Source organism: Streptomyces spiralis, assembly GCF_014654675.1.
In the GTDB taxonomy this organism is placed as follows: domain Bacteria; phylum Actinomycetota; class Actinomycetes; order Streptomycetales; family Streptomycetaceae; genus Streptomyces; species Streptomyces spiralis.
The window spans coordinates 147,256-204,926 of sequence record NZ_BNBC01000007.1 but is presented as its reverse complement, the minus strand read 5'-3'; the positions used below and the strand labels follow the sequence as shown (position 1 = coordinate 204,926).

47 protein-coding genes (1 of these 47 running past the window's edge) are annotated in these 57,671 nt (G+C 72.0%); 17 read left to right on the top strand and 30 right to left on the bottom strand.

Features of this window, described 5'->3' with window-relative positions; genetic code table 11:
* The 3 genes from IE318_RS10590 to leuA form a co-directional block, all read right to left on the bottom strand.
* Window positions 1-1,072, bottom strand: the 5' portion of a protein-coding gene (locus tag IE318_RS10590; RefSeq protein WP_189898930.1) for an MMPL family transporter. The gene continues 1,001 nt to the left of window position 1, outside the view; 1,072 of the gene's 2,073 nt are visible here — the first part of the coding sequence; its start codon is at window positions 1,070-1,072; its stop codon lies beyond the left edge, outside the window.
* Window positions 1,073-1,270: 198 nt separating this feature from the next.
* Entirely contained in the window at window positions 1,271-1,969 is a 699-nt protein-coding gene (locus IE318_RS10585) for a TerB family tellurite resistance protein (protein WP_030173024.1), read from the bottom strand.
* 193 nt (window positions 1,970-2,162) lie between these two features.
* A complete protein-coding gene (gene leuA / locus IE318_RS10580) occupies window positions 2,163-3,884 on the bottom strand; it encodes a 2-isopropylmalate synthase (protein WP_189898928.1) in 1,722 nt (573 codons plus the stop codon).
* 382 nt (window positions 3,885-4,266) lie between these two features.
* Here leuA and IE318_RS10575 point away from each other — a divergent pair, with 382 nt between their 5' ends.
* The 8 genes from IE318_RS10575 to IE318_RS10540 all read left to right on the top strand — a co-directional run bounded on the left by IE318_RS10575 (window position 4,267) and on the right by IE318_RS10540 (window position 10,732).
* The gene (locus tag IE318_RS10575) at window positions 4,267-5,337 is read left to right on the top strand and encodes a M4 family metallopeptidase (protein WP_189898926.1); all 1,071 of its coding nucleotides are present in this window, start codon (window positions 4,267-4,269) and stop codon (window positions 5,335-5,337) included.
* Window positions 5,338-5,358: 21 nt separating this feature from the next.
* Complete coding sequence (locus tag IE318_RS10570; protein ID WP_189898923.1) at window positions 5,359-5,625, top strand: protealysin inhibitor emfourin; 267 nt, start codon at window positions 5,359-5,361, stop codon at window positions 5,623-5,625.
* A 76-nt stretch (window positions 5,626-5,701) separates the two neighbouring features.
* Window positions 5,702-7,033, top strand: coding sequence for a GH1 family beta-glucosidase (locus tag IE318_RS10565; RefSeq protein ID WP_373311125.1), 1,332 nt, complete (start codon window positions 5,702-5,704; stop codon window positions 7,031-7,033).
* 141 nt (window positions 7,034-7,174) lie between these two features.
* Window positions 7,175-8,254 (top strand): PhoH family protein, encoded by a 1,080-nt coding sequence (locus tag IE318_RS10560; protein ID WP_189898919.1) that lies wholly within the window; start codon window positions 7,175-7,177, stop codon window positions 8,252-8,254.
* A 12-nt stretch (window positions 8,255-8,266) separates the two neighbouring features.
* Window positions 8,267-8,764: an rRNA maturation RNase YbeY gene (gene ybeY / locus IE318_RS10555; RefSeq protein WP_030173018.1), complete on the top strand. Its 498-nt coding sequence runs from the start codon at window positions 8,267-8,269 to the stop codon at window positions 8,762-8,764.
* An 8-nt stretch (window positions 8,765-8,772) separates the two neighbouring features.
* Window positions 8,773-10,089: a hemolysin family protein gene (locus IE318_RS10550; RefSeq protein ID WP_189898916.1), complete on the top strand. Its 1,317-nt coding sequence runs from the start codon at window positions 8,773-8,775 to the stop codon at window positions 10,087-10,089.
* The gene (locus IE318_RS10545) at window positions 10,086-10,376 is read left to right on the top strand and encodes a hypothetical protein (protein WP_189898914.1); all 291 of its coding nucleotides are present in this window, start codon (window positions 10,086-10,088) and stop codon (window positions 10,374-10,376) included. Before IE318_RS10550 ends, IE318_RS10545 begins: the two co-directional genes overlap by 4 nt.
* Window positions 10,373-10,732 carry an MmcQ/YjbR family DNA-binding protein gene (locus IE318_RS10540; protein WP_189898912.1) on the top strand — a complete coding sequence of 120 codons (360 nt, stop codon included), beginning with the start codon at window positions 10,373-10,375 and terminating at the stop codon, window positions 10,730-10,732. The genes IE318_RS10545 and IE318_RS10540 overlap by 4 nt, the downstream gene beginning before the upstream one ends.
* Window positions 10,733-10,741: 9 nt before the next feature.
* Here the strand turns inward: IE318_RS10540 and IE318_RS10535 are convergent, their stop codons facing one another.
* A complete protein-coding gene (locus tag IE318_RS10535) occupies window positions 10,742-12,160 on the bottom strand; it encodes an MFS transporter (RefSeq protein WP_189898910.1) in 1,419 nt (472 codons plus the stop codon).
* A 148-nt stretch (window positions 12,161-12,308) separates the two neighbouring features.
* On the opposite strand from IE318_RS10535, the gene IE318_RS10530 reads away from it, so the two are divergent.
* Together IE318_RS10530 and IE318_RS10525 are read left to right on the top strand one after the other, a co-directional pair.
* On the top strand, window positions 12,309-13,130 hold the full coding sequence (locus IE318_RS10530; RefSeq protein WP_189899018.1) for a helix-turn-helix transcriptional regulator: 822 nt from the start codon (window positions 12,309-12,311) through the stop codon (window positions 13,128-13,130).
* 39 nt (window positions 13,131-13,169) lie between these two features.
* The gene (locus IE318_RS10525; RefSeq protein WP_189898908.1) at window positions 13,170-13,532 is read left to right on the top strand and encodes a cytidine deaminase-like protein; all 363 of its coding nucleotides are present in this window, start codon (window positions 13,170-13,172) and stop codon (window positions 13,530-13,532) included.
* 47 nt (window positions 13,533-13,579) lie between these two features.
* Here IE318_RS10525 and IE318_RS10520 read toward each other — a convergent pair whose 3' ends face one another.
* Complete coding sequence (locus tag IE318_RS10520; RefSeq protein WP_030173001.1) at window positions 13,580-13,918, bottom strand: P-II family nitrogen regulator; 339 nt, start codon at window positions 13,916-13,918, stop codon at window positions 13,580-13,582.
* Complete coding sequence (locus IE318_RS10515) at window positions 13,915-15,228, bottom strand: ammonium transporter (protein WP_030172999.1); 1,314 nt, start codon at window positions 15,226-15,228, stop codon at window positions 13,915-13,917. The genes IE318_RS10520 and IE318_RS10515 overlap by 4 nt, the downstream gene beginning before the upstream one ends.
* 151 nt (window positions 15,229-15,379) lie before the next feature.
* Between IE318_RS10515 and era the strand changes: the two genes are divergently transcribed.
* Window positions 15,380-16,333 (top strand): GTPase Era, encoded by a 954-nt coding sequence (gene era / locus IE318_RS10510; protein ID WP_030172995.1) that lies wholly within the window; start codon window positions 15,380-15,382, stop codon window positions 16,331-16,333.
* 298 nt (window positions 16,334-16,631) lie between these two features.
* Here the strand turns inward: era and IE318_RS10505 are convergent, their stop codons facing one another.
* The 3 genes from IE318_RS10505 to IE318_RS10495 form a co-directional block, all read right to left on the bottom strand.
* Window positions 16,632-18,719 carry a glycoside hydrolase family 31 protein gene (locus IE318_RS10505; RefSeq protein WP_373311123.1) on the bottom strand — a complete coding sequence of 696 codons (2,088 nt, stop codon included), beginning with the start codon at window positions 18,717-18,719 and terminating at the stop codon, window positions 16,632-16,634.
* A 297-nt stretch (window positions 18,720-19,016) separates the two neighbouring features.
* Complete coding sequence (locus tag IE318_RS10500) at window positions 19,017-20,138, bottom strand: carbohydrate kinase family protein (protein ID WP_229903435.1); 1,122 nt, start codon at window positions 20,136-20,138, stop codon at window positions 19,017-19,019.
* Between the two features lie 231 nt (window positions 20,139-20,369).
* Window positions 20,370-21,677: a glucarate dehydratase family protein gene (locus tag IE318_RS10495; RefSeq protein WP_189898904.1), complete on the bottom strand. Its 1,308-nt coding sequence runs from the start codon at window positions 21,675-21,677 to the stop codon at window positions 20,370-20,372.
* A gap of 337 nt (window positions 21,678-22,014) precedes the next feature.
* Between IE318_RS10495 and IE318_RS10490 the strand changes: the two genes are divergently transcribed.
* On the top strand, window positions 22,015-23,241 hold the full coding sequence (locus IE318_RS10490) for an MFS transporter (protein ID WP_189898902.1): 1,227 nt from the start codon (window positions 22,015-22,017) through the stop codon (window positions 23,239-23,241).
* Here the strand turns inward: IE318_RS10490 and IE318_RS10485 are convergent.
* From IE318_RS10485 to hrcA, 10 genes are all read right to left on the bottom strand, one after another.
* Window positions 23,193-24,197, bottom strand: a complete 1,005-nt coding sequence (locus IE318_RS10485; protein WP_189898900.1) for an adenosine deaminase — start codon at window positions 24,195-24,197, stop codon at window positions 23,193-23,195. The genes IE318_RS10490 and IE318_RS10485 overlap by 49 nt on opposite strands.
* 20 nt (window positions 24,198-24,217) lie before the next feature.
* A complete protein-coding gene (locus IE318_RS10480) occupies window positions 24,218-25,123 on the bottom strand; it encodes a ribonuclease Z (protein WP_189898898.1) in 906 nt (301 codons plus the stop codon).
* An 8-nt stretch (window positions 25,124-25,131) separates the two neighbouring features.
* A complete protein-coding gene (locus IE318_RS10475) occupies window positions 25,132-25,485 on the bottom strand; it encodes a histidine triad nucleotide-binding protein (RefSeq protein ID WP_189898896.1) in 354 nt (117 codons plus the stop codon).
* A gap of 127 nt (window positions 25,486-25,612) precedes the next feature.
* Complete coding sequence (locus tag IE318_RS10470) at window positions 25,613-28,807, bottom strand: S41 family peptidase (RefSeq protein ID WP_189899013.1); 3,195 nt, start codon at window positions 28,805-28,807, stop codon at window positions 25,613-25,615.
* Between the two features lie 113 nt (window positions 28,808-28,920).
* The gene (locus IE318_RS10465) at window positions 28,921-29,484 is read right to left on the bottom strand and encodes a hypothetical protein (RefSeq protein WP_229903429.1); all 564 of its coding nucleotides are present in this window, start codon (window positions 29,482-29,484) and stop codon (window positions 28,921-28,923) included.
* Between the two features lie 105 nt (window positions 29,485-29,589).
* Window positions 29,590-29,982 (bottom strand): VOC family protein, encoded by a 393-nt coding sequence (locus IE318_RS10460; protein WP_030172966.1) that lies wholly within the window; start codon window positions 29,980-29,982, stop codon window positions 29,590-29,592.
* A 32-nt stretch (window positions 29,983-30,014) separates the two neighbouring features.
* On the bottom strand, window positions 30,015-30,752 hold the full coding sequence (locus IE318_RS10455; RefSeq protein ID WP_189898894.1) for a 16S rRNA (uracil(1498)-N(3))-methyltransferase: 738 nt from the start codon (window positions 30,750-30,752) through the stop codon (window positions 30,015-30,017).
* Window positions 30,749-31,837, bottom strand: a complete 1,089-nt coding sequence (locus IE318_RS10450; RefSeq protein WP_189898892.1) for a nitronate monooxygenase — start codon at window positions 31,835-31,837, stop codon at window positions 30,749-30,751. The genes IE318_RS10455 and IE318_RS10450 overlap by 4 nt, the downstream gene beginning before the upstream one ends.
* Window positions 31,838-32,059: 222 nt before the next feature.
* Complete coding sequence (gene dnaJ / locus IE318_RS10445) at window positions 32,060-33,196, bottom strand: molecular chaperone DnaJ (RefSeq protein ID WP_030172957.1); 1,137 nt, start codon at window positions 33,194-33,196, stop codon at window positions 32,060-32,062.
* Window positions 33,197-34,213 carry a heat-inducible transcriptional repressor HrcA gene (gene hrcA / locus IE318_RS10440; protein WP_030172954.1) on the bottom strand — a complete coding sequence of 339 codons (1,017 nt, stop codon included), beginning with the start codon at window positions 34,211-34,213 and terminating at the stop codon, window positions 33,197-33,199.
* Window positions 34,214-34,362: 149 nt separating this feature from the next.
* On the opposite strand from hrcA, the gene IE318_RS10435 reads away from it, so the two are divergent.
* Together IE318_RS10435 and IE318_RS10430 are read left to right on the top strand one after the other, a co-directional pair.
* Window positions 34,363-35,094, top strand: coding sequence for an MBL fold metallo-hydrolase (locus IE318_RS10435; protein WP_189898889.1), 732 nt, complete (start codon window positions 34,363-34,365; stop codon window positions 35,092-35,094).
* A gap of 31 nt (window positions 35,095-35,125) precedes the next feature.
* Entirely contained in the window at window positions 35,126-35,992 is an 867-nt protein-coding gene (locus IE318_RS10430; protein ID WP_189898887.1) for a DUF3097 domain-containing protein, read from the top strand.
* 13 nt (window positions 35,993-36,005) lie between these two features.
* Here the strand turns inward: IE318_RS10430 and hemW are convergent, their stop codons facing one another.
* From hemW to lepA, 4 genes are all read right to left on the bottom strand, one after another.
* Window positions 36,006-37,238 carry a radical SAM family heme chaperone HemW gene (hemW, locus tag IE318_RS10425; RefSeq protein ID WP_189898885.1) on the bottom strand — a complete coding sequence of 411 codons (1,233 nt, stop codon included), beginning with the start codon at window positions 37,236-37,238 and terminating at the stop codon, window positions 36,006-36,008.
* Window positions 37,239-37,329: 91 nt separating this feature from the next.
* Complete coding sequence (locus IE318_RS10420; RefSeq protein WP_189898883.1) at window positions 37,330-39,204, bottom strand: ATP-binding SpoIIE family protein phosphatase; 1,875 nt, start codon at window positions 39,202-39,204, stop codon at window positions 37,330-37,332.
* Window positions 39,205-39,412: 208 nt separating this feature from the next.
* Window positions 39,413-41,287 carry an AMP-dependent synthetase/ligase gene (locus tag IE318_RS10415; RefSeq protein ID WP_189898881.1) on the bottom strand — a complete coding sequence of 625 codons (1,875 nt, stop codon included), beginning with the start codon at window positions 41,285-41,287 and terminating at the stop codon, window positions 39,413-39,415.
* Between the two features lie 315 nt (window positions 41,288-41,602).
* Window positions 41,603-43,471 carry a translation elongation factor 4 gene (gene lepA / locus IE318_RS10410; RefSeq protein ID WP_030172937.1) on the bottom strand — a complete coding sequence of 623 codons (1,869 nt, stop codon included), beginning with the start codon at window positions 43,469-43,471 and terminating at the stop codon, window positions 41,603-41,605.
* 209 nt (window positions 43,472-43,680) lie between these two features.
* On the opposite strand from lepA, the gene rpsT reads away from it, so the two are divergent.
* Complete coding sequence (gene rpsT / locus IE318_RS10405) at window positions 43,681-43,947, top strand: 30S ribosomal protein S20 (protein ID WP_030172934.1); 267 nt, start codon at window positions 43,681-43,683, stop codon at window positions 43,945-43,947.
* 224 nt (window positions 43,948-44,171) lie between these two features.
* Here rpsT and holA read toward each other — a convergent pair whose 3' ends face one another.
* The 7 genes from holA to leuS form a co-directional block, all read right to left on the bottom strand.
* Window positions 44,172-45,173 carry a DNA polymerase III subunit delta gene (gene holA / locus IE318_RS10400; RefSeq protein WP_189898878.1) on the bottom strand — a complete coding sequence of 334 codons (1,002 nt, stop codon included), beginning with the start codon at window positions 45,171-45,173 and terminating at the stop codon, window positions 44,172-44,174.
* A gap of 59 nt (window positions 45,174-45,232) precedes the next feature.
* Entirely contained in the window at window positions 45,233-45,478 is a 246-nt protein-coding gene (locus tag IE318_RS10395) for a hypothetical protein (RefSeq protein WP_078917146.1), read from the bottom strand.
* A gap of 60 nt (window positions 45,479-45,538) precedes the next feature.
* Window positions 45,539-48,214: a ComEC/Rec2 family competence protein gene (locus tag IE318_RS10390; protein WP_373311120.1), complete on the bottom strand. Its 2,676-nt coding sequence runs from the start codon at window positions 48,212-48,214 to the stop codon at window positions 45,539-45,541.
* Complete coding sequence (locus IE318_RS10385) at window positions 48,211-49,377, bottom strand: ComEA family DNA-binding protein (RefSeq protein ID WP_189898876.1); 1,167 nt, start codon at window positions 49,375-49,377, stop codon at window positions 48,211-48,213. The genes IE318_RS10390 and IE318_RS10385 overlap by 4 nt, the downstream gene beginning before the upstream one ends.
* 116 nt (window positions 49,378-49,493) lie before the next feature.
* Window positions 49,494-50,339, bottom strand: coding sequence for a DegV family protein (locus IE318_RS10380; RefSeq protein ID WP_189898874.1), 846 nt, complete (start codon window positions 50,337-50,339; stop codon window positions 49,494-49,496).
* Between the two features lie 81 nt (window positions 50,340-50,420).
* Window positions 50,421-51,149, bottom strand: a complete 729-nt coding sequence (locus IE318_RS10375; RefSeq protein WP_189898871.1) for a hypothetical protein — start codon at window positions 51,147-51,149, stop codon at window positions 50,421-50,423.
* A 167-nt stretch (window positions 51,150-51,316) separates the two neighbouring features.
* Window positions 51,317-54,202 carry a leucine--tRNA ligase gene (gene leuS / locus IE318_RS10370; RefSeq protein WP_189898870.1) on the bottom strand — a complete coding sequence of 962 codons (2,886 nt, stop codon included), beginning with the start codon at window positions 54,200-54,202 and terminating at the stop codon, window positions 51,317-51,319.
* 450 nt (window positions 54,203-54,652) lie between these two features.
* On the opposite strand from leuS, the gene IE318_RS10365 reads away from it, so the two are divergent.
* Both IE318_RS10365 and IE318_RS10360 read left to right on the top strand, forming a co-directional pair.
* On the top strand, window positions 54,653-55,957 hold the full coding sequence (locus tag IE318_RS10365; protein ID WP_189898867.1) for a cytochrome b/b6 domain-containing protein: 1,305 nt from the start codon (window positions 54,653-54,655) through the stop codon (window positions 55,955-55,957).
* Entirely contained in the window at window positions 55,954-57,564 is a 1,611-nt protein-coding gene (locus IE318_RS10360; RefSeq protein ID WP_189898865.1) for an NADH-quinone oxidoreductase subunit NuoF family protein, read from the top strand. Before IE318_RS10365 ends, IE318_RS10360 begins: the two co-directional genes overlap by 4 nt.
* Window positions 57,565-57,671: the final 107 nt, after the last annotated feature.

Below are 57,671 nucleotides of genomic sequence, written 5' to 3'. Positions count from 1 at the left end.
TGCCCATCGCCGCGAACAGCGACCGGCGCGCCTTGGGGGTGCTGCCGTAGGCGGGCACGAGCGGCCAGAACACCCGGCGGCCCAGCAGGACGAGCAGCGCGGGCAGCAGCGTCAGCATCGCGACCAGCGCGCACAGCACGCCGACCGTACCCAACGGCCCCATGCCGCGGCTGGAGTTGAGGTCGGCGGCGAGCAGGCACAGCAGGCCCGCGGCGACCGTGCCGGAGGAGGCGAGAACGGCGGGCCCGCAGCCGCGCAGGGCGGCGCGCATGGCGTCGTACGGCCGCTCGTGGCGCCGCAGTTCCTCGCGGTAGCGGGAGACGAGCAGCAGGGCGTAGTCGGTGCCGGCGCCGAAGACGAGGACGGTCATGATGCCGGTGCTCTGTCCGGAGACGGTGGTGCCGAAGGCCTGGTTGAGGCCGTAGGCCACGCCCGTGGACAGGAAGTCGCCGACCCCGGCCACGACCAGCGGGACCAGCCACAGCATCGGGCTGCGGTAGATGAGGATCAGCAGGACGGCGACGACGGCGACGGTGGTGTAGAGCAGCGGTCCGCCGAGGGACTGGTAGACGTCGGCGGCGTCGGTGGCCATCGCGCTCGGGCCGCCGACCTGCACGGTCATTCCGTCCTGGTCGTGGGCGACGCCGCGGACGTCGTCGACGAGGGCGTCGCGCTTCTTCTCGTCGGCGCCGGGCTCGTTGCTGGTGACCGGGTACATCACGGTCGTGCCGTCCTTGGACGGAACGGGCTGCGGTGTCCCCGTCAGGGCGTGCTGCCGGCCGATGGTCGCCACCTGCCGTGCCGCCGTCGCCCGGTCCGCGGCCGTCAGGCCGGAGTCGCGGTGGTAGACGAGGACCAGTTCCGTCGTCTGGCCGCCCGGCAGCCGGTCCTGGATCTTCGCGACCTGGGTGGAGTCGGCGCTCGCGGGCAGGTAGTCGGTGACCCGGTCGTGCTGCACGTCGCCGAGTTTCGACGCGAACGGCGCGACGACCGCGAGCACGCCGATCCACAGCGCGAGCAGCAGCCAGGGGATGGCGCGTCGTCGCGTACGTGTCGTTTCTGCGGCCCTCATGAAACGGGCCCTCCCTCCGGCGCGGCTGTCTGGATGCGGTCTCCAGACTCCCGGCGCGGAGGGCGCGTTTCGTCGCGCCGGAGGGCGAGTTCGGGCGTACTGCGCGGGGTGACCGGGCGGCCGGACTACTCCCCGGGGAGTAGCGCGGAGAGTAGCCCGGGAGGCGCCACAGGGCGTGCGGGCGGGACGCGGTGGGCGTCAGGACGGCGTGCGCGCCGCCGCGAGCAGCCTGGTCACGTCGTCCGCGCAGATGGTCAGGGCCGCGCCGACGGTGGCGAGGGTGTCGCGTTCGGCAGGGGTGTAGGGGCCGTCGGCCAGGGCGATGCGGGCGGCCTGGAGGAGGATCGACTCGCGTCCGGCGGCGGCGAGGTGCGGGGCCAGCGGGTCCAGGGCCTCGTGAAGCTCTATGGCCAGGCCCGCCACGCTCGGCTCGCCCTCGTACACCCGGCCGGTGTCCGCGGCCAGCGCCTCGACCAGGGCGGCCAGCTGCTCCTCGGTGCACTCGGCGAAACCGGCCGCGCGCACGGCGACCGCGGCGGTCTCCAGTGCCGTACGGGAGGAGGTGCCGCCCGCGGAGAGCACCGCGAGGGCGACGGTGTGCACGGCGTCGCGGAGCATCGCGGAGAAGCGGGAGGTGGTCGGGTGGTCGAGGGTGTCGGTGCCGAAGTGCCCGCCGCAGGCCGCGCACTCCACCACGGGCCCGGTCGCTCCGCGCGGCAGCAGGGGCACACCGAGGACGGTGAAGCGCCGTCGGCCGCTCAGACGCTGGTAGTTGCGGTCGCCGCCGCAGCCGGGGCAGAAGAACTCGCCGTCGCCGACGGGTGTCCACGAGATACGGGTGCCCAGCATCCGGGCAAGCCCGGCGGCACGGCCGTTTCGTCCCCGTACTGGCAGCACGTCGCACCTCCGTAACCACGCGGCAACATCGCCGCGTGGGCGTGATGTTAGCCACATTGGTGAGGCTGAGTCAGTACCCCGGACGAGACCTGTTCGTGACCTGGCCGGTAAACGACCGTGAAAAAAGGGGCCCCGGTCGCCTCGAAAGACGGCCGGGGCCCCGGAAAGTGCCGGTCAGCGCCGGTCGGCGGGGTCAGCGCGTGGCGCGGTTGACGGCCGAGACGACCGCCTTCAGAGACGCACGTGTCGTGTTCGCATCGATGCCGATGCCCCACAGGACCTTGTCGTCGATCGCGCATTCGATGTAGGAGGCGGCCTGCGCGGAGGCGCCCTCGCTCATCGTGTGCTCCTGGTAGTCCAGCAGGCGTACGTCGATGCCGATGGACTGCAGGGCGTCGAAGAAGGCCGAGATCGGGCCGTTGCCGGAACCGGTCAGGACGGTGTCCTGGCCGTCGACCGTCGCCTCGACGGTCAGCGTGTCCACGCCGTCGGTGTCCGTGGTCGACTGGCCGGTCCTGACCTGGATGCGGCCCCAGGGGTTGTCCGGGTTGGGCAGGTACTCGTCCCGGAAGACGTTCCAGATCTCCTTCGGCGTGATCTCGCCGCCCTCGGCGTCGGTCTTCGCCTGGATGATCTTGGAGAACTCGATCTGCATCCGGCGCGGCAGGTCCAGCTTGTGGTCGTTCTTCAGGACGTAGGAGATACCGCCCTTGCCGGACTGGGAGTTGACGCGGATGACGGCCTCGTAGGAGCGGCCGACGTCCTTGGGGTCGATGGGCAGGTACGGCACCGCCCACTCGATGTCGTCGACGGTGACGCCCTTGGCCCTGGCGTCGGCCTCCATGGCGTCGAAGCCCTTCTTGATGGCGTCCTGGTGGGAGCCGGAGAAGGACGTGTAGACCAGGTCGCCCACGTACGGGTGGCGCGGGTGGACCTCCATCTGGTTGCAGTACTCCCACGTGCGACGGATCTCGTCGATGTCGGAGAAGTCGATCTGCGGGTCGACGCCCTGCGAGAACAGGTTCATGCCCAGGGTGACCAGGTCGACGTTGCCGGTGCGCTCGCCCTGCCCGAACAGGCAGCCCTCGACGCGGTCGGCGCCGGCCATGACCGCCAGCTCGGCCGCCGCCACGGCCGTGCCGCGGTCGTTGTGCGGGTGGACGGACAGGCAGACGTACTCGCGGCGCGACAGGTTGCGGTGCATCCACTCGAAGCGGTCCGCGTGCGTGGACGGGGTCGAACGCTCCACCGTGGCGGGCAGGTTGAGGATGATCTCGCGGCCCGGGCCCGGCTGGTAGACGTCCATGACCGCCTCGCAGACCTCCAGGGCGAAGTCCAGCTCGGTGTCGGTGAAGATCTCCGGCGAGTACTGGTAGCCGAACTCCGTCTCCGGGCCCAGCAGCTTCTCGGCGTACTCCATCACCAGACGGGTGCCGTCGACGGCGATCTGCTTGATGTCGTCCTTGGAGCCGCGGAAGACGACCCGGCGGAAGACCGGGGCGGTGGCGTTGTACAGGTGGACGTTGGCCCGCTTGGCGCCCTTCAGGGACTCCACGGTCCGCTCGATCAGGTCCTCGCGGGCCTGGGTCAGTACGGAGATCGTGACGTCGTCCGGGATCGCGCCCTCCTCCTCGATGATGGAGCGCACGAAGTCGTAGTCGGTCTGCCCGGAGGCCGGGAAGCCGACCTCGATCTCCTTGTAGCCCAGCTTGACCAGCAGATCGAACATCGCGCGCTTGCGGGCGGGCGACATCGGGTCGATCAGGGCCTGGTTGCCGTCGCGCAGGTCGGTGGAGAGCCAGCGGGGGGCGGTGGTGATCCGCTGGTTCGGCCAGGTGCGGTCGGAGATGTCGACCTGCTCGTAGCGGCCGTACTTGTGGATCGGCATGGGGCTGGGCTGCTGGCGGTTGGCCATGTTGCGTGGGCTCCTCGGTTGGTCCGCGGTCGATGCGGTGCCGGAAAGGGCGGCCGACGGCGCAACGCCAAACTCCGCGGGGAGGGGGTCGGCCTACGACTACAGGCCCTCGCCGCGGCAGCTAAGGAGAAGCAGCCCGAAAAGCATGATGCTCCGCAGCCTAGCCGAGCCGCGCCGACCGCGCGGGCGTGTTCCAGTATGCGAAACCGACGGGAGAAAAGGGACAAAAAGTGTGCCATCTCACCATGAGGCCACTTTGGGGTCACACTGCGCGACGCTCACTACCACTACGTGACGGGGCGCCGGTCCCCTTGCCCCGATATTTCACCAATCATGGTTGCGGGTGGTGACAGCGGAATAACACAGTGCAATGGTGCGAGGCATGACGACCAACGGGGGCCTCGAGCCCGTCTTCTGCACCATCGTGCCGCCGCACATCCTCGACCGCCTCGCCCGCAACGAGGATCCCGCGCTCTCCGGACCGGCGCGCCGCAGCCTGGAGCGCGACGCCATGGAGCGCACCCGCCGCCGGCTGACCACCGTCGTCGGCGCGCCCGCCGTCGCTCCGCCCGCCGGAAAGCAGGCCGAGCAGCCGCACCGCACGATCTACGACGCTCACCACGGCACCGACCTGCCCGGCCGCAAGGTGCGCGGCGAGGGCCAGAAGCCCAGCGGCGACGCCACCGTCAACCGCGCCTACTCCGGCCTCGGCGCCACCTTCGAGCTGTATCTGAAGGCGTACGCCCGCGACTCCATCGACGGCGCGGGCCTGCCGCTGGACGCGACCGTGCACTACGACGAGAAGTACAACAACGCCTTCTGGAACGGCGAGCAGATGGTGTTCGGCGACGGCGACGGCGAGATCTTCCTCGACTTCACCATCCCGGTCGACGTCATCGGCCACGAGCTGACCCACGGCGTCACCCAGCACACCGCCAACCTGGAGTACTTCGGCCAGTCCGGGGCGCTCAACGAGTCGGTGTCCGACGTCTTCGGCTCGCTGATCAAGCAGTACACGCTCGGCCAGACCGCCGCCGAGGCCGACTGGCTGATCGGCGCGGGCCTGCTCGCCCCGAGCGTCACCGGCACCGCGCTGCGCTCCATGAAGGCGCCCGGCACGGCCTACGACGACGATGTGCTCGGCAAGGACCCGCAGCCGTCGACCATGGAGGACTACGTCCGCACCAGCAGCGACAACGGCGGCGTGCACATCAACTCCGGCATCCCCAACCACGCCTTCTACCTGACCGCCACCGCGCTCGGCGGCCACGCCTGGGAGAAGGCGGGGCAGATCTGGTACGACGTGCTGACCGGCGGCGAACTCAGGGACGACGCCCTCTTCGCGGACTTCGCCACGCTCACCGTGAAGGCCGCCCGGGAACGGTACGGCGCCGGCGACGAGCTCCAGGCCGTGCAGAAGGCGTGGGAGCAGGTCGGGGTGCGGACGCTGTGATTCCGTACTAGACACGGACTCATGCGTATTCAGGTGAGGCGCACGGGCGGGTTCGCGGGCATCGAACGGTTCGCCGAGGTGGACACCGCGGGGCGCGCGGACGCCCAGGAGTGGCATGCCCTGGCCGAGCAGGCACTGGCCGCCGGCCGGGGCACGCCACCGGTCGGGGTGCCGGACGGCTTCAGCTACCAGATCACGGTGGACGGCACGACGGTGTACGCCGCCGACCCCCGGCTCACCGACGCGGAGCGGAAGCTGATCACCCGGGTGCTGAAGGAAGGCGCGTGAATCCGGCGGGACACGTGAATCCGCCGGGGCGCACGGGCGTTGACTTCTGTTACCGCGGGTACGGATGATCCGTCGCATGGCGACTGACGCGGGCACGGCGACGGCACCGATCCCCCGGTTCCCGGACGGCTTCCTGTGGGGCGTGTCCACCTCGGCCCACCAGATCGAGGGGGCGGCCGACGAGCGGGAGCCGTCCGTCTGGGACGTGTTCACGGCCGAACCGGGACGGGTCAAGGACGGCTCGACGGCGGCGGTGGCCTGCGACCACTACCACCGCCACCGCGAGGACGTGGCGCTGCTGGCGGACCTCGGCGTGGACGCCTACCGCTTCTCGGTCTCCTGGCCCCGGGTGAACTCCCCCGGCGGCCTCGACTTCTACGACCGGCTGGTCGACGAGCTGTGCGCGGCGGGCGTCCGGCCGGTCCCCACCCTCTTCCACTGGGATCTGCCGGCCCGTCTGGACTGGCTGGAGCGGGACACGGCGTCGCGGTTCGCGGAGTACGTGGCGCTGGTGGCCGCCCGCCTGGGCGACCGCGTCACGAAGTGGATCACGCTCAACGAACCCGCCGAGCACACCCTGCTGGGCCACGCCCTGGGCGTGCACGCACCGGGGAGGAAGCTGCTGTTCGACGCCCTCCCGGTCGCCCACCACCAGCTCCTCGCCCACGGCCTGGCGGTGCGGGCGCTGCGCGCGGCGGGGGCTGCGGACATCGGCATCGCCAACTCCCACGGCCCGACGTGGCCCGCGTCGCCTGAGACGGCGGACGTCGAGGCGGCGGACTTCTTCGACGTGCTGCTCAACCGGATGTTCGCGGAGCCGGTCCTGCTGGGCCGCTACCCGGAGGGGATCGGCGAGCTGCTGCCCGGCGACGTCGAGGCGGACCTGAAGATCATCGCCGAACCGCTGGACTGGTACGGGATCAACTACTACGCCCCGGCCCGGGTGGGCGCCCCGCAGGGTGAGGGGACGGAGTTCGGCGGGATGACCATGCCGGCGGAGCTGCCCTTCTCGCTGCGCGCGATCGAGGACCGCCCGGTCACGGACTTCGGCTGGCCGGTGGTCCCCGAGGCGCTGACGGAGCTGCTGACCGGCTTCCGCGACCGCTACGGCGACCGGCTCCCACCCGTCGTGATCACCGAGAACGGCTGCTCCTACGAGGGCCTCGACGACCAGGACCGCATCGCCTACCTCGACGGCCACGTCCGCGCCCTGCACCGCGCGGTGGAGGCGGGTGTGGACGTGCGCGGCTACTTCGTGTGGTCGCTGCTGGACAACTTCGAGTGGGCGGAGGGCTACGCCCGCCGCTTCGGCCTGGTGCACGTGGACTTCGGCAACCCGGCGACACTGGAGCGGACACCGAAGGCGTCGTACCACTGGTTCCGGGAGATGCTGCGGGCCCAGCGGTAGCCGGACCGGCCATCGTCCCGGCGGGGCCCTCGTAAAAGTCCTACGGCGTTGTCACTCCCCCGTCGTACCCTGGGAAGCGCGAGGCCGCCCTCAGCCAGGCGGCCGTGATGAGGAGGAACCGCAGGCCTTAAGCGCCGGCCCATGACTCAGACACCCGAAGCCAACACCCCTGCGCAGCGGCAGGCACGAGCACAGTTCACCGTCCCCGCCCAGCACCCCATGGTGACCGTGCTGGGTTCCGGCGACTCCCTTCTGCGCGTGATCGAAAAGGCCTTCCCGGGGGCCGACATCCACGTCCGGGGCAATGAGATCAGCGCGGTCGGCGACTCGGCGGACGTCGCCCTGATCCAGCGCGTGTTCGACGAGATGATGCTGGTGCTCCGCACCGGGCAGCCGATGACGGAGGACGCAGTGGAACGCTCGATCGCCATGCTCAAGGCGAGCGAGAACGGGGAGAACGAGGGCCAGGAGACCCCGGCCCAGGTGCTGACGCAGAACATCCTGTCCTCGCGCGGCCGCACGATCCGCCCCAAGACGCTCAACCAGAAGCGCTACGTCGACGCGATCGACAAGCACACGGTCGTCTTCGGCATCGGCCCCGCCGGTACCGGAAAGACCTACCTGGCCATGGCCAAGGCGGTGCAGGCCCTGCAGTCCAAGCAGGTCAACCGCATCATCCTGACCCGTCCGGCGGTCGAGGCCGGCGAGCGGCTCGGCTTCCTGCCGGGCACGCTCTACGAGAAGATCGACCCCTATCTGCGCCCGCTGTACGACGCGCTGCACGACATGATCGACCCGGACTCCATCCCACGGCTGATGGCGGCGGGGACGATCGAGGTCGCGCCGCTGGCGTACATGCGCGGCCGGACGCTGAACGACGCCTTCATCATCCTGGACGAGGCGCAGAACACCAGCCCCGAACAGATGAAGATGTTCCTCACCCGCCTCGGGTTCGACTCGAAGATCGTCATCACGGGTGACGTGACGCAGGTGGACCTGCCGAACGGCACGAAGAGCGGTCTGCGGCAGGTGCAGGAGATCCTGGAGGGCGTCGAGGACGTCCACTTCTCCCGGCTGTCCTCGCACGACGTGGTACGGCACAAGCTGGTGGGCCGTATCGTCGACGCGTACGAGAAGTACGACAGCCAGTACGGCACCGAGAACGGCGCGCCGAAGCCCCCCGGGCACGGCAGGCCGGGACGCGGGCACAAGGGGAAGTAGACCAGCACGACCATGTCGATCGACGTCAACAACGAGTCCGGAACCGAGGTCGACGAGCAGGCGATCCTCGACATCGCCCGCTACGCGCTCGCGCGGATGCGCATCCACCCGCTCTCCGAGCTCTCGGTGATCGTCGTGGACGCCGACGCCATGGAGCAGCTGCACGTGCAGTGGATGGACCTGCCGGGGCCCACGGATGTCATGTCCTTTCCGATGGACGAACTGCGTCCGCCGGGCAAGGACGACGAGGAGCCCCCGCAGGGCCTGCTGGGCGACATCGTGCTGTGCCCGGAGGTGGCCGCCAAGCAGGGGGCCGAGGCCCCGACGAAGCACTCCATGGACGAGGAGCTGCAACTGCTCACCGTCCACGGTGTGCTGCACCTGCTCGGCTACGACCACGAGGAGCCGGACGAGAAGGCCGAGATGTTCGGCCTCCAGGCCGCCATCGTGGACGGCTGGCGCGCGGAGCGGGGCCTGACCGGGCCGTCCCCGGCGCCGACGGTCTCCTGAGGCCGCCCATGAGTCCGCAGATCGTCGTCGGCGCGATCGCGCTGGTCGTCGTCGCCTGGCTCGCCGCCTGCGCGGAGGCGGGCCTCGCGCGCATCTCCAGCTTCCGTGCCGAGGAGGCCGTGAAGTCCGGCCGCAGGGGCAGCGCCAAGCTCGCCCAGGTGGCCGCCGACCCGACCCGCTATCTGAACGTGGCGCTGCTGGTGCGGGTGGCGTGCGAGATGGCGGCGGCCGCGCTGGTCACGTACGCGTGCCTGGAGGCGTTCCCGGGCACGGGCGAGGCGCTGGTGGTCGCGATCGCGGTCATGGTGCTCGTGTCGTACGTCGCCGTCGGGGTATCCCCGCGCACCATCGGCCGGCAGCACCCGCTGAACACGGCCACCGTGGCGGCCTACGTGCTCGTCCCGCTCGCGCGGATCATGGGGCCGATCCCGTCCCTGCTGATCCTCATCGGCAACGCGCTCACCCCGGGCAAGGGGTTCCGCCGCGGCCCGTTCGCCTCGGAGGCGGAGCTGCGCGCACTGGTCGACCTGGCCGAGCAGGAGTCGCTGATCGAGGACGAGGAGCGCCGGATGGTGCACTCGGTCTTCGAGCTCGGCGACACCCTCGTGCGCGAGGTCATGGTCCCGAGGACCGACCTGGTCGTCATCGAGCGCTACAAGACCATCCGCCAGGCCCTCACGCTGGCGCTGCGGTCCGGCTTCTCGCGCATCCCGGTCACCGGGGAGAGCGAGGACGACATCGTCGGGATCGTCTACCTGAAGGACCTGGCCCGCCGCACCCACATCAGCCGGGACGCCGAGAGCGACCTGGTGTCCACGGCGATGCGCCCGGCCGTCTTCGTGCCGGACACGAAGAACGCCGGCGACCTGCTGCGCGAGATGCAGAAGGAGCGCAACCACGTCGCCGTCGTCATCGACGAGTACGGCGGCACGGCCGGCATCGTGACCATCGAGGACATCCTCGAGGAGATCGTCGGCGAGATCACCGACGAGTACGACCGCGAGCTGCCGCCGGTGGAGGACCTCGGCGAGGACCGCTACCGGGTGACCGCCCGCCTCGACATCGGCGACCTGGGCGAGCTGTACGGCCTGGAGGAGTACGACGACGAGGACGTGGAGACGGTCGGCGGCCTGCTCGCCAAGGCCCTGGGCCGGGTGCCCATCGCCGGGGCGTCGTCCGTGGTCGAACTCCCCGACGGCCGTGAGCTCCGCCTGACGGCGGAGGCCGCCGCGGGCCGCCGCAACAAGATCGTCACGGTCCTGGTGGAGCCGATGGACCCGGTGGACCCGGCGGAGGTGCCCGCGGAGGAGGCGAAGGAGGAGTGACGGAGGCCGACGGGGGACCGGTGGCACGGCTGCGCGTGACCAACCGGGGCACGGACATGCTGGAACTGATCCTCGAGCCCTACGGCAGTGACCACTGGCTGCGGCCCTCGGAGACCTTCGTGGTCGTGACGTACGGCTTCGGCAACGGCGACCCCTTCGAGGTCGAACACGAGCCGGCCACGGTGACGGTCCACCTCGACGGCCACGGATACGTGACCGACCTCAACGGCGACGAGATCGACTGCGCCCACGGCCGCCCGGAGACCGGCGAGGAGACGAACGCATGACCCCCCAGCAACTGCGCGCCCTCTGTCTGTCCTTCAACGCCGCCGTGGAGGACTTCCCCTTCAACCCGGAGACCTCCGTCTTCAAGGTCCGGGGCAAGCTGTTCGCGCTGTCGGCGCTGGACGCCACGCCCCTGACCGTCAACCTCAAGTGCGACCCCGAGGACGCGATCCGGCTGCGGGGCGAGCACCCCGGGCTCGTCGTCCCGGGGTGGCACATGAACAAACGCCACTGGAACACGGTCACCGTCGACGGCGGGCTCCCGGACCGGCTGGTCCGGGAGCTGGTGGAGGACTCGTACGACCTGGTGGTGGCCGGTCTCCCGCGTGCCGAACGGCTTCGCCTGGACCGGCCCTAGGGGCCTGTCCTAGGCGGTGCGCCGGACCCGCAGTCCCAGGCCGACCAGCACGGCCGCCGCGAGGACGATCGCCGCGTCCAGGGCCAGCACGGTGTGGACGCCCGCGAGGAGGTCGCCGGAGGTGGTGGCCAGGACGCCCAGCAGCGGGATGCCGACGGTGATGCCGACCTGCTGGGTGGAGGTGACCAGGCCGGTGGCCAGGCCCTGCTCCTCGTCGGGGACGCCCGAGGTGACGGTCAGGCCGTAGGAGATGATCGCGCCGAGGTGGCACATGCTGGCCAGCGAGACGGCGGCCGTGGCGAGCCAGACCGACCAGGTGTGGGCGTTCAGGCCGAGCAGCGCGGCGATCAGCGCGCCCTGTCCGGCGAGCGAGCCGACGAGGGTGCGGCGGGCGCCGAACCGGCCGATGACCTTCGCCGCGTAGCTGCCCGCCACCGCCGAGAGCACACCCTGGACGCCGAAGACCAGACCGGTCTCGAAGGCCGACAGGTGCAGGATCTCCTGGAGGTAGAGGGTCAGGACGAAGACCACCGTGGACATCATCGAGAAGGTGACCAGACCGCCCACGTTGCCCCACGCCACCGTGCGGCGGCGCAGCATGGGCAGGGAGACCAGGGGGGCCTGCGACCGGGACTCGACGACCGCGAACGCGCTCAGCAGCGCGACGCCCGCGATCAGCGCCGTGATGACGTCGGCGCGGCCGAAGCCGTGGTCGGCGGCGGTGGACAGGGCGTAGATCAGCGACAGCAGGCCGGTGGTGACGGTGACCGCGCCGGGGACGTCCAGGCGGGGGCGCTGCGGGGTGCGGGATTCGGGCAGCAGCCCCGGGGCCAGGGGCAGCACGATCAGCGCGAAGACCGACAGCAGCGCCATCGTGGAGCGCCAGCCGAGGGCGTCGGTGAGGACGCCGCCCGCGACCATGCCGACGGTGAAGCCCAGCGACAGCAGGGTGCCGGAGATACCGAGGGCACGGTCGCGGGCCGGGCCCTCGGGGAAGGTGGTGGTCAGCAGGGACATGCCGGTCGGTACGATCGCCGCCGCGCCCAGGCCCTGCAGCGCCCGGCCGGCCAGGAAGGACGCCGGGTCCCAGGCGAGGGTGGCCAGCAGCGAGGCGCCCCCGAACAGGGCCAGACCGGTCAGGAACAGCTTCCGGCGGCCGTACAGGTCGCCGACGCGGCCGAACAGCAGCAGGAAGCCGCCCGAGGGCAGCGCGAACGCGGTGACCGCCCACTGAAGGGCCGACCGGCTCATGCCGAGGTCCGTGCCCAGCTCCGGCAGGGCCACGTTCAGCACGGAGAAGTCCAGGGCGACCATGAACTGGGCGGCGCACAGGACGAAGAGGACCAGCTTGTCGCGGGCCGACAGCCGTGGGTCGTCGAGCTGTGCCCCGGTGGGGGTGGTGGGTGAGGTGGTGGTGTCGATCGCCATGGCCAAGAGCCTCGTGCGACCGGAATAGCCGTGGGGAGTCGGAACTTATGGTGGTGGTGGCACCACCAGACACTACGAGGGGGATCCGTACGTGCCTGACACTGACACGATCAAGACGCAGCGGCTGCGGGAACTGCGCGAGTTCCTGATGAACAGGCGGGCCCGGGTGACCCCGGCCGAGGCGGGACTGCCGGACGGCGGGGCCCGGCGCCGTACTCCCGGACTGCGGCGCGAGGAGGTCGCGGTGCTCGCCGGGGTGGGCGCCTCCTGGTACCAGTGGCTGGAGCAGGGCCGGGACATCTCCGTCTCCCCGCAGGTGCTGGACTCCGTGGCCAGGGTGCTCAGGCTCAGCGACGTCGAGCGCCGGCACCTGTACGTGCTCGCCGGGCTGAACCCGCCCGCGCCCGAGGTGGCGCCGGAGAAGCGGGACATGTGCGAGGGATTGCGGCGGCTGATCGACACGTGGATGCCGTATCCGGCGCACATCATGGACATGTACTACAACTGCGTGATGTACAACGACGCCGCCGCGATCGTGCTGGGCATGCGTCCGGACATCACGCAGAACTGCCTCGTCGACTTCTTCACCGACCCGATGTACCGCTCCCGCAGCAAGAGCTGGGAGTCGAACGCCCGGACGGTCGTGGCGCAGTTCCGGGCCGCGTGCGCCGCCCGCCCCGACGACGAGGGGTACCAGGCCGTGCTGGCCCAGGCCAGGGAGGCCAGTGACGAGTTCACGGCGCTGTGGGAGCAGCGGGACATCGAGGACGCCGGTCAGATCCGCAAGGAGCTCGACCATCCGCTCGTGGGGCTGCTGTGCATGGAGTCGACGGCCATGAAGGTGCCGGCCCGGCCGGACCTGACGGTCGTGCTGCACACACCCCTGGACGAGGCGAACACCGCGGCGAAGCTGGAGTGGCTGGCCTCGCCGGAGGGGCGGCGCGGTGCGATGTATCCGGTGGCGGGGTGACCCGGGCGGTCGCCGGCGCGGCTTTCGTATGCTCGGATCATGACCGAGAGCAACGGGCTTGACCCCGAGGACCGCAAGATCGTCACCCTGGCCCGTTCGGTGCGGGCCCGCAACGGTGTGCCGGAGGGCGCGGCCGTACGTGACGAGACGGGCCGTACGTACGCCGCCGGGTCGGTGCACCTCGCCTCGCTGAAGCTGAGCGCCCTGCAGACGGCGGTGGCCATGGCGGTGGCCTCCGGCGCCACGTCGCTGGAGGCCGCCGCGGTCGTCAGCGAGGCGGAGGGCATCGCGCCCGAGGACCGGGCCGCGGTCGGGGACCTCGGCGGCCCCGGGACGCCGGTGCTGCTGGCCGGGCCGGACGGCACGGTCCGGCTGACGCAGCAGGCGGGCCAGTCGGAGTAGCCGCAGCAGGGGGGCGGTCGACCGGGGTCTGATCCGCCGGACGGGCCCTACAGCGCGTCCGGGCCGCGTTCGCCCGTCCGGACGCGTACGACCGTCTCCACGGGCACGGACCAGACCTTGCCGTCGCCGATCTTGCCGGTCTGCGCGGCCCGGACCACCGCGTCGATGACCGCGTCCGCGTCGGCGTCCTCCACGACGACGTCGATGCGGACCTTGGGCACGAGGTCGACCCGGTACTCGGCGCCGCGGTACACCTCCGTGTGGCCGCGCTGGCGGCCGTAGCCGCTGGCCTCGGTCACGGTCAGACCGTCCACGCCCATCTCCTGGAGCGCGGTCTTGACCTCGTCGAGGCGGTACGGCTTGATGATCGCGGTGATGAGCTTCATGCCTGGGTGTTGACCTTCTGGGCGGTGGGGACGAAGGAGGACGCGCCGACCGGGGCGCCGTGCCCCAGGACCCCGTGATCGTAGGCGGTCTCGGCGTGCACCGTAAGGTCCAGGCCGGTGTGCTCCTGCTCCTCGCTCGCGCGCAGGCCCATCACCTTGTCGAGCAGTTTGCCGAGGCCGTACGTCACGGCGAAGGCGTACACCGCCACGGCCGCCACGGCCAGCAGCTGCCGGCCGAGCGGGGCGAGCCCGCCGCCGTAGAGGAGGCCCTCGGCGCCGCCGGTCATCGCCTTCTCTGCGAACAGGCCGATGAGCAGGGTGCCGACGATGCCGCCGACCAGGTGGACGCCGACGACGTCGAGGGAGTCGTCGTAGTTCAGCTTGAACTTCCAGCCGACCGCGTAGGAGCAGACGACGCCCGCGGCCAGGCCCACGACCAGCGCGCCGAGCAGGGAGACGGTGCCGCAGGACGGGGTGATCGCGACCAGGCCGGCGACCGCGCCGGAGGCGGCGCCCAGGGTGGTGGGGTGTCCGTCGCGCTTGTGTTCGACGAAGAGCCAGCCGAGCAGGCCGGTGCAGCCGGCCGCGAGGGTGTTGAGGAAGGCGGCGGCGGCCAGGCCGGTCGCGCCCATCGCCGAGCCCGCGTTGAAGCCGAACCAGCCGAACCACAGCAGCCCGGCGCCGAGCATCACCATGGGCAGGTTGTGCGGACGCATGGCGTCCTTCTTGAAGCCCAGACGCGGGCCCAGGACCAGGCAGAGCGCGAGACCCGAGGCGCCGGAGGTGATCTCGACGGGGAGGCCGCCGGCGAAGTCCAGCGCGTGCAGATGCTGACCGATCCAGCCGCCGGGGCCCCACACCCAGTGCGCGACGGGAACGTATACCAGCAGCGCCCACACGGGCACGAACACCAGCCAGGCGCCGAACTTCGCCCGGTCCGCGACCGCACCGCTGATCAGCGCGGCCGTGATGATCGCGAAGGTGAGCTGGAAGGTGGCGAAGAGCAGGGTGGGTACGGTGCCGTGGACGTCGGAGGGGCCCAGGCCGGCCATTCCGGCCTGGTGCAGGCCGCCGATGAGGCCGTCCGCCACGTCGTCGCCGAAGGCGAGGGAGTAGCCGCAGGCCAGCCAGACCACGGTGACCAGGGCGATCGACACGAAGCTCATCATCAGCATGTTGAGCACGCTCTTCGTGCGCACCATGCCGCCGTAGAACAGGGCGAGGCCCGGTGTCATCAGCAGGACGAGAGCGGTGGCGGCGAGCAGCCAGGCGGTGTCGCCGGTGTCGATGTGTGCGGCGGCGAGGGTCACGGGCGTCTCCAACGGTCCGGGGGCACGTCCGAGGTTCACCGGAGTGCGTTTCCGGTCGCGTACAGGTGTGTTTCCGTGACGTTTCGTTGCGCGCGGGTTACCGGAACCTCACGGTGCCGCCGGGCTCTGCGGATCAGGGAGAATGGGCGGCATGAGCGCTCGCACCCCGTCATCCGAAGAGTCGGCCGAGGCCGTCCACCGCGCCGGCTTCGCCTGCTTCGTGGGCCGTCCCAACGCGGGCAAGTCCACCCTCACGAACGCTCTGGTCGGGCAGAAGGTGGCGATCACCGCTAACCAGCCGCAGACGACGCGGCACACGGTACGCGGCATCGTGCACCGACCGGACGCCCAGCTCATCCTGGTGGACACGCCGGGCCTCCACAAGCCGCGCACGCTGCTCGGCGAGCGGCTCAACGACGTCGTGCGGACGACGTGGGCCGAGGTCGACGTGATCGGTTTCTGCCTTCCCGCGAACGAGAAGATCGGCCCCGGCGACCGCTTCATCGCCAAGGAGCTGGCCGGGATCAGGAAGACCCCGAAGGTCGCCATCGTCACCAAGACCGACCTGGTCGACTCCAAGGCCCTCGCCGAGCAGCTGATCGCCATCGACCAGCTCGGCAAGGAGCTGGGCATCGAGTGGGCGGAGATCGTGCCGGTGTCGGCGACGGCGGGCAAGCAGGTGGATCTGCTGGCCGACCTGCTGATCCCGCTGCTGCCGGAGGGGCCGGCGCTCTACCCCGAGGGCGACCTCACGGACGAGCCCGAGCAGGTCATGATCGCGGAACTCATCCGGGAAGCGGCGCTGGAGGGCGTCCGCGACGAGCTGCCGCACTCCATCGCGGTGGTGGTCGAGGAGATGCTGCCGCGGGAGGACCGGCCGGCGGACAAGCCGCTGCTGGACATCCACGCGAACGTGTTCATCGAGCGGCCGAGCCAGAAGGGGATCATCATCGGCCCCAAGGGCAAGCGGCTGAAGGAGGTCGGGATCAAGTCGCGCAAGCACATCGAGGCGTTGCTGGGGACGCCGGTCTTTCTCGACCTGCATGTGAAGGTGGCGAAGGACTGGCAGCGGGATCCCAAGCAGTTGCGGCGGCTCGGTTTCTGAGGGGGCGTGCCCACCCACCCGCCCGACTCGGTGGCTCAAGAGGTGCCGTCCTGGGGCTCCGCCCCGGACCCCGTTTCCCACCCGCCCCCCGTCTCGGTGGGGTGAGAAGGCGCCGTCCGGGGCTCCGCCCCGGGCCCCGGCGGGGACTCCGTCCCCTGCACCCCTGCGGCGGCCGCGTCCCCTTGTGCCCTGCGGGGGCTGTTTGTGCACCTGCGGGGCCGCGTACCCCTGTACCCCGGCACACCCGTGGGCCGGTCGCCCTCGGCGACCGGCCCTTCGGATCGTGCGGGCGGGTTTCTCAGCGCAGCGCCCGCAGGGCCTTGTCCGATCCCTTCGCTCCGAGTTTCACGAAGACCGGGGTGGTGCCCAGGGGCGTGGCGTAGGACGTGAGGGTCCTGCCGCCGTGGACGACCTTGCGGTGTGCCACGTCGTACCAGGTGCCCGGGGGCAGGTGGACGCTTCTGGTGGGGGCGTCGGTGAGTTGGGGGGCCGCCAGGACGGCCGGGCCCAGCATCCACTCGTCGGTGATCGTGTAGGCGGGCTTGTCCTCCGGGAAGTCGAAGAACAGGGGGCGCATGATCGGGTCGCCGGTCCTCAGGGTCTGCTGGACCTGGTCCCAGATGTACGGGGCGAGGCGGGCGTGGCGGGCGATGGCCTGGCGGTAGAGGGCGATCGTCTCCTCGTCGTACACCACCTTCTGGCCCGTTCTGGGGTCGATCGTGTCCACGGGGGACGTGGAGGCGTACATCAGCGGCATCAGTGCGGCCGACTGCGCCCAGCGGACCAGGACCTGCTTCGTCGGCGCGGGCTGGGCGCTGGAGCCGCCGATCATGTCGGTGGTGACGAAGGGGTAGCCGATGGTGGAGATGGCGAGGTTCTGGGTGACGGAGGCGCGCAGGGAGTTCCAGCCGGTGCCCTTGTCGACCTGGCGGGTGACGAATCCGGCCTGGTGCGCGGCGGTGTCCCAGTGGACGCGGATGCCCACGCCCTGGAGGTCGTACTCGTCGGCGAGTTGGGCGCCCAGGCGCTGGTAGTCCGTGGGCTTGTAGCCCTCGTGCGGTGCACACCGCTCGTCGAAGAAGCGGGTGTCGAACTTCAGGCCGTCGATGCCGTACGTCTTCATCAGGCCCTTGAGCCGGCCTTCGTACCAGGCCTTCGCCTCCGGGTTGCCGAGGTCGACGATGCCCGCGGTGCCGTTCCACCAGGTGACCGTGCAGGGCTTGGTGGTGTCGGCGGCGTCCTTGAGCAGGTAGCCGTGGTCGGCGGCGTACTGGTACTGGTCGGAGTCGAGGTTGATCCACAGGGTGACCCAGAGACCGAAGTCGAAGCCCAGGTCGTGGATCTTCTGCGACATCGCCTTGGGGTCGGGGTAGGCCTTCGGGTCGAAGGTCATGTTCCCGTAGTTGGACTCCCACTTGTCGTCGAGCTGGAGGGCGTGGCCGGTGATGCCGTTGTCGTGCAGGTCCTGGGCGTAGTCCAGGAGCTTGGCCTGGTCGACGTGGGTGTAGAACTGCGCCCAGGAGTTCCACACCGGCTCGGCGTACTGCCGGTAGCCGGCGTCGCTCTTCGTGGGCTTGCCCACGATGCCGACGTAGTCGCGGTAGACGTCGAGGGGGGTCCGCTCCACGAAGACCGTCGCCCGGTACGGCTCCGCCGACTCGATGTCGAAGCGGCCGAGGCCGTCGGTGTTCTGGTTGATCGCCACGTCCATGACGTGCCCGGTGTCCACGCGCAGTCCGGTCGCGGCGGAGGTGTACCAGAACGGGTCGATCATGTAGTACGAGGCCGGTCCGAAGGCGGGGTGGACCACCTGGCCGCTGTCGAGCGGCCAGGGCTGGTCGGTGCCGGGGCCGCCGTTCGGGGTCTGGGCCTCGCCGTGGCCGTACCAGTGGCCGGCGGACTTCAAGTCGTAGGCCAGGCCGAGGCGTTCGGGCGTGGTGCCGCTGACCTGCCAGTCGAGCTGGTAGCGGTCGGCGGAGGGGGTGACGCGGGCCTGGACCGTGGCACCAGGCACGGTGGTGGCGGCGGTGAGGGTCAGGACGCCGTTCTTCCAGGACCAGTCGGTGACGCGGGTGGCGTGCTGCCAGGTCCCGGCGGTGCGGAAGCGGAGGGCTCCGGTGTCACCGGGGGCGGTGGCCAGGACGGTGGTTCCCGAACGGCGGGTGGTGAGGGCGAGTTGATCCCTCGCCACATGGAGGGAGTAACCGGGTGCGGTGCGGTCCGGGGGGACGGTCAGGGTGAGTTCCGCCGCGGACGTGGCCAGTTGGGCGGTCCGGGGGGCGGGGGCGGCCTGTGCGCGGTTCTGCGCGGTCAGGCCGACGGGGAGGGCGAGGGCCAGGGCGAGGGCGGCGAGGAGCACTCGGGGTCTGCGTGTTGGTCTGCGCACGACGCATGTCCTTCGACGGTGGGGAGTCCGGAGCAGCAAGTCATGGTCAGGAGGTGCGGGAGCCCGTGCATATTCGTGCGTGCCTGCAAGGTGACTGCAAAATCGTGCTTGATTCAGCCGATAATTGAGCAGCAAACGTCAACTGTCAATGGCGTGCTCCGGTGCGGGCTCGGCCCGGCGCCATGACCTGGTGTGCCTGCGGGGAGGGGGACCCGATGAGTCGGTGAGTCGGCCCCGTACGTCAACCCGGTATGTGCAGCAGGCGGTTCAGGGGCCGTCGGCGCCGGGCGTGGCCGGTCACGCGGACCTGCCGAAGCCGATGGTCGGTACGGCCCTGCGCCGCGGCCAGGGCTCCGCGCACGTCTCCGGCACCAGGTCCCCCAGGAAGGCGTACCGCCGCAGGGCCGCCGGGTCCTGGGTGTCCACCGACTGGACCTTGCGCCACCAGGCCGCGACCTCGGACCAGCCGGGCGCCGACAGCGAGCCTCCGAACTCCTGCACGGACAGCGCGGCGGTGAGGCCGGCGAAGGCGAGACGGTCGGCCAGCGGCCAGCCGGCCAGCGTGCCGGTGACGAAGCCGGCCACGAAGACGTCGCCCGCGCCCGTGGGGTCCAGCGCCTCGACGGCGATGGCGGGCACCTCGGCGGTCTCCCCGGTGCGCCGGTCGACGGCGTAGGCGCCCTCCGCGCCGAGGGTGACCACCGCGATGGGCACGAACGCGGTGAGCGCGCGAGCGGCGGCGCGCGGGCAGTCGGTGCCGGTGTAGCGCATGGCCTCCTCGGCGTTGGGCAGGAACGCCTCGCAGTGCTCCAGGTCGGGCAGGGCCGCCAGGTCCCAGGCGCCGGTCTCGTCCCAGCCGACGTCCCCGAAGATGCGCGTGCCCAGGCGCGCTGCCTCGGCGATCCAGGGCGAGCGCCTGCCGGGGATCAGGGAGGCCACGGCGGCTCGTGCGCGGGGCGGGCAGGCGAGCGCGCCCTCCTGCATGAACTCGGCGTCGGGGGGCGGCTCGTGGCCGTGCGAGACCATCGTGCGCTCGCCCTCGTAGGCCATGGAGACGGTGACCGGGGAGTGCCAGCCGGGGACGGTGCGGGAGGGCGAGAGGTCGATGCCCTCGCCCTGTTCCAGCGCGTCCCAGCAGTACTCGCCGTAGTGGTCGTCGCCGAAAGCCGCCGCGAGCGCCGTGCGCAGGCCGAGGCGGGCCAGTGCGGTCGCCATGTTGGCCACGCCGCCCGGGCTCGACCCCATGCCGCGCGCCCAGGACTCGGTCCCGCGCACCGGTGCGGAGTCGAGCCCGGTGAAGATGATGTCCAGGAAGACCGTGCCCGTGAGATACACGTCCCAGGGCGGGTCGGCCGTCGCCCGCAGCCCGGCCAGCGGATCGAACTGCGGACCGAAGTGGGCATGCGGCGCCCCGACGATGTACTCCCGGCCCCCCGGTCCCTGGTCCTGGCGGTCCGGCCCCTTTCCGGTGGGTGTGCTGGACGCGGTCACGGTGCGCTCCCTGACGTGGTGCGGATCAGGCCAGTGTGCACCAGAGGGCTGACAACGCGTCGGCGGTCACGCCGGGGCGGGGCGGCCCGGGCGGCGGACCCGGGCGGGGGGGCCCGGGCAACGCGGCCCGGGCAAGGCGGCCCGGGGGCCGGTGGGCGCCTACCAGCGGGGCACCGCGGGCGTCACCCAGCCCGGCTCGGCGACCCGCATCGCCGCCGCGTCGTCGCGGTCCCTGAGCGAGCCGTCGTCCGCGGCCCACCGTCGGTGCAGCCGGGCCAGTTCGTCGCGGTCGAGTGCGACACCGAGGCCGGGGGCGTCCGAGACGGCGACCCGGCCGCCCTCGAAGGTGAGGCGCTCGGTGAGGACGTCCTCGGACTGCCAGGGGTAGTGGGTGTCGCAGGCGTGGTGCAGGTTCGGCACGGTGGACGCCACGTGGGTCATCGCGGCCAGGCTGATCCCCAGGTGCGTGTTGGAGTGCATGGACACGCCCACGCCGAAGGCGTCGCACAGGGCCGCCAGGTGCTGGGTGTTGCGCAGGCCGCCCCAGTAATGGTGGTCGGAGAGCACCACCTGCACCGCGTCCTCGGCGAACGCCTCCTTGATCTCGGCGAACGTCGTCACGCACATGTTGGTGGCCAGCGGCACCCCGGTCCGCGCCGCCACCTCGGCCATGGCGGGAGTGCCCAGCGCCGGGTCCTCCAGGTACTCGAGCAGGTCCCCCAGTTCCCGCGCCACCTTCACGGACGTCTCCACCGACCAGGCCCCGTTGGGGTCCAGCCGCAGCGGGTGCCCGGGGAACGCCTCCGCCAGCGCCCGTACCGCGGCGATCTCCTGCTCCGGCGGGAAGACCCCGCCCTTGAGCTTGAAGGAGGTGAAGCCGTGGCGCTCCTTGAACCGGCGGGCCTGCTCCACCACCCCGGCCGGGTCGAGGGCGGCGCCCCAGTCGTCCTTCTCGGAGGGCACACCGGCAGGATGAGCGGCCCACTTGTAGAAGAGGTAGGCGCTGTAGTCGACCGAGTCCCGCACCTTCCCGCCGAGCAGCGCGTGCACGGGCAGGCCGAGCGCCCTGCCGAGGGCGTCGAGGCAGGCGACCTCGAAGGCGGACAGGACGGACAGGCGCAACTTGTCGGCGGTCTGGACCCCGCGCAGCCCGCCCGCGTCCACCCTCCCGCTGATCCGGGACTCGTCCACGCCGAGGTCGGTCGCGAACAGCCGGTTCACGTCCATGACCGACCGTCCGGTGAGCCGCTCGGCGAGCGGACGGGCGAGCTCCAGGTACTTGGTGTCGCCGTAGGTCTCCCCGAGCCCGGTGATCCCGTCGGCGGTGACGACCTCCACGATCAGCCGGGGCGTGTACGGCTGGTGGACACCCTGCGTGTTCAGCAGCGGCGGGTCGGCGACCAGGATGGGCGTCAGCCGCACCTCGGCGACGGTCAGATCGCGGGCTGCATCGGTGGCACGGGTCACAGGGAGGCTCCTACGAGGTCGGGTCCGGCGGTGAGGAGGGCCTTGAGGCCGGGGGACGGGGAGTTGGGGAGCCGGCGGGGCCGGCTGGGGCGCCGCCCACCAGACTATCCCTCTGGTCCCCTCTTATGAATGCCGTCCATATACAGGAACGAAAGATCCCTTCTTCTACCCGCACCCCCACCCCACAAACCAAAACGTGACGCAGATCGCACCGCCCGCTGTTCTTTCCCGAACCACGTGCTTGGTACAACTTGTTCGCGCGGGCACGTCCGTCGACGACCGTCGCTCCCTCTCTCCTTTCCGAGTCCCGTTGTTCTGATCCTTTCTGGGAACGCCCGTGTCCGCCCGCCGCCCCCTGCCCTGGCCTCTCGTCGCCCTGTTCATGGCCGGGAACCTCGCCCCCTATCTGCTGCCGACCACCGTCGGCAGGCTCGAGAGCGGCCTTCCGCTCACCGCCACCCAAGCGGGCGCCATCGGCAGTGCGCTGCTGCTGAGTTCGGCGGCGGCGGGTTTCCTGCTGGCTTCCCGGGTCGACCGGACCGGGGCGCGCACACTCGCCCGCCTCGGCCTCGCCCTCGCCTTCCTCGGCTACGGAGGCGCCGCACTCACCACCGTCGTACCGGCCGTCGTCGCCGGTGCGATGGCCGGCGGGTTCGGCTCGGGCACGCTCACCGCGGTCGCCGTGAGCGGCTTCGCCGCCCATCGCGACCCGCACCGTGTCACGACGTACGGCCTGCTCTGCGTCTCCGCCCTCGCCGGCGCCCTGTATCTGACGCTGCCTCACCTCGGGCCGGGCCACGGCCTCCCCTTGGCGGCGATCGCCCTGACCGCGCTCGCCGTCTGGCCCCTCACCGGACGCCTGGCCGGCCCCGCGGTCCCGGACCGGACCGTGGTCGGCGAGGCGCGGCTCCCCCACCGCCGCGCCGGGCTGCTGCTGGCCACGGCCATGCCCTGCTGGTCCCTCGCGCAGAACGCCCTGTGGGGCGTGAGCGGCCGGCTCGGACTCGTACAGGCGCACCTCACCGAGGTCACCGTCGGCGCGGTGTTCGCGGTGGCGCTCGGCGCCGGACTGGTCGGGGTCGCCGGTGCGGGCGTGCTCGGCACCCGGTTCGGCCGGGCAGTGCCCATCGGCGGTGGTACGGTGCTGATCGCGGCCTGTATAGCGCTCAGCGCCTCCGCCACCGACCTGCCGGCGTTCGCGGGCGGGGAGATCGCCTGGAACCTGTTCTACCCGGTGGTGCAGACGTACGTCATCTGCCTCGCCGCCTCACTCGACCCGCGCGGCCGCTGGGCGGTGTTCGTCGGCTCGGCGGGCTCCCTGGGCACGGCGGCGGGCCCGCTGACCGGGAGCCTGCTGGCGGGACGGGCGGGCTTCCCCGTGATGGGCGAGGTGCTGGCCCTCCTCCTGCTGCTGACCGCCGTGCCGTTGACGGCGGTGGCGCTGCGCGCGGGCAGGCGGCTCCTGCCGGTCGTGGAAGTCCCGGTGGAGGCGCCCGCCGCGGCCGTGCGCAGCGCCTACGACACCGCGTCCCCGAACTGGTACGCCTCCACCTCGGCGAGGTAGCGGGCGCGCCGCTCCTCGTCGTCCTCCAGGAAGGAGGCGAGGAAGGAGTTGCGGGCCAGTTCGCGCAGCCGCTCCTCGGTCAGGCCGAGGGTGCGGTGGACGGCGGCGAAGTTGTCGCCGGCGTAGCCGCCGAAGTAGGCCGGGTCGTCGGAGTTGACCGTGCACAGCAGACCGGCGTCCAGCATGGCGGGCAGCGGGTGGTCGGCCAGGGTGTCGACGGTGCGCAGCCGTACGTTCGACAGCGGGCACAGGGTCAGCGGGATCCGCTCGCGGACGAGCCGCTCGACCAGCGCGGGGTCCTCCAGGCAGCGCAGCCCGTGGTCGACACGCTCCACGCCGAGCACGTCCAGCGCCTCGGTGATGTACTCCGGCGGGCCCTCCTCACCGGCGTGCGCCACGCGGCGCAGCCCGAGCGCGGCGGCAGCCTCGTAGACCGCGCGGAACTTCACCGGCGGATGCCCGACCTCGGCGGAGTCGAGTCCGACGCCGGTGATCCGGTCGAGGTACGGCTTGGCCGCGTCCAGCGTCGTCAGGGCCGACTCGGCGGACTCGTCGCGCAGGAAGCACATGATGAGCCTGGTGGAGATCCCGTGGTTCTCCGCGCTGCGGCCGAGCGCCCGCCACAGTCCCTCGACGACCGTGCCCATGGACACGCCCCGGGCGAGGTGGGCCTGCGGGTCGAAGAAGATCTCGGCGTGCCGCACGCCCTGTGCGGCGGCACGGGCGAGATAGGCGTTCGCCAGGTCCTCGAAGTCCCGCTCGGTGCGCAGGACGGCCATCAGTTCGTAGTACAGGTTCAGGAAGGACTGCAGGTCCTCGAACCGGTAGGCCTCGCGGAGCGTGTCGGTGTCGGCGTACGGCAGCGTCACGCCGTTGCGCGCGGCCAGCTCGAAAGCCAGCTCGGGCTCCAGAGTGCCTTCGATGTGCAGGTGCAGTTCGGCTTTGGGCAGGGGCATCAGAGCATCGTACGGCCTGGTCACCGTCGTTTCGGAAGCGCCACCCGGAGCAGGTCGGATGCCACGGTCAGCTCGCCCTCGAACCCGGCCGCCCGCGCCTGCCGCTCGAACTCCTCGGGGTCGGTGTAGCGCTGGCTGAAGTGGGTCAGGACCAGGTGCCGTACGCCCGCGTCCCGCGCCACCCGCGCCGCCTGGCCTGCCGTCAGATGGCCGTACTCCTCGGCCAGCCTCTCGTCCCCGTCGAGGAAGGTGGACTCGATCACCAGCAGGTCGCAGCCCTCGGCGAGGGCGTGCACCCCCTCGCACAGCCGGGTGTCCATGACGAACGCGAACCGCTGTCCGCGCCGCACCTCGCTCACCGCCTCCAGCGTGACGCCGTTCAGCGACCCCTCCCGCTGGATGCGGCTCACGTCCGGGCCCTTGATCCCGTGCGCGGCGAGCCGGTCGGGCAGCATACGGCGCCCGTCGGGCTCGACGAGCCGGTAGCCGAAGGACTCCACGGGGTGGGAGAGCCGGCGCGCCTGAAGGGTGTACGCCTCCGTGGTGGCGAGGGTGCCGTCGGCGTCGACCGGGGCCTCGGTGAGCGAGACGGTCTCGCGGTAGGCGGTGGCGTACCGCAGACGGTCGAAGAAGCGCTGGCCGGAGCGCGGGTAGTGCGCGGTGATCCGGTGCGGCACCTTGTCGAGGTTGATGCGCTGGATCACCCCGGCCAGTCCGAGCGAGTGGTCGCCGTGGAAGTGGGTGACGCAGATCCGGTTCAGGTCGTGGGCCGCTGCCCCGGCGCGCAGCATCTGCCGCTGGGTGCCCTCGCCGGGGTCGAACAGGATGCCCTCGCCGTCCCAGCGCAGCAGATAGCCGTTGTGGTTGCGGTGGCGGGTCGGGACCTGGCTGGCGGTGCCGAGGACGACGAGTTCACGCACGGACATGCCTCCTGCTAGCCGGGAGGCCACTGCAGGCCGCGGCCGCCGAGGACGTGGGCGTGGGCGTGCCAGACCGTCTGGCCGGCGCCGGGGCCGGTGTTGAAGACGATGCGGTAGCTGTCGAGCTTGTCCTCGTCGGCGATCGCCTGGGTCTCGCGCAGCACGTCCGCGGCGAGTTCCGGGGCACCGGCGGCGAGGGCGGCGGCGTCCTTGTAGTGCGCCTTCGGGATCACCAGGACGTGGGTGGGTGCCTGGGGGTTGATGTCGCGGAAGGCGACGGTGGTGTCCGTCTCGCGGACGATCGTCGCCGGGACGTGCCCCGCGACGATCTTGCAGAACAGGCAGTCGTCCTGGGGTTCCCCTGCCATGGGTGCTCCTCCGGAGTGATCGATTACGGGGGCATGTTATCGGGGGTGGTGAGAACCAGCTCGTCCGGCGCTTGGGGACGAGGCCGTTCAGGCCGACGGGGGTTCCGGGGGCGGCAGCCCCCGGCGGTCACGGCAAGGACGGCGGTGTCTTGGCCGGGGTGGTCTCCAGGGCTTCCAGGGCGAGCCGGATCGCCTCGTCGAGTTGGGTGTCGCGGCCCGCCGCGTGGTCCTGCGGTCGCTGGACGACCTCCACGTCCGGGTCCACGCCGTGGTTCTCGACGTCCCAGCCGTAGCCCTCCAGCCAGAAGGCGTACTTCGGCTGGGTGATCAGGGTGCCGTCCACCAGGCGGTAGCGGCTGTCGATCCCGATGACGCCGCCCCAGGTGCGGGTGCCGACGACCGGGCCGATGCCCAGCGCCCTGATCGCCGCGTTGACGATGTCGCCGTCGGAGCCGGAGAACTCGTTGGCGACGGCGACGACGGGGCCGCGCGGCGCGTCACGCGGGTAGCTCTCCGGCTGCATGCCGCGGGGCAGGTCCCAGCCGACGATCCGCCGGGCCAGCTTCTCCACCACGAGCTGGGAGGTGTGGCCGCCGCGGTTCTCCCGGACGTCCACGACCAGGCCCTCGCGGGCCACCTCGACGCGCAGGTCGCGGTGGATCTGCGCCCAGCCGGGGGCCTGCATGTCCGGCACGTGGAGGTAGCCGAGCCGGCCGCCGGACTTCCCGTGGACGTAGGCGCGGCGGTCGGCGACCCACGCGTGGTAGCGCAGCGGCTCCTCGTCGGCGAGGGGCACCACGACGGCGTGGCGCGGGTCGCCGCCGCCGGACGGGGAGATGGTCAGCTCGATCGGCTTGCCCGCCGTACCGACCAGCAGCGGGCCCGGCCCGGTCACCGGGTCGACCGGACGGCCGCCGACCGCGACGATCGTGTCCCCGGCGCGCACCGCGACGCCGGGCGCGGCGAGCGGGCTGCGCGCCGCGGGGTCGGAGGTCTCCGAGGGCAGGATCCGGTCGATGCGCCAGCTGCCGTCCTCGTGCCGGGAGATGTCCGCGCCGAGCAGGCCCTGCCTGGGGCCGTCGCCGAAGTTCCCGTAGGGGGTGACGTAGGCGTGCGAGGTGCCCAGTTCGCCGTGCACCTCCCACAGCAGGTCCACGAGGTCGTCGTGGGTGGCGAGGCGGTCCAGGACGGGCCGGTAGCGGTCGAGGACGCCGTCCCAGTCGACGCCGCCCATGTCCGGCCGCCAGAAGTTGTCCCGCATGATGCGGCCGGTCTCCTCGTACATCTGCCGCCACTCGGCGGCCGGGTCGACGGTCTGCCGGACCCGGCCGAGGTCGACGGTGATGTTGGAGTCGCTGTCCTCGTCGCCGGAGGCGCGCCGGTCGCTGGGCACGACCTTCAGCTTGCCGTCGGTCCACAGCAGGACCCGCTTGCCGTCGCCGCTGACCTCGAAGTGGTCGGCGTCGGCGGCGAGGTGCTCGATCCGCTGCTGGGCGAGGTCGTAGCGCTCCAGCTCGGTCTTCGGGTCGGGGTCGTCGGGCGTGGCACGGGAGGCGCCGAGCACTCCGGTGACCGGGTGCCGCAGCCACAGCACGCCGTCGCGGGCGGCGCGCAGGTTGGAGTAGCGGGCGGCCTCGACCGGGAAGGGCACGATGCGGTCGGCGAGGCCGTCGAGGTCGATCCTGGTCGTCGGGGTGCCCTCGCTGTCCGGGGTCTCCTCCTTGTCGGAGACCTCGAAGGGGCGGCCGTGCCGCTGCGGCCCGAAGGGGGAGGGAGTGGTCGCGGCCAGGGTGATCAGATGAGGACGGGAGCTCTCCACGAACGCCAGGTCGAAGACGTGTTCGTCGTAGACGGGGTCGAAGGAGCGGTGGGAGAGGAAGGCGAGGTGCTTGCCGTCCAGGGTGAACGCGGGGGCGTAGTCCTGGAAGCGCAGCGGGGTCGCGTCGGTGACCGACAGGTCGGTGGTGTGCGCGAGCCGGATCTGGCTCAGCGGGCGCGGGCCGGGATGGGACCAGGCCAGCCAGGTGGCGTCGGGGGAGAAGGCGAGGTCGGTGACGTCGCCGTGCTCGCTGCGGTCGACCTCGCGGACCTCGCCGGTCTCGCGCTCGACGAGCAGCAGCCGCCCGTCGTGGGAGGCGACCGCGGCCCGGCTGCCGTCGGGGGCCATGGCCAGTTCCAGGACCCGGCCGAGCCGCCCCGCGGCCAGCCGGCGCGGGGTCGCGCCGGGGGCCGGGCCGGTGGCGGGCGCGAACTCCAGGGCGTCGTCGCCCTCGGCGTCCGTCACCCACACCACCCACTCCTCGCCTTCGGCGCGGAAGGTGCGCGGCAGCCGGGCCCGTACGCCGGGCTCGGCTGCCAGCGCGCGGGCGGGGCCGGAGCGGTGGGTGACCCAGTGGACGGCGCCGCGCACGGCGACGGCGCTGCCGCGCGCGGTGTGGTCGGGGGCCGCGGAGCCGAACCAGCGGGAGGCGTTCACCGGGTAGGGCTGGAGGTCCACGCGCGGACCGCCGAGCCGGATGTCGAGCCGGCGCGGTTCGGCGCCGTCGAGGTCGTCCAGGAGCCACAGTTCACCGGCGCCGGCGTAGACGACCCGGGTGCCGTCGGTGGCGGCGTGGCGGGCGTAGAAACCGTCGAGGGGGGTGTGCCGGCGCAGGTCGGAGCCGTCGGCGAGGGAGGAGTACAGCGCGCCGGTGCCCTCGTGGTCGGAGAGGAACGCGATCCGCTCCCCCACCCACAGCGGGTACTCGAGGTTGCCGTCCAGCTCCTCGTGCAGCCGTACGAACTCGCCGGTGTCCTCGGTGTCGATCCACAGCTTGCCCGCCGTGCCGCCCCGGTACCTCTTCCACCAGGCCGCCTCGCGGCCCATCGGCGCGGACAGCAGCACGGTGTGCGGCCCGTACGCGATGTCGCCGACCGGGCCGTACGGCAGGGTGGTGGCCGGTCCGCCGTCCAGCGGGACGGCACGGGCCCAGCTGCGGCGCAGGCTCGCCTGGCCCTGGGTGCTCAGCGCGAGCACCCGGCCGTCCGGGGTCCAGCCGCGCACCTGGGTGCGCCAACTCCCCCAGTGCGTGAGGCGCTTGGCGGGGCCGCCCTCGACCGGGGCGATGTGCACCTCGGGGGCGCCGTCACGGGTGGAGGTCCAGGCGACGGTGGTGCCGTCGGGCGAGATACGGGGGTGGTTCACCGGCACGTTGTCGGCGCTGACCCGCCAGGCACGCCCGCCGTCCAGCGGTGCGAGCCACACGTCGTCCTCGGCGGTGAAGGCGACCAACTCGCCGTGCAGATGGGGAAAACGGAGGTACGCCGTCGACGCGGACAGCAAAGACGATGCGGACTGAGTCACCCGATCACCCTACGCAGCGGCGGCGGCCGCGGACAGGGGTCCGGATCACTTGGACGTGCCTCCTTCGCACGTCACGCCGTGGACACGGCACCTCACTTGCCCTGGACCGGCCAGCAGGTCGGGTCGCCCTGGCACCAGATGGTCCGGGTGACGGTGACCGTGACCGTCGGTCCCGGCTGCCCGTGGGTGCCGGGCGGCCGGTAGGTGGGGCCGGTGGTGGCGTCGCAGTCGCCGAGCCCGCTGACGTGGAAGACCACCCGGCCGCCCACCTTGGCGGTCAGGTTCCCCCGCACACAGGCGCCGCTGACGGCCCGGGTGACCTTGCCGGTGACGGTGATCTTCCGGCCGTCCTTGGTCTCCCCCTGGCAGTCGACGGAGGCCACGGTGGCGCGGGACGCCGACGGCGTCGGCTTCCCGGACGTGGAGGTCCCGCCGCCGTCGTCGTAGTGGGCCGTGCAGCTGAGCCAGCGCACGGAGGTGTGCCGCCGGTTCAGCTCGGCGGTCGCCGTGCGGTCGGTCGTATAGGACACCGACGCGGTGCTCAGCCCACCGGGATCACATGCGACGACCCCGCCCGCGGCGAGAGCCACGAGCCCGGCCGCGGCCATCACCCGCCGCCCGCGCGGCAGTTGCCGCACCCACCTCGACACCCCCATGCACGCCAGCGTGCCACCGGCCCGCCCGAGGCGGAAGAGCACATACGGCCACACGCGCGCCGCCCACGCCCGCACACCCGTTCGTGCTTCCGGCCGCCGTCGCCGTCAGCCGCGCAGCAGCAGCCACTCCTGGAGTTCCACGAGGTTGCCCTCCGGGTCCTTGAGGTGGGCGACGCGCATGCGGTCCGTCATCGGGGCCGGGCCGTGCAGCAGGGTCGCGCCGCGGGCGGTCAGCTCGGCGCAGTAGGCGTCGAGGTCGTCCACGCGCAGGACCACCAGGGAGCGGTGACCGCTGGCCTCGTCGCCGAGCTCGCCCAGCACCTCGGCCATCATCGCCCGGTCCTGCAAGGCGATGCCCGCCGACCCGGTGGCCGGGCTGAACTTCTCGTACGGCCCCTCGGCCGTCCCGGACTGCGGCTTGAGGCCCAGGACCTCGGCGTAGAAGCGGTAGGCGGCGGCGAAGTCGGTGACGAGCAGCCGGACTTGGGCGAGTTCCACGGCATCCCTCTGCGGTTCGGGACCGGCGGTTGTCAGGACCAGCGGCCGGTCCGGCCCATCAGCAGGGCGGCCGCCGCGGTCCCCGCGGTCGATGTACGCAGCACCGTACGCCCGAGGACGTACGCCTTCGCGCCCGCCTCTTCGAACACCGCCAGTTCCTCCGGGGAGACACCCCCTTCGGGGCCGACGACGAGCACGATCTCGCCGTCGGTGGGGAGTTCGGCGCGGGCCAGGGGCTCCTCGCCGCTCTCGTGGAGGACGGCGGCGAAGTCTGCTTCGGCCAAAAGTGCGGCAACCTGTTTGGTCGTCGCCGCGTCCGCGACCTCCGGGAAACGGACCCGGCGAGACTGCTTGCCCGCCTCGCGGGCGGTCGCCCGCCACTTGCCGAGCGCCTTCAGACCGCGCTCGCCCTTCCACTGCGTGATGCAGCGGGAGGCCTGCCAGGGCACGACGGCGTCGACGCCGACCTCCGTCATGGTCTCCACCGCGAGCTCACCGCGGTCGCCCTTGGGGAGGGCCTGCACGACGGTGATGCGGGGGGACTCCGGGGGTTCCTCGGCCACCGAGACCAGGTGGACGACGAGCCGGTCCTTGCCCTCGGTGGCGGTCACCTCGCAGTCGGCCCAGCGCCCGGCGCCGTCCGTGAGCACGATCCGCTCGCCGGGCTGGAGCCGCTTGACGGAGACGGCGTGCCGCCCCTCGGGGCCGTCCAGCACGAACTCCGCATGGCTGTCGTCCAGCCCGTCGACGACGAACACCGGTGCGGTCATCGCACGTCACCTCCCGTCGACGGACGGGCGGACAACACCGCCCGGGCGGCGTCGAGTTCGGCGGCCAGCAGCTCCACCAGCCGACCGGCGGGCAGCTCGCGGGCCATGCGGTGGCCCTGGCCCGCCCACAGCGCCATGCCCTGCGGGTCGCCCGCCTCGGCGGCGGCCCTGCGCAGCGGGGCGGCGAGGTAGTTGATCTCCGGGTAGGCGGCGGGCGCGTACGGGCCGTGCTCGCGCATGAACCGGTTGACCAGGCCGCGGGCGGGCCGGCCGGAGAACGCGCGGGTCAGCTCCGTGTGCGGGAAGAGCGGATCGGTCAGGGCCTGCTTGTGCAGGTCGTGCGCGCCCGACTCGGGGGTGGTCAGGAACGCGGTGCCCAGCTGGGCGGCGCTCGCGCCGGCCGCGAGGACGGCGGCGATCTGGCCGCCGCGCATGATGCCGCCGGCGGCGACGACCGGGAGGTTCACCGCCTCGCGGATCTGCGCGACGAGGGAGAGCACGCCGATGCCGGAGCCGTCGTTCTCCGGCAGGTCGCGATGGGTGCCCTGGTGGCCGCCGGCCTCCACGCCCTGGGCGACCACCGCGTCCGCGCCCGCCCGCTGCACGGCCAGCGCCTCCTCGACGGTCGTCGCGGTCACCAGGGTGAAGGTGCCGGCCCGGTGCAGGGAGTCGATCACCTCGCGGGTGGGGACGCCGAAGTGGAAGGACACCACCGGAACCGGGTCGTCGAGGAGCACGGCGAGCTTGACGTCGTAGCCGTCGTCGCGTGCGCACTCCGGGTCGCCCAGCTCGGTGCCGTACCAGGTGGCCTCGCCGGCCAGCTGCTGGGCGTAGAGGTCGACGGCGCCGGACTCCGCATGCTCGGACTGGGGCACGAAGACGTTCACGCCGAAGGGGCGGCCGGTCAGCCCGCGCAGCTGCTTGATCTCCTGGTACATCCCGTCGGCGGTCTTGTACCCGGCGGCGAGGAACCCGAGCCCGCCCGCGTCGGACACCGCGGCGGCGAGCCGCGGCCCCGAAGGACCGCCCGCCATCGGAGCCTGCACGATCGGGTGCGGGAAGAGATCGGTCAGTGCGGAGGACATGAGCGCATGGTGTCACGTCCTGCTCAAGGCTCCGAATCGGGCCGACTTCCGGCATATGCGAGAGGCGTCCGCTGCCGGCAGCGGACGCCTCCCCTCGATCAGCGGCCCGCCTCAGCGACCGTTGAACGCATCCTTCAACCGCGAGAACAGCCCCTGCTGACCCGGCTGACCGTGCCTGCCCGGGGGACAACCCCCGGACCCCCGGCCATCCGACAGCCCGCCTCAGCGGCCGTTGAACGCATCCTTCAACCGCGAGAACAGCCCCTGCTGACCCGGCTGGAACTGGCCCTGCGGCCGCTCCTCGCCGCGCAGCTTGGCCAGCTCGCGCAGCAGGCGCTCCTGCTCGGGGTCGAGCTTGCCCGGGGTCTGGACCTCGACGTGGACGACGAGGTCGCCCCGGCCGCCGCCGCGCAGATGTGTGACGCCCCGGCCGTGCAGCGGGATCGACTGGCCGGACTGCGTGCCCGGTCGGATGTCGACCTCCTCCAGGCCGTCCAGGGTCTCCAGCGGCACCTTGGTGCCGAGGGCCGCCGCGGTCATCGGGATGGTGACCGTGCAGTGCAGGTCGTCGCCGCGCCGCTGGAACATCGGGTGCGGCAGCTCGTGGATCTCGACGTACAGGTCACCGGCCGGACCGCCGCCGGGGCCGACCTCGCCCTCGCCCGCGAGCTGGATGCGCGTGCCGTTGTCCACACCGGCCGGGATCTTCACCGTCAGCGTGCGCCGGGCGCGGATGCGGCCGTCGCCCGCGCACTCCGGGCACGGGGTCGGCACGACGGTGCCGAAGCCCTGGCACTGGGGGCAGGGCCGGGACGTCATGACCTGGCCCAGGAAGGACCGGGTGACCTGCGAGACCTCACCGCGGCCACGGCACATGTCGCACGTCTGGGCGGAGGTGCCCGGCGCCGCGCCCTCGCCGTTGCAGGTGTTGCAGACGACGGCCGTGTCGACCTGGATGTCCTTCGTGGTGCCGAAGGCCGCCTCGTCCAGCTCCACCTCCAGCCGGATCATGGCGTCCTGGCCCCGGCGGGTGCGCGAGCGCGGTCCGCGCTGCGACGCGGTGCCGAAGAACGCGTCCATGATGTCGGAGAAGTTGCCGAAGGCGCCGGCCCCGAACCCGCCCGCGCCGGCCGCGCCGGACTGCGAGAGCGGGTCGCCGCCGAGGTCGTAGACCTGCTTCTTCTGCGGGTCCGACAGCACCTCGTAAGCGGCGTTGATCTCCTTGAACCGCTCCTGGGTCTTCGGATCGGGGTTGACGTCCGGGTGCAGCTCGCGCGCGAGCCGCCGGAAGGCCTTCTTGATCTCTTCCTGCGACGCGTCGCGACGCACGCCGAGAACGGCGTAGTAGTCCGTGGCCACTTACGACTCCGCCAGGATCTGTCCGACGTACCGTGCCACTGCGCGTACCGCTCCCATCGTTCCCGGGTAGTCCATGCGGGTCGGTCCGACCACGCCGAGCTTGGCGACTGCCTCGCCGCCCGAACCGTAGCCCACCGACACGATGGACGTGGAGTTGAGTCCTTCGTAGGCGTTCTCGTGACCGATGCGCACGGTCATGCCCGGATCCTGTGTCTCACCGAGCAGCTTCAACAGGACGACCTGCTCCTCCAGCGCCTCCAGGACGGGCCGGATGGTGAGGGGGAAGTCGTGTGCGAAGCGGGTCAGATTGGCGGTGCCGCCGATCATCAGCCGCTCCTCGTTCTCCTCCACCAGGGTCTCCAGGAGCGTGGACAGCACCGTGGAGACCGTCCCGCGGTCCTCGAGGTCGAAGCCCTCGGGCAGATCCTCCACCAGCTGCGGCACGTCCGTGAAGCGGCGGCCGGCGACCCGGCTGTTCAGCCGCGCCCGCAGGTCCGCAAGCGAGGTCTCGCCGAACGGGGCCGGGCAGTCGATCATCCGCTGCTCGACCCGCCCGGTGTCCGTGATCAGCACCAGCATCACGCGCGCGGGCGCGAGCGAGAGCAGCTCCACGTGCCGCACGGTCGAACGGGTCAGCGACGGGTACTGCACCACGGCGACCTGCCGGGTCAGCTGCGCCAGCAGCCGCACCGTACGGGCCACCACGTCGTCGAGGTCGACGGCGCCGTCGAGGAAGTTCTGGATGGCGCGCCGCTCCGGCCCGGTCATCGGCTTGACCCCGGCGAGCTTGTCGACGAAGAGGCGGTAGCCCTTGTCGGTGGGGATGCGGCCCGCGCTGGTGTGCGGCTGGGCGATGTAGCCCTCGTCCTCCAGGGCCGCCATGTCGTTGCGGACCGTGGCCGGGGAGACGCCGAGGTTGTGCCGCTCCGTGAGGGCCTTGGAGCCGACCGGCTCCTCGGTGCCGACGTAGTCCTGGACGATGGCACGCAACACCTGAAGCCGTCGCTCACTGAGCATCGCGCGCACCTCCAGAATCTTCCTCGGCTCCCGCCTGGCACTCGGCGCATACGAGTGCCAGCATTCCCGGGCCCAGTGTACGGCCGTCGGGTACATCGGCGGCAAGGCTGGTGCCGTCGGGCCGATGCCGGGAGGGCTAGCGTCGCGGCATGACGGTGACTTGGGAAGAGCTGGGGTGGGAGCGGCTGGCGGAGGGGGTCGGCCGGGTGCGGTTGCCGGTGTGGGACTGCACCGTCGGGCTGGTCGTCTCGGGCGGCTCGGCGCTGCTGGTGGACGCCGGGTCGAGCCTGGCGGAGGGCGAGCGGCTGCGGGCGCAGGCGCGGGAGCTCGGCGGTGGGCGTGTGACACTTCTCGCGCTGACGCACCCGCACTTCGACCACGTCTTCGGGGCGGCCCGGTTCGAGGACGCGGAGGTCTTCGCGGCCGAGGGCACACGGACCGTGTTCGACGGCGTGCACGGGCGTGCGGAACTGCGCGCGGACGCCGTGCGCAACGGGCTGGACGCGCGTGCGGCGGACGAGGCGGTGGCGGCCCTGGTACGGCCCGGCCGCGAGGTCTCCGGCCGGCTGACCCTCGCCCTGGACGGCGGCCGGGAGGTGCTGCTGGCCGACGTGGGCCCGGGACACACCGCGCACGACCTGGCGGTGGTGGTGCCGGGCGAGCGTCCGGTGGTGTTCTGCGGCGACCTGGTCGAGGAGTCCGGCGAACCCCAGGCCGGCCCCGACGCCGTACCGTCCGAGTGGCCCGCCGCCCTGGACCGGCTGCTGGCACTGGGCGGCGAGGACGCCCTGTACGTCCCCGGTCACGGAGCGGTGGTGGACGCGGCCTTCGTCCGGGCCCAGCGCGACGCCCTGGCGGCACGCTTCGGCGTGTCGCGCTGATCGCCGCAGGACTTCTCCTATCGTCACTCGAATGCGCCCACCCGTCTCCCGCCACCGCCCTTCCAACGAGGGCCCTTCGGGCCCGCGCGTTCGTTCGTACTCCCCCGACCTGACCCCGCCATGGAAGAAGCCGAAGGCCGTGCCGGAGGTGCCGGCCGAGCCCGGTCTGGTGGTCGAGGAGCCGGGGAGCGGCTTCTGCGGGGCGGTGATCCGCTGCGAGGCGGGCACGGTGACCCTGGAGGACCGCTTCGGCAAGCACCGGGTGTTCCCGCTGGAGCCCCGGGGCTTTCTGCTGGAGGGGCGTGTGGTGACCCTGGTACGGCCGTCGTCGGGTGAGCCGGTACGGCCCACCCGCACCGCCTCCGGCTCGGTCGCCGTCCCCGGTGCACGCGCGCGCGTGGCCCGCGCCGGGCGGATCTACGTCGAGGGCCGGCACGACGCCGAGCTGGTCGAGAAGGTCTGGGGCGACGACCTGCGCATCGAGGGCGTGGTCGTGGAGTACCTGGAGGGCGTCGACGACCTGCCGTCGATCGTCGAGTCCTTCGCCCCGGGCCCGGACGCGCGGCTGGGCGTGCTGGTGGACCACCTGGTGCCGGGCACCAAGGAGTGGCGGATCGCGGAGTCGGTGACCAGCGAGCACGCGCTGGTGGTGGGTCACCCGTACATCGACATCTGGGAGGCGGTGAAGCCGGCCGCACTGGGCATCCCGGCCTGGCCCACGGTCCCCCACGGCCAGGACTGGAAGACGGGCGTGTGCCGTGCGCTGGGTTGGCCGTCGGAGAACACCGGGGCGGTGTGGCAGGCGATCCTGAAGCGGGTGGGGTCCTACAAGGACCTGGAGCCGGAGCTGCTGGGCCGGGTGGAGCAGTTGATCGATTTCGTGACCGAGCCGGCCTAGCCGGCCGGCCCCCTCAGTCCACCAGGTCCCGCACCACCGCGTCCGCCAGCAGCCGCCCGCGCAGTGTCAGTACGGCCCGCCCGTCGTCGTAGGGCCCGCGCTCCAGAAGCCCCTCCGAGAGGGCCTTGCGGGATGCTGCGAGCCCCGCCTCCTTCAGCAGCGACAGCGGCGCCCCCTCGCGCAGCCGCAGCTCCAGCAGGATCCGCTCCACCCGGCGGTCCTCCTCGGACAGCACCTCACGCCCGGCCCCCGGCGACTTCCCCGACGCCAGCGCCGCCGCATACGCCCCCGGGTGCTTGACGTTCCACCAGCGCACCCCGCCCACGTGCGAGTGCGCCCCCGGGCCCGCGCCCCACCAGTCGGCGCCGCGCCAGTACAGCTCGTTGTGCAGGCAGCGGCCGGCCTCGGAGGTGGCCCAGTTGGACACCTCGTACCACTCGAAGCCCGCCGCGGACAGGGCCTCCTCGGCGATCAGGTAGCGGTCGGCGTGCACGTCGTCGTCCGTCATCGGGATCTCGCCGCGGCGGATCCGGCGGGCGAGCTGGGTGCCCTCCTCGACGATCAGCGCGTAGGCGCTGACGTGGTCCGGGCCCGCGCCGAGCGCCGCGTCCAGCGACGCCCGCCAGTCGTCGTCGGACTCGCCGGGGGTGCCGTAGATCAGGTCGAGGTTGACGTGTTCGAAGCCGGCCGCACGGGCCTCGGCCACGCACGCCTCGGGGCGGCCGGGGGTGTGGGTCCGGTCGAGGATCTTCAGCACGTGCTGCTTGGCGCTCTGCATGCCGAAGGAGATCCGGTTGAAGCCGCCCTCCCTGAGGGTCGTCAGATACGCCGGGTCGACGGACTCCGGGTTCGCCTCCGTGGTGACCTCCGCGTCCGGCGCCAGGCCGAACTCGTCGCGGACGGCGCCCAGCATCCGTACGAGGTCGCCGGCTGCCAGCAGGGTCGGCGTGCCGCCGCCGACGAAGACCGTGCGGACCTTGCGCGGGTCGTCGCCGAGCACCTTGCGGGCGAGGCGGATCTCGTCGATCAGCGTGTCCGCGTAGTTGTCCCGGGAGGCCAGGACTCCGCCCGTGCCGCGCAGCTCGGTCGCCGTGTAGGTGTTGAAGTCGCAGTACCCGCAGCGGGTCGCGCAGTACGGGACGTGGAGGTAGAAGCCGAGCGGGCGGTCGGCCGCCCCGGCGAGCGCCTGTGCGGGCAGTGCGCCGTCGGCGGGGACGGGCTCGCCGTCGGGAAGTGCGGAAGGCATGCCTTCCATTGTCCAGCACCCGGGCGGTTGCCCCGCTGTCCGGAACCCGGGCGGTTGCCCCGCCGGGCCGGCCCGGGGCGGTTGCCCGCCGTCACTGCGCCTGGAGCACCATCAGGGCCAGATCGTCCTCGGGCGGGCGTTCCGCGAACTCGTGCACGAGCAGCTGGATGCGCTCGGCGATCGAGCCGGCGTCCAGCCCGGCGCAGTCGGCGAGTGCGGCGGCGAGCCCGTCGCCGTCGTCGAACTGGCGCGAGCCGCAGCGCCGCTCGGTCACCCCGTCGGTGACGCACAGCAGCGTGTCACCGGGCTCCAGCTCGAAGGCGTCGCTGGTGTACGTCTCGTCCTCGATGACACCGAGCAGGGTCTGCGGGCGCGCGACCGGACGGACGTCCCCGGCGCGGGTGAGCAGCAGCGGCAGCGGGTGCCCGGCGCTGGCGAGGGTGCAGCGGACGCCGCCGTCGAAGGGGACGAGCTCGCCGTACAGGAGGGACAGGAAGCGGGTCTGGGGGCCGTCGCCGGGGGCGACGGGGCCCACGAGGGCCCGGGCGGCCGCGTCGGCGGCCTCGGTGGCGTCGTCGAGGAGGAGCTGGTTGAGGCGGTCCAGGACGTCGGCGACGCCGTAGCCCTCGCGGGCCAGCAGCCGCAGCCAGGGCCGGGCGAGTCCGATGACCACGGCGGCCTCCGGGCCCTTGCCCTGTACGTCGCCCACCGCGAAGCACCAGCGGCCGTCACCGGCCGGGAAGAGGTCGTAGAAGTCGCCGCTGGGGCCGCCCTGGTCGCAGGGCTCGTAGACGAGGGCGCTGCGCACTCCGGGGATCTCGGCGACCGCGCCGGGCAGCAGCCCGCGCTGGAGCACGGCGCTGATGGTGGCCTGGCGGGCGTACTGCCGGGCCGCGCCGATGCCGAGCGCCACCCGTCGGCTCAGGTCCTCCACCAGCCCGGTGATCTCGTCGGGGAAGCGCGCCAGCCCGGCCCGGCCGATGACGAGCGTGCCCAGCGGGCGGCCGCCGGCGATCAGACGGTAGGCGAGCGCGGCGCCGTCGGCCGCGCGGGGGCCGAGGGCCTGCGCGGGCCAGGGGTAGGGGGCCGGGCCGGAGCGTAAGTCCTCGGTGGGCTGCGGAGGGTCCTTCTCCAGGGCACGGCGCAGCTCCTCCAGGTGGTTCTCGCTGCCGTGCCAGACGCGGGCGAGCCGCGGTCCGGCGGCGCCCGTGCCGTCGTTCCAGCCTCCCCGGGCGGTGGCCTCGTCCTCCAGCCACACCGCGCACCAGTCGGCCAGCCGGGGCACGATCAGCTGCCCGGTGAGCGCGGCGACCAGGTCCTCGTCGAGCTGCCCGGCGAGCAGGTCGGAGGCCTCGGCGAGAAAGGACAGGGCGCCGCGGCCCAGCCATTCGCGGTCGCGTTCGGCGCGCTGCGGGTCGGGGGCGAGGATCTCGGCGACGCCGAGGCCGGGCTCCGCGTGGTACGCCTCGGTGTCCTCCTCGTCGCCCTCGGCGGGCAGCCGTGCCCACACCGTCTTGGCCCCGGTCCGGTAGGTGACGCCCCACTCCTCGGCGAGCGCGGCGACGAGCCGCAGCCCGCGGCCGTACTCCGGGGGTTCGTACGGCGCCTCGCCGACGTGGCCGCGGGGGGCGCGCGAGGGGTGCTGGTCGGACACCTCGACGACGCACGCGCCGGTCTCCGGCTCCAGACGGCAGACCAGCTCGACGTCGGTGCCCGCGTGCACGACGGCGTTGGTGACCAGTTCGCTGACGACCACCAGGACGTCGTCGGCGAGGCGGTCGGGAACGGTCAGTCCGAGCTCTCGCCACTCCGTGAGCGCCGCGCGCGCCAGCCCACGGGCGGAGCCCGGCGCGAGAGGGCTTCCGGGCAGGGTCGCATGCGCCTGGGTACGCTCCTGAGCGCGCTGCTGCGCAGCCGTGTCACCGCCACGGGAGAGCGTCTCCCGTTGCGTCGGAATGGCCACCATGACGGCTCCCCGGACAGTGCGGACGCGCGCCCTCGGCACGCACGACGCGGACAGGGTGACAGAAAGACCGCGTCCATGAGCACCGAGTAACCGAAATGAGCCAGCCAGACAAGAACCAGACGCAATCCGTATACGAAGACGGACAGATCCGATCAACGGATCTGTCCGCTTCGTTCGTTCGGTTGGTTCCCGTTCGTTTCGGCCCCGGTCAGGCCTCGCGGGTGCCCGCGTACATCTCGTCGATCAGATGCCTGTACTCGCGCTCCACCACCGGCCGCTTCAGCTTCAGGGACGGGGTGATCTCGCCGTGCTCCACGTCCAGGTCGCGCGGGAGCAGGCGGAACTTCTTGACGGTCTGCCAGCGCTGGAGGCCCTCGTTGAGCTGCTTGACGTACCCGTCGACCATCTCCACCGTCTGCGGCGCGGCGACCACATCCGCGTACGACCTGCCCTCCAAGCCGTTCTCCTTGGCCCACTCCAGGATCGCGACCTCGTCGAGGGCGATGAGGGCGGTGCAGAAGTTCCGGTCGGCGCCGTGGACCAGGATGTTCGAGACGTACGGGCACACGGCCTTGAACTGGCCCTCGACCTCGGCGGGCGCGATGTACTTGCCGCCGGAGGTCTTGATCAGGTCCTTCTTGCGGTCGGTGATGCGCAGGTAGCCGTCCGGGGAGAGCTCGCCGATGTCGCCGGTGTGGAACCAGCCGTCGGACTCCAGCACCTCGTCGGTCTTCTCGGGCAGCTTGTGGTAGCCCTGCATGATGCCGGGGCCGCGCAGCAGGATCTCGCCGTCGTCTGCGATACGGACCTCGGTGCCGGGCAGCGGCTTGCCGACGGTGCCGGTGCGGTAGGCCTCGCCCGGGTTGACGAAGGAGGCCGCGGAGGATTCGGTGAGGCCGTAGCCCTCCAGGATGTGGATGCCGGCGCCGGCGAAGAAGTAGCCGATCTCCGGGGCGAGCGCGGCGCTGCCCGACACACAGGCGCGCAGCCGGCCGCCGAAGGCCTCGCGGATCTTGGCGAAGACGAGCCTGTCGGCGACCTTGTGCTTGGAGGCCAGGGCGAAGGGCGCGGAGTGGACGCCGGTGCGCTTGAAGTTGTCCTGGGTGACCTTGGCGTACTCGCGGGCGACCTCGGCGGCCCACTGGAAGATCTTGTACTTGGCCGCGCCGCCCGCACGGGCCTTGGCGGCCACGCCGTTGTAGACCTTCTCGAAGATGCGCGGGACGGCCGCCATGTAGGTCGGCTGGACCACCGGCAGGTTCTCGATGATCTTGTCGACCCGGCCGTCGACGGCGGTGACGTGACCGACCTCGATCTGGCCGGAGGTGAGGACCTTGCCGAAGACGTGCGCGAGCGGCAGCCACAGGTACTGCACGTCGTCGGGGCCGATCAGGCCGGTGGAGGCGATCGCCTTCGCCATGTACGACCAGTTGTCGTGCGGCAGCCGGACGCCCTTGGGGCGGCCCGTGGTGCCGGAGGTGTAGATGAGGGTGGCGAGCTGGTCCTTGGTGAGGGCTCCGACCCGCTCCTTGATCAGCTCGGGGTGCTTGTCCAGGTAGGCGGCGCCGCGCTGCTCCAGCTCGGTCAGCGTGAGCACCCAGTCGCCGGTCTCGACGCCGGCCGGGTCGATGACGACTACGTGGTGCAGGTCGGGCAGCTCCGCGCGCTTCTCGAGCGCCTTGGCGAGCTGGGCGGCGTTCTCCGCGACGAGGACCTTGCTCTCGGAGTCGGAGAGGATGAAGGCCGACTCGTCGGCGTTGGTCTGCGGGTAGATCGTGGTGGTGGCCGCGCCCGCGCACATGATGCCGAGGTCGGCGAGCAGCCACTCCACCCGCGTGGAGGAGGCGAGCGCGACCCGCTCCTCGGGCCGCACACCCAGCTCGATGAGCCCGGCGGCGATCGCGAAGACCCGCTGGGCGGCCTGTGCCCAGCTCAGCGACTTCCACTCGTCCGGGCCCTCACCGGAGCCGGAGGGCACGGGGTACCGATAGGCCTCGGCGTCCGGTGTGGCCGCCACACGCTCCAAAAAGAGTGCCGCCACGGACGGCGGACGGTTCTCGATCAGGGTCTGTGCGTCGCTCACGACATCCTCCGGGGCCCGCGACAGTGCGGCGGCTGGCTCAGGTGTGGCTGGGCTGGATCAGGTGCGGCTGGGGTGGATCAGGTGCGGCTGGGGTGACTCACGGGTTGTGGCTCGCAGCCGTTGTTTAACTCGCGAGTAACTATCGAGCAGGGACAGATTAAGGCGCCTTCCGCCACCGCGTAAGGGGCTGCGGCCTGTCACTTCCTACCGAGGGCGACCGCCTCCATGCACAGGGGCCCGCCGCACTTTCACGCGACGGGCCCCTTTTCACCCGGTTCGCCGGGGTGCCGGCTGCTCGCTCCGGGCTACCGACGGTTACTTCTTGCCCTTGGCCGATCCCGCGCTGTCATCGCTGGAGAGCACCGCGATGAAGGCCTCCTGCGGAACCTCCACGGAACCCACCATCTTCATGCGCTTCTTGCCCTCCTTCTGCTTCTCCAGCAGCTTCCGCTTACGGGAGATGTCACCGCCGTAGCACTTGGCGAGGACGTCCTTGCGGATGGCGCGGATGGTCTCGCGGGCGATCACGCGGGAGCCGATGGCGGCCTGGATCGGTACCTCGAAGGCCTGCCGCGGGATGAGCTCGCGCAGCTTGGCGACGAGCCGCACGCCGTACGCGTACGCCGCGTCCTTGTGCGTGATCGCCGAGAACGCGTCCACCTTGTCGCCGTGCAGCAGGATGTCGACCTTGACCAGGCTCGACGTCTGCTCACCGGTGGGCTCGTAGTCCAGGGAGGCGTAGCCGCGGGTCTTGGACTTCAGCTGATCGAAGAAGTCGAAGACGATCTCCGCGAGCGGGAGGGTGTAGCGGATCTCGACCCGGTCCTCGGAGAGGTAGTCCATGCCGAGCAGGGTGCCGCGCCTGGTCTGGCACAGCTCCATGATCGAGCCGATGAACTCGGTCGGCGCCAGGATGGTGGCGCGCACGACCGGCTCGTACACCTCGTTGATCTTGCCCTCGGGGAACTCGCTGGGGTTGGTGACCGTGTGCTCGGTCCCGTCCTCCATGACCACGCGGTAGACCACGTTCGGCGCGGTCGCGATCAGGTCGAGCCCGAACTCGCGCTCCAGCCGCTCCCGGATCACGTCCAGGTGCAGCAGGCCGAGGAAGCCGACGCGGAAGCCGAAGCCGAGGGCCGCGGACGTCTCCGGCTCGTAGACCAGCGCGGCGTCGTTGAGCTGGAGCTTGTCCAGGGCCTCGCGCAGCTCCGGGTAGTCGGACCCGTCCAGCGGATACAGGCCCGAGAAGACCATCGGCTTGGGGTCCTTGTAGCCGCCGAGCGCCTCCTCGGCGCCCTTGTTCTGGCTGGTGACGGTGTCACCGACCTTGGACTGGCGGACGTCCTTCACACCGGTGATGAGGTAGCCGACCTCGCCGACGCCCAGGCCGTCGGCCGGCAGCATCTCCGGTGAGTTGGTGCCGATCTCCAGCAGCTCGTGGGTGGCGCCGGTGGACATCATCCGGATCCGCTCGCGCTTGTTGAGCTGACCGTCGATCACACGGACGTACGTCACGACACCCCGGTAGGAGTCGTAGACCGAGTCGAAGATCATCGCGCGGGCGGGGGCGTCCTCGACGCCGACCGGGGCGGGGATCTGCTCGACCACCTTGTCCAGCAGCGCCTCGACGCCGAGTCCGGTCTTGGCGGAGACCTTCAGCACGTCGTCGGGGTCGCAGCCGACGAGGTTGGCCAGCTCCTCGGCGAACTTCTCCGGCTGGGCGGCCGGCAGGTCGATCTTGTTGAGGACGGGGATGATCGTGAGGTCGTTCTCCATCGCCAGGTAGAGGTTGGCGAGGGTCTGCGCCTCGATGCCCTGGGCCGCGTCGACGAGGAGGATGGTCCCCTCACAGGCGGCGAGCGACCGTGAGACCTCGTAGGTGAAGTCGACGTGCCCCGGGGTGTCGATCATGTTGAGGATGTGCGTGTTGCCGGGGTCGTGGGTGGGGGCCCACGGCAGACGCACCGCCTGGGACTTGATCGTGATGCCGCGCTCGCGCTCGATGTCCATGCGGTCGAGGTACTGAGCGCGCATCTGCCGCTGCTCAACCACACCGGTCAGCTGGAGCATCCGGTCGGCGAGCGTGGACTTGCCGTGGTCGATGTGCGCGATGATGCAGAAATTGCGGATCAGAGCCGGGTCGGTACGGCTCGGCTCGGGCACATGGGTAGGGGTCGCGGGCACGCAGGGTCCTGATTCTTGAGGCGTCCGCATACGTGTGCTTGTCCGTCTGCGGTCTCGGGTCGGATCGATACGTAGTCTCCATGGTCCCACGGACGGCGACCTGCGACGGGTTTGGGCCACTCGACGGGCCGCTGGTAGTGTGGGTGGCTGTGTCTCATGCCCTCTCAGCGCGAGGCACGTCGGAAAATTTCGAAAGAGAAGGCTCATTCGTGGCGAACATCAAGTCCCAGATCAAGCGGATCAAGACCAACGAGAAGGCTCGGCTGCGCAACAAGGCCGTCAAGTCCTCCCTGAAGACCGCGATCCGCAAGGCCCGCGAGGCCGCTGCCGCGGGTGACGTCGAGAAGGCCACCGAGTACCAGCGCGCTGCCGCGCGTCAGCTCGACAAGGCCGTCTCGAAGGGCGTCATCCACAAGAACCAGGCCGCCAACAAGAAGTCGGCGCTGGCTACCAAGGTCGCGTCCCTCAAGGGCTGAACTTCCTGACTTGACGCCGGGAGGACCAGAGCGGGCCCTCTCTCATCCGCTCCCGACCGGCACCCAGGATCCATGCGCGGCCTGCGTTCGCCACGCGGGCATGGATCCACGAGCGTGACCGAAGGCCCCGACCGCCTCCCTTCCCCAGGGAAAGCGGCCGGGGCCTTCGGCTTGCATTCAGAGGGTGTCTCGTCGATCCGCCCGGCATGATCGGCGAGAGGCCCCTAGGGCGTGCCCTGGGCCCGGCCCCGTGAGCGTGCCGCTCGGGCGATGGTCACGACGGCCTTCTCCAGGGCGTACTCGGGGTCGTCGCCGCCGCCCTTCACCCCGGCGTCCGCCTCGGCCACCGCCCGCAGGGCCACCGAGATCCCGTCCGGGGTCCAGCCGCGCATCTGCTGCCGGACCCGGTCGATCTTCCACGGCGGCATGCCGAGCTCCCGCGCCAGGTCGGCGGGGCGTCCGCCGCGCGCGGACGCCAGCTTCCCGATCGCGCGCACGCCCTGGGCCAGCGCGCTGGTGATCATCACCGGCGCGACTCCCGTGGCGAGCGACCACCGCAGCGCCTCCAGAGCCTCCGCGGCCCGGCCCTCCACGGCCCGGTCCGCGACGGTGAAGCTGGAGGCCTCGGCCCGCCCGGTGTAGTAGCGACCGACGACGGCCTCGTCGATCGTCCCCTCGACATCGGCGACCAGCTGCGACACCGCCGACGCCAGCTCGCGCAGATCACTGCCGATCGCGTCCACCAGCGCCTGGCACGCCTCGGGCGTGGCCGAACGCCCGAGCCCGCGGAACTCGCCCCGCACGAAGGCGAGCCGGTCGGCCGGCTTGGTCATCTTCGGGCAGGCCACCTCCCGCGCCCCCGCCTTGCGCGCGGCGTCCAGCAGCCCCTTGCCCTTCGCGCCGCCCGCGTGCAGCAGCACCAGGGTGATCTCCTCGGCGGGCGCCCCCAGATACGCCTTCACGTCCTTGATCGTGTCGGCCGAAAGGTCCTGCGCGTTGCGTACGACCACGACCTTGCGCTCCGCGAAGAGCGACGGACTGGTCAGCTCGGCGAGCGTGCCGGGCTGCAACTGGTCCGGGGCGAGGTCCCGTACGTCCGTGTCGGCGTCGGCGGCCTTCGCGGCGGCCACCACCTCCTGCACGGCACGGTCGAGCAGGAGGTCCTCCTGCCCGACGGCGAGCGTCACCGGGGCGAGGGGGTCGTCATTCGCAGTCTTCCTGGCCATCGCGACAAGCATCCCACGCGGCACTGACAACGGGCGGCGCGGCGGTCTGCGAGAACCGCCTACGGCTCCTCGCGCCAGCCGTCCCACTGCGCCGCGAACTCGTCCAGCTCCCCGGGGTCCAGCCGTTCCTCCTCGTCCCGCAGGACGACGAGCCACTGCGCGTCCTCGGCATCGTCCTCACCGGCCAGCGCGTCCCGTACGAGCTGCGGCTCCTCCCGGATTCCGAACCGCACCCCGAGCGCCTGAGCCGCCTCCTCCGCGGAATCGCGGTCGGGCAGCACCAGTACATGTCTCACATCACTCACGCCGGCCATTGTCGCCCCCGGGACCGCCGAACCGATGCGGACGTCCGTCGGCGCCGGCCGTCAGTCCCGTGCCACGCGCAGCCCCGCGCCCGCTCCGGTGACCGCGAGCGATCCGTCCCGGTCCGTCCGCAGCACTCTCGCACCCTCCGCCTGGAGCGCCGCGACCGTGCTCGGGGCCGGGTGTCCGTACATGTTGCCCGCGCCACAGGAGATCAGCGCCAGCCGCGGGGCCACCACTCGTATCAGGTCCGGGTCCTGGTGGGCGGAGCCGTGATGGGCGACCTTGAGCACATCCACGCCGACCAGCCGGGCGAGGGCCGGTGACCGCAACAGCTGCTGCTGTGCCGGTGGTTCGAGGTCGCCCAGCAGCAACAGCCGCAGCCCGCCGGAGCGGACGAGCAGCGTCACGCTGGCGTCGTTGGGCCCGTCCGGATCCGCCGACGGGCGTGGTGGAGGCCACAGGACCTGCCAGCTCAGCCCGCCGATCCGCCGCTCCTCCCCGGCGGCGGCGTGGGTGAGGGGGATGCCCTGCCCGGCTGCCTCCCTCCGTACGAACTCCGCCTGGTCCGCCGGCTCCTCGTACCCGGTCGTCTCGATCACGCCCACCGAACGCCCCCGCAGGACACCGGGCAGTCCGGTCACATGGTCGGCGTGGAAGTGGGTCAGCACGACCAACGGGATCCTGGTGATGCCCAGCGCGCGCAGACAGCGGTCCACCGGCTTGGGGTCGGGTCCGGCGTCCACCACCACACCGGTGCCCGGTCCGGCCGCCAGCACCGTGGCGTCGCCCTGCCCCACGTCGCACATCGCGAACCGCCAGCCCGGAGGCGGCCAGCCGGTGATCACCCGGGTCAGCGGCGGCGGCTGCACCAGTACCAGCAGGAGCAGCACCCCGCACAGGGCGCACAGCCACGGGTGTCCCAGCAGCCGCCGGCCCACCAGTACGACCACCACGGTGACCAGACCCAGCAGCAGCGCCCCGGTCCAGCTGCCCGGCCAGTCCACTCCCCCGCCGGGCAGCGCCGCCCCGGTCCTGGCCACGTCCGCGATCCACCCGGTGGGCCAACTCGCGCACCACGCGAACGCCTTCGCCACCGGCATCGCCAACGGCGCGGTCACCAGGGCCGCGAAGCCCAGCACCGTGGCGGGCGCGACCGCGACCTCCGCGAGCAGGTTGCACGGCACCGCCACCAGACTGACCCGCGCCGACAGCACGGCGACCACCGGCGTGCACAGCGCCTGCGCCGCTGCCGCGGCGGCCAGCGCCTCGGCCAGGCGGGCGGGCACCCGGCGCCGGCGCAGCGCCGCGCTCCAGCGGGGCGCCAGCGTGAGCAGGGCGCCGGTGGCCAGCACCGACAGCAGGAAGCCGTAACTGCGGGCCAGCCACGGGTCGTAGAGCACCAGCAGCAGTACGGCCGTCGCCAGCGCCGGGATCAGCGATCGGCGGCGCCCGGTCGCGAGGGCGAGCAGCGCGACCGACCCGCACGCCGCGGCGCGCAGTACGCTCGGGTCCGGCCGGCACACGACGACGAATCCGAGGGTGAGCACTCCGCACAGCAGCGCGGTGGCCCTCAGCGACAGACCGAGTCTCGGCGCCAGGCCACGGCGTTCGACGTGCTGGGCCAGTCCGGGCGGGCCGATGAGCAGGGCGAGCAGGACCGTGAGGTTGCTTCCGGAGACGGCCAGCGTGTGGGCGAGGTCCGTCTCCTTGAACGCCTCGTCCAAGTCGGGCGTGACCCGGGAGGTGTCTCCCACGACCAGCCCCGGCAGCAGCGCCCGGGCGTCCCCCGGCAGTCCGTCCGTCGCCGCGCGCAGCCCGGCCCGCAGCCGGCCCGCCAGCCGTTGCGGCCCCGACGGTCCCCCGATCACCTCGGGCGCCGCCCGGCCCCGGACCCGCAGTACCGCCGCGATCCGGTCGCCGTCGGTGAGCGGGGGTGCCAGCCGCGCGGTCACTCTCAGCCGCGTGGACGGCAGCAGCCCCAGCCAGGGCGAGGGCCGCGCGTCGGCTCCGTGCCCGTGCGCCTGCCCGGCGGTGTTCACCAGGATCAGCACGGGCGCCCGGGTCTCCACGGCCCCCGCGTCGCCCACCCGCTCCACGCGCCGTACCTCGGCGTCGATCAGCACCGAGTCCGGCGCCATGTGGTCGCCGCTGACCCGGGGCCGGGTGAGCCGGGGATCGGAGGTCAGCTCCACCTCGGCGGTCACCGTGGCGTACTGCCGGGCCAGCCCGGGTACGGGTCCTCGGCGCACGTCGGCCCCGTGCAGCCCCGCGGAAGCGGCGGCCGCGGCGGCGGCGAGCAGCACCGCGGCGACGGAACTGCGCGCCCAGCCACGCGAGCCGGTGGATGGGGCTGGGGGTGGGAGTGGAGGTGAGGGTGAGGACGGCTGCGGCTCGGGCGGCAGTGGCGGTGCGGGTGGCGAGGGCGTGGGGGTGGGGGTGGGCGCGAGTTCGCGTGCGGGTGCTGTCCTGCTCCGCCTGGTACGTCCTCGCTGCTGCCGGGTGGCGAACAGGAGCACGGCGGCTGCGGCGAGGCACGCTGCCACGAAGCCTGTGACCCATCCCGCCGGCGCCGCCAGAGCCACGGCCGCCGTCGCCCAGGCCGCGAGCGCGGGAGGGACGAGCCGTAAGTCGGTCGGTCCTTCCTGTCGGGGGTGGGCGGCTCCGAGCCGTTTGCCGGAGGCGGCGTGCACCGCGGGGCGCGTCCGGGGCGCGGTGGGGGCGGCGTTCCGGCTCATGACCTCACCAGGCTTCGCAGGTCGGCGAAGCGGCGCTCACCGATGCCGCTGACCTGGCGCAGCTCGTCCACCGAGCGGAAACCGCCGTGCTGCGTGCGGTAGTCGATGATGTGCTGGGCCAGCACGGGACCGACACCGGGCAGGGTCTCCAACTGCTCGGCGGTGGCGGTGTTCAGAGAGACCGGGGCGGCGGGAGGCCCCGCCGCGCCCGCTCCGGCCGCTCCCCCGGCGGCCGTTCCGGCCGCGGCGGATCCCGTCGCCGGGGCGGGCCCGCCGACGACCACCTGTTCACCGTCCACGAGGAACCTGGCCCGGTTCAGACCGTCGAGGTCGGTGCCGGGGCGCACTCCGCCCGCCGCCCGTAGCGCGTCGGCGACCCGTGAACCCGCCGGGAGCCGGTGGATCCCGGGGTGACGGACCTTGCCGCTGACGTCCACGACGATCTCCGGGCCGGCCGAGGCAGTGGTATCCGGTGAAGGCGCCGAGGCGCCGAACGCGGTGGTCTTGTCCTCCCCTCGCCCCGGGGCGGGGGCCACGGCCCGCACCACCTCGGGTGCCCGGACCTCCTCGCCGCGGCCGGCCCAGAAGTGCTGCAGGGCGAAGGCCCCGGCGACGACGAACACCACCGTGAGAGCGATCACGCTCCTGCGCTCGAGGCCGCACCGCGTCTGCACCCACATCGGCATCCGCTCACGCAGCGCGAGCCGGGCCCTGTCCCGCCAGTCCGCCCCCACGCCCGCCCGCACGCCCGCGTCCGCACCGTCCTGACCTGCCTCGCCCTCGGCAGCCGTCTCCAGTTCGCCCACGTCGGCCGACAGCACGTCGCTCGCGGCAGCCGGCCCCTGGTCCGTCACAGCAGTGGTGCTCGCGCCGCGCCGAACGGAGTCCTGCTCCCTCGGCCCGGTGGGGTTCACCGTCACCTGCCACGGCGGCCCGTTCCCCGACTCCGCAGGTCGATCGGTGTGTCCCCACTCCCCCAGCAGTCCGGTGTGTTCGACGAACAGTGCCCGAGCGCGTCGGCGCAGGTCCTCGGCCTGCGCGTGGCGGTGCCGGGGGCCGCGCCGGGCGGGCGGACGGCGGTGGCGGGTGCGGCCGTCCGAGTCGGGGCCACGGCCCGGGCCGCTGGTTGCCGTCGCTGTGCGTGAGTGTGCTCGAAGTGCCATGCGACGAGCATCGGGCAGCCCGGCACATTCGCGATGATCTTGCTTGATTCCCGGGGACTACTTCCCGGTTGTGGACAACTCCGTCACCCACACGAGGTATCGAAGAAGGCGACGCCTCATCGAGGGGAGACCACAACCCCCAGCAGCCCCGGCCCGGTGTGCGCCCCGATCACGGCCCCGACCTCGCTCACATGCAGCTCGGCCAGCCCGGGCACCCGCGCCCGCAGCCGGTCCGCGAGGGCCGACGCCCGTTCCGGGGCGGCGAGATGGTGGACGGCGATGTCGATGCCGGCCCCGCTCGTGCGCTCGGCCGCGATCTCCTCCAGGCGGGCGATCGCCTTCGAGGCCGTCCGCACCTTCTCCAGGAGTTCGATGCGGCCCCCGTCCAGCTGGAGCAGCGGTTTGACGGCGAGCGCGGAACCGAGCAGGGCCTGTGCGGCGCCGATGCGGCCGCCGCGGCGCAGATAGTCGAGTGTGTCGACGTAGAAGTAGGCGGACGTGCCCCCGGCCCGCTTCTCCGCGGCGGTGACCGCGTCGTCCATGGTGCCGCCGGACCCGGCCGTCTCCGCGGCGGCCAGGGCGCAGAAGCCGAGTGCCATCGCGACCATTCCGGTGTCCACCACGCGCACCGGCACGGGTGCCTCGCGGGCCGCGAGCACCGCCGCGTCGTATGTGCCCGACAGTTCCGCGGACAGGTGCAGGGAGACGATGCCGGACGCACCGGATTCGGCCACCTTGCGGTAGGTCTCGGCGAAGAGTTCGGGGCTGGGGCGCGAGGTGGTGACGGGCCGGCGCTTCTGCAGTGCCTGCGCCAGGGAGCGGGTGGAGATCTCCGTGCCCTCTTCGAGCGCCCGGTCGCCGAGGACCACGGTCAGCGGGACCGTGGTGATGCCGTGGCGCGCCATCGTCCGCGGCGGCAGGTAGGCCGTTGAATCGGTGACGATCGCGACATGGCGGGACATGAGCTGGAGGTTACCTGCCGTAGCGCCCGGACGGCAGCCCAGGCCCGCTGACCGGGTGTGCCACTGGCCGGATCGAGCGCATCAAGTGGTGCTCTCGGGGCGGGGTTTCTTCTGCCAGGAGTAGACGGGGCGACGGCCCGGCGGGGTGATGGCGGGACGGGCGGCCTCCGGGGCGGAGCCCGGCCGTGGGGTCTGCGGCGCCGTTCGCCGGTCCTGGCCGTCGGCCGGGGTCTCGGGCCACGGCCCGGGTGCGGCCGCGGGCTCCGGGCTGGTCCAGTGGCGCAGGGCATCGGCCTCCACGTCGATCTGGGCGCTCAGCATGTCCAGGTCGTCCTCGGCGAAGCGGCGGGCGCGGTCATGGGCCGCCCAGCGCAGGGAGTCGGCCGAGTCCGTGATGCGCAGCGTCCGCTCGCGCAGGCCCGGGAGCCGCTCGGCGAGCGTCGCCCGGTTGGGCTCGCCCTCCAGACGCTTGAGTTCGGCGTCCAGTTGCTGTCCGTACGCGCTGAGCCGCTCGAACAGGGCGACGGACTCCTTCAGGGACTCGTCCTCGGCCGCGCCCGCGTACAGGGCGTCCTGGGTGGCGCGCATCGAGGTGCGCAGAGTGAGCCGGAGCTCGGCCAGCTCGCCGGCCGGGCCGGGCCGGCCGAGGGACTTGGCGCGCAGGGTCTGGTCCTCCACCGCGCGGCGGGCCTGGCTGATCGTGCGGTCCACGCCGCGCTTGGCGGCACCGACGGCCTTGACCGTGGCGTAGGCGCCGAGCACCAGGCAGAGCACGAAGAGCACGGCGAAGACTGCGACGACTGCTTCCACGGCGCTCCTCCTCGGCTCGGGCGGCACAGGCCGCGCCGCTCTTCCACGGTAAACGCAACGGGCAGGTCCGGGGTTCCGGAAGAACCCCGAACCTGCCCGTAGGGGACTACCCGGAGCCGCTCAAGCCCCGGCCGTCACGACGTCCCCTCCGTCACGACACCGCGCCGTCACGCCGGGACGATGTTCACCAGCTTCGGCGCCCGCACGATCACCTTGCGGATGCCCGCGCCGCCCAGTGCCGCGACGACCTTCTCGTCGGCCAGCGCCACCTTCTCCAGCTCCTCCTCGGAGATCGTCGGCGGGACCTCCAGACGCGCCTTGACCTTGCCCTTGATCTGGACGACGCAGGTCACGGACTCGTCCACGACGTACGCCGGGTCGGCGACCGGGAAGTCCTGGTGGACGACGGAGCCGCTGCGGCCCAGCTTGCGCCACAGCTCCTCGGCGATGTGCGGGGCCAGCGGCGCGACCATCAGCACCAGCGACTCGGCGACCGAGCGTGGCACCGCCCCGCCGGCCTTGGTCAGGTGGTTGTTCAGCTCGGTGACCTTGGCGATGGCGGTGTTGAACCGCATCCCCTCCAGGTCGCCGCGCACGCCGTCGATCGCCTTGTGCAGGGCGCGCAGCGTCTCCTCGTCGGGCTCGGCGTCGGAGACGGTGACCTCGCCGGTGGTCTCGTCGACGATGTTGCGCCACAGCCGCTGCAGCAGCCGGAACTGGCCCACCACCGCGCGCGTGTCCCACGGGCGGGAGACGTCCAGCGGACCCATCGCCATCTCGTACAGACGCAGCGTGTCCGCGCCGTACTCGGCGCAGATCTCGTCCGGGGTGACGGCGTTCTTCAGGGACTTGCCCATCTTGCCCAGCAGGCGGCTGACCTTCTCGCCCTGGTAGTAGTAGGCGCCGTCGCGCTCCTCCACCTCGGCGGCCGGCACCGCGATGCCACGGCTGTCACGGTAGACGTAGGCCTGGATCATGCCCTGGTTGAACAGCTTGTGGAACGGCTCCGCGGAGGAGACGTGGCCCAGGTCGTACAGGACCTTCGACCAGAAGCGCGCGTACAGCAGGTGCAGCACGGCGTGCTCGGCGCCGCCGACGTACAGGTCGACGCCACCGTGCGGCATGCCCTGGCGCGGGCCCATCCAGTAGCGCTCGATCTCCGGGTCGACCAGCTGCTCGCTGTTGTGCGGGTCCAGGTAGCGCAGCTCGTACCAGCAGGAACCGGCCCAGTTGGGCATGGTGTTGGTCTCGCGGCGGTACTTCTTGGGTCCGTCGCCCAGGTCCAGGGTGACGTCGACCCACTCCTCGTTGCGCGACAGCGGCGTCTCGGGCTGGGTGTCGGCGTCGTCCGGGTCGAAGGTGCGCGGCGAGTAGTCCTCGACCTCGGGCAGCTCCAGCGGCAGCATCGACTCGGGCAGCGCGTGGGCGACGCCGTCCTCGTCGTAGACGATCGGGAAGGGCTCGCCCCAGTAGCGCTGGCGGCTGAACAGCCAGTCGCGCAGGCGGAAGTTGACGGTGCCCTCGCCGATGCCCTTGCGCTCCAGCCACTCGGTGATGCGCGCCTTGGCCTCGACGACGCCCAGTCCGTCCAGCGTCAGGTCGTCGGCACCGGAGGAGTTGACGATCCGCGCGTCGTAGGACACGAAGGCGTCGTCCCACGTCGACGGGTCGGTGCCGCGGTCGTCGGACGGCTCCACGACGCAGCGCATCGGCAGTTCGAAGGCGCGGGCGAAGGCGAAGTCGCGGCTGTCGTGCGCCGGGACGGCCATGATGGCGCCGGTGCCGTAGCCCATCAGGACGTAGTCGGCGATAAAGACGGGGACCTTCTCGCCGTTGACGGGGTTGGTCGCGAACGCGCCGGTGAAGACGCCCGTCTTGTCCTTGGCCTCGGCCTGGCGTTCGACGTCGGACTTCGACGCGGCCTGCGCGCGGTAGGCGGCGACGGCCTCGGCGGGGGTGGCGTGGCCGCCGGTCCACACCTCGTGGGTGCCCTCCGGCCAGGCGGCCGGGGTGAACTTCTCCACCAGCGGGTGCTCGGGGGCCAGCACCATGTAGGTCGCGCCGAACAGGGTGTCCGGGCGCGTGGTGAAGACGGTGATGTGCTCGCCGTCGATGGGGAAGTCGACGCGGGCGCCCTCGCTGCGGCCGATCCAGTTGCGCTGCTGCAGCTTGATGGCCTCGGGCCAGTCCAGCTCCTCCAGGTCCTCCAGCAGCCGGTCGGCGTAGGCGGTGATGCGCATGTTCCACTGGCGCAGCTTGGCCTTGAAGACCGGGTAGTTGCCGCGCTCGGAGCGGCCGTCGGCGGTGACCTCCTCGTTGGCCAGCACGGTGCCCAGGCCGGGGCACCAGTTGACCGGCGCGTCGGAGGCGTAGGCCAGGCGGAACTCGCCCAGGACGTCGGCGCGCTCGGCGTGGTTCAGCTCGTGCCACCCGCGCGTCTGGCCCGGTACGGCACGCTCACCGGACCCGAACTGGGCGATCAGCTCCGAGATGGGACGGGCCCGCCTGGCCTCGTCGTCGTACCAGGAGTTGAAGATCTGCAGGAAGATCCACTGGGTCCACTTGTAGTAGTCCGGGTCGATCGTGGCGAACGAGCGGCGCTTGTCGTGGCCCAGACCCAGCCGGCGCAGCTGGGCCTTCATGTTCTCGATGTTGGCCTCGGTGGACACGCGCGGGTGCGTGCCGGTCTGCACGGCGTACTGCTCGGCGGGCAGGCCGAAGGCGTCGAAGCCCAGGGTGTGCAGGACGTTGTGGCCGGTCATCCGCTGGAACCGGGCGTATACATCGGTGGCGATGTAGCCCAGGGGGTGGCCGACGTGCAGGCCCGCACCGGACGGGTACGGGAACATGTCCATGATGAACTTCTTGGGCCGGGCGGCCAGCTCGGGGTCGCCGGCCAGGTCACCCTTGGTGTTCGGTGCCGCGTAGGTGCCCTCGGCGTCCCAGAAGTCCTGCCAGCGTGCCTCGATGTCGGCCGCCATGGCGGCCGTGTAGCGGTGCGGCGCCGCCTCCGCCGGGGTGGCGGCGGTGGCAGCGGAGTTCGTCTCGCTCATGATCCTCAAAGCTCCATCGATCGTCTCTGCCAGCGGCTGCGACTTTCAAGAAACGAAAAATCCCCTCGCACAGGAGGGGACGCCGCGCCGATTCCGACCACCCGATTCACCGGCGGTCGGGACTGATCAGCGCGGCTCGCTAAGCAGAAGGCGTACGGCACGCATGGCGTCAGGGTACCGCAGCCGTCGAGTGCGCCGCGACGAGCGTCCGTCCCGCCCGCCTCGCGGACCCGCCGAACCTCACAGGAACGTATCGATCCGCTTGTGAAGGTTCGGGAAAGTTGAACCTAGTTCAAATATTTCCCGGCGTAACGGACGCTATGGGGACAACAGGAGTCCAGAACGTTCCGTTGATAACAACGCAATAACTCAAACGGCGTACTGCTCGGTTTGGAGCCACTTAGAGTTCGTCCTCGGGACCGCTCACCCGAACCGCTCGGAGTTGCCCCCATGAACCCTCGTCGCAGTAACAGCTCGCTCCCCAAACCGGGCCGGTCGGCCTACGGGGTGGCGTCCGCTGTCGTCCTGCTCCTGATACCCGTGGTCGTGCTGGTGGGAGGGAGCCAGTTCCGCGAGTTCCTGAACTTCGGCGCGGGCGTCCTCTCCCTGGTCTCCCTCAGCTGCTCGGTGATCTGGGGCCTGGTCGCCCAGGACCGGATCTTCCTCAACACGCGCCAGCGGATCGTGGGCCAGGCGGTGCACCGGACCACCGCGGTCGCCTCGATCGCGTTCCTCCTGCTGCACATCACCACCAAGATCGCTCTGGACCACACCCAGCTGATCGCCGCGGTCCTTCCGTTCTCGCTCGGCGTCACCGGCAGCGGCGGCCTGATCGGCCTCGGCTCCCTGGCCGGGCTGCTGATGATCTTCGTGGGCATCACGGGCGCCCTGCGCAGCAACTTCGCCACGCCCGCCCCGGTCGCGGCGCGCTGGCGGGCCATGCACATGCTGGCCTATCCGGCCTGGTGCGCGGCGCTGGTCCACGGCCTGTACGCCGGCCGCCAGGCCAAGCCGATCTTCGTGATCCTCTACAGCCTGTCCCTGCTCGGCGTCATGGGGGCCCTGGCGCTGCGCGCGGCACCGCGCCCGTTCAAGCGCAAGGTCGCCGACCGGCTGGTGACGCTGCTCGGCGGCGGTGAGCGGCCGGAACTGGACGATCTCGACTCCAGCCGGGCCAGGGTGGCGGAGTCCGTACTGCCGGGCTACGAGAACGCGCGGGCGGCGCGGCCCTCGCGCACCGACACGACCGGCTCCTTGCCGCGTGTCACGGCCCCCTCCGCGTCGCTCTACGAGGCTCCCGCGGCCGGCGCCGCCCAGGAGGACACCTCCGGCTTCGCGGCCGCCTACCGGGCCGTCTCGACACCGGGGCAGCCCTTCGCCGCCGACCCGACCGCGCGCATGGACCTGTCCTTCGACCTGCAGGCCACCGAGGCGATGCCGCGCATGGAGAGCGCGGCGGGCGCCTCGGGCAGCTGGCCGATCCCGTCGCCGCCGCCCGTCGGCGAGGCGCCCCCGTCGGCCTACGATCCGCTGAACGACACGGGACACACCATCCCGGCCTATGGCAATCCGGGCACGAACGGCTACGGCGGACGTGATGTGTACGACACCGGTGAGACGAACCCGGTCTACGGCACGTACAACTCGAACGACACGTACATGAGCGGTCCCGCAACTGAAACACACCCCGGCGCCCCCTTCGACGCGCCGGGTTCGGGGGAACCTTGGAACACGCCTTCCGGAGGCCATAGGTGAACGAGGCCCTGCCCGACGTCCCGGAAGTCCGCGTGGTCGGACTTCCACAGCTCACGTCGGGCTTCGACCTTGTGGAACGACTCGACCTGCCCATGCACCTGAAGGTGCACGGTCCGCTCGAACCGCTGGGCGGCGAGCAGCTCGCGCAGCTCGCCGAGGCGATCAACCTCAGGGGCCGCGGCGGCGCGGGCTTCCCCTTCCACAAGAAGCTGCGGTCGGTCGCGGAGTCGGCCATCCGCCGCGGCGTACGGCCGGTCGTCGTCGTCAACGGCAGCGAGGACGAACCGGCCTGCCGCAAGGACACGGTGCTCATCAACCGTGCCCCGCACCTCATCCTGGACGGTACCCTGCTGTGCGCGGAGGCCCTCGGTGCCCGCACGCTCGTGGTGGGGGTCACCCGGGAGTCCACCCAGCGCTCCATGGAGGCCGCCCTGGCCGAACGGGGCCTGAGCAACGGCCGCAGATCGGCACTCCGCGCGCGCGTGCAGCGCAATCCGGTGCGCATGGTCACGGGCGCGGCGGCGTCGCTGATCCGCTCCATCGACGGCGGTCCGGCGATCCCGCCCGGCCGCAAGGTGAGCGCCTCGCAGACCGGCGTCGGCGGCGCGCCCACCCTGCTGTCCAACGCCGAGACCTTCGCGCAACTGGCGATCGCCGCCCGTATCGGACCTGAGCGCTACGGCAACACCGGCCTGTACGACGAGCCGGGCACCGTCATGCTGACGGTCTCCGGCGCCGTCGCCCGTCCCATGGTGATCGAGGTCCCCACGGGCGTGCCGCTGCGCTACGTCCTGCAGCTGGCCGGCGCACCGCCGGTGCCGCAGGGCGTGCTGACCGGCGGCTACCACGGCAAGTGGATCGACGCGGCGACGGTCAACGAGGCGATCGTCTCGCGCAACTCCCTGGACGCGGTGGGTGGTTCGCTCGGCGCCGGGGCGATCCTGCCGATCAGTCAGAACACCTGTCCACTGGGCGAGTCGCTGCAGGTGGCCAAGTGGCTGGCCGAGGAGAGCGCCGGCCAGTGCGGCCCGTGCTACCTCGGGCTGCCGGCCGCCGCGCGCGGCATGGAGGACATCCTGGGCGGCGGCGGACCGGCCGCTCTGGAGGCGCTCAAGCAGGTCGCCAGGAACGTCAAGCGGCGCGGCGCGTGCTCGCACCCGGACGGCTCGGCGATGTTCCTGGAGTCCACCCTCAAGGCGTTCACGGACGACCTGGCCGCCCATGTCCTCGGCAACGGCTGCGGACGGCCCGTGGAGGGCGTGCTGCCGCTCTTCGAGGACGGCAGGGTCCCGACGGGTGTCCCGGGCGGCGGCGCGGCCGAGGAGACCGGTCCCAGCCGCCAGAAGATCTACGTCGACTGGACCCTGTGCCGGGGTCACGGCCTGTGCGCGGACATCCTCCCGGAGGTGTTCGAACTGGGTGCCGACGGCTTCCCGACCGTCGCCCAGGCGCAGGTGCCGCGCTACGCGGAGGCCAAGGCGCTGCGCGCGGTGCGCCGCTGTCCGGCACTGGCCCTGCGCCTCGAGGAGGACACCCGCTCGCAGGCCCCGTCGCGCAACCTGCCGGTCCTCTCGCAGGGCCGCGGCCGCCGCGCCCTGGGCCGCTGAGCACACCGTCGGCGGGTCACCCTTCCAGGAGTGGCCCGCCGCGTCGGCACGCGCGCCTGGAACGCCGAAGGCGGGCCATCCGTTCGGATGACCCGCCTTCGATCACT

Excerpts from the sequence above, each read along its gene's own strand:
- IE318_RS10560 (WP_189898919.1), top strand. The coding sequence starts at position 7,175 with ATGACTCAGACACCCGAAGCCAACACCCCTGCGCAGCGGCAGGCACGA.
- leuA (WP_189898928.1), bottom strand. The coding sequence starts at position 3,884 with ATGGCCAACCGCCAGCAGCCCAGCCCCATGCCGATCCACAAGTACGGC.
- IE318_RS10565 (WP_373311125.1), top strand. The coding sequence starts at position 5,702 with ATGGCGACTGACGCGGGCACGGCGACGGCACCGATCCCCCGGTTCCCG.
- IE318_RS10540 (WP_189898912.1), top strand. The coding sequence starts at position 10,373 with ATGACCCCCCAGCAACTGCGCGCCCTCTGTCTGTCCTTCAACGCCGCC.
- era (WP_030172995.1), top strand. The coding sequence starts at position 15,380 with ATGAGCGCTCGCACCCCGTCATCCGAAGAGTCGGCCGAGGCCGTCCAC.
- IE318_RS10485 (WP_189898900.1), bottom strand. The coding sequence starts at position 24,197 with ATGCCCCTGCCCAAAGCCGAACTGCACCTGCACATCGAAGGCACTCTG.
- ybeY (WP_030173018.1), top strand. The coding sequence starts at position 8,267 with ATGTCGATCGACGTCAACAACGAGTCCGGAACCGAGGTCGACGAGCAG.
- IE318_RS10530 (WP_189899018.1), top strand. The coding sequence starts at position 12,309 with ATGAACAGGCGGGCCCGGGTGACCCCGGCCGAGGCGGGACTGCCGGAC.
- IE318_RS10455 (WP_189898894.1), bottom strand. The coding sequence starts at position 30,752 with ATGACCGCACCGGTGTTCGTCGTCGACGGGCTGGACGACAGCCATGCG.
- IE318_RS10420 (WP_189898883.1), bottom strand. The coding sequence starts at position 39,204 with ATGGTGGCCATTCCGACGCAACGGGAGACGCTCTCCCGTGGCGGTGAC.
- IE318_RS10570 (WP_189898923.1), top strand. The coding sequence starts at position 5,359 with ATGCGTATTCAGGTGAGGCGCACGGGCGGGTTCGCGGGCATCGAACGG.
- IE318_RS10535 (WP_189898910.1), bottom strand. The coding sequence starts at position 12,160 with ATGGCGATCGACACCACCACCTCACCCACCACCCCCACCGGGGCACAG.
- IE318_RS10385 (WP_189898876.1), bottom strand. The coding sequence starts at position 49,377 with ATGGCACTTCGAGCACACTCACGCACAGCGACGGCAACCAGCGGCCCG.
- IE318_RS10550 (WP_189898916.1), top strand. The coding sequence starts at position 8,773 with ATGAGTCCGCAGATCGTCGTCGGCGCGATCGCGCTGGTCGTCGTCGCC.
- IE318_RS10525 (WP_189898908.1), top strand. The coding sequence starts at position 13,170 with ATGACCGAGAGCAACGGGCTTGACCCCGAGGACCGCAAGATCGTCACC.
- IE318_RS10365 (WP_189898867.1), top strand. The coding sequence starts at position 54,653 with ATGAACCCTCGTCGCAGTAACAGCTCGCTCCCCAAACCGGGCCGGTCG.
- leuS (WP_189898870.1), bottom strand. The coding sequence starts at position 54,202 with ATGAGCGAGACGAACTCCGCTGCCACCGCCGCCACCCCGGCGGAGGCG.
- IE318_RS10380 (WP_189898874.1), bottom strand. The coding sequence starts at position 50,339 with ATGTCCCGCCATGTCGCGATCGTCACCGATTCAACGGCCTACCTGCCG.
- IE318_RS10435 (WP_189898889.1), top strand. The coding sequence starts at position 34,363 with ATGACGGTGACTTGGGAAGAGCTGGGGTGGGAGCGGCTGGCGGAGGGG.
- IE318_RS10390 (WP_373311120.1), bottom strand. The coding sequence starts at position 48,214 with ATGAGCCGGAACGCCGCCCCCACCGCGCCCCGGACGCGCCCCGCGGTG.
- holA (WP_189898878.1), bottom strand. The coding sequence starts at position 45,173 with ATGGCCAGGAAGACTGCGAATGACGACCCCCTCGCCCCGGTGACGCTC.
- hemW (WP_189898885.1), bottom strand. The coding sequence starts at position 37,238 with ATGCCTTCCGCACTTCCCGACGGCGAGCCCGTCCCCGCCGACGGCGCA.
- IE318_RS10430 (WP_189898887.1), top strand. The coding sequence starts at position 35,126 with ATGCGCCCACCCGTCTCCCGCCACCGCCCTTCCAACGAGGGCCCTTCG.
- IE318_RS10480 (WP_189898898.1), bottom strand. The coding sequence starts at position 25,123 with ATGTCCGTGCGTGAACTCGTCGTCCTCGGCACCGCCAGCCAGGTCCCG.
- IE318_RS10465 (WP_229903429.1), bottom strand. The coding sequence starts at position 29,484 with ATGGGGGTGTCGAGGTGGGTGCGGCAACTGCCGCGCGGGCGGCGGGTG.
- IE318_RS10520 (WP_030173001.1), bottom strand. The coding sequence starts at position 13,918 with ATGAAGCTCATCACCGCGATCATCAAGCCGTACCGCCTCGACGAGGTC.
- IE318_RS10450 (WP_189898892.1), bottom strand. The coding sequence starts at position 31,837 with ATGTCCTCCGCACTGACCGATCTCTTCCCGCACCCGATCGTGCAGGCT.
- IE318_RS10575 (WP_189898926.1), top strand. The coding sequence starts at position 4,267 with ATGACGACCAACGGGGGCCTCGAGCCCGTCTTCTGCACCATCGTGCCG.
- hrcA (WP_030172954.1), bottom strand. The coding sequence starts at position 34,213 with ATGCTCAGTGAGCGACGGCTTCAGGTGTTGCGTGCCATCGTCCAGGAC.
- IE318_RS10475 (WP_189898896.1), bottom strand. The coding sequence starts at position 25,485 with ATGGCAGGGGAACCCCAGGACGACTGCCTGTTCTGCAAGATCGTCGCG.